Raw genomic sequence first — 57,671 nt, 5'->3', positions numbered from 1 at the left:
AAACGCCTGGTGGGAACACTCAATTAATTATCACACTGAAAACACTCATTCCTTCGACATTGCTAGCGCAAACGTTGGAACAATACTTTTTAAATATAACCTTAAAATAAGGGTAACTAATGATGGCAAAAATAGTTCTTAAACCAAAAGAGCAAACTTCGATAAGTGATTTTTTAAAGAGCGTAATAAAATTAGATGCTGAAGCTCGGATTTCATTTATTATCAATGATAAAACATGCAAAATAATTATGGGGACAGGTGATAGCATGCAAATAATCAGTCTAGATGTTGAAAAAGATTGGTTATTAAAAGATGGACAGTGGAGTCTATCAGCAAGTAGCTTTAAGCAGTGTTTGAGCCTCCATTTACAACAGACCAATATTGAAGTCGATATCGAGTACACTTCCAAAAACCCCTACCCGCACGTTGACACCCTAACAAAAGGCGAGTCACGTATATATATTCTAGCTAAAGAGATAGTGGTAGAACACCTTGATTTTTTAATGTTTGTTGAACAAGCAAAGAAGCTAACAATACCAACAGCCTCAGCAATAGAAATGGCCAATATCGCAAATTCATATACGCCTTACGATTCATTTGAAACAAATAAAGCAGAATCGAAAATTCGTATCGAACGTGACAACAGAATTATCCCATTTGATGTTCCTGAAGGGTTTACACCAAAATTTGACTTATTATTGAATAAGGATGGCGTTGAAAACTTAAAAAACCTCGCTCTATCAACTAAATCCGAAACTGTGACTATATATACTGATGATGAACGAGCAGTATTTAGTGATGGTCATAACGTAATATCCAACTCGTTACTTTCTTTACGTGATTATGCTAATAAAAAAGAAATAAACTACGTCGTTGAGCAAAAGCTTGTTATCAGTATCTATACCTTAAAAGATGAAATTACAAGTTATCGTAATATGGGCATAGTAAAAAAAGCAAACGAAGCACTATTGTACATAGACAGTAATTGCGTAATGTTAGCTGGGTTAACTGAAGAAACTGGCGGTAATTGTTTTTTATCCACACAGCATATCAAAGAAACATCGTCTATGATTTACCGCATTAACTTAAGTGCACTTTCAAAAGTGAAAATTAGTGATATCACAACAGCTAAGCAAATCAAGTTGCAAATGTTGTTAGATGAAGATGGAAAACGTAGTCTCGGTTTTTATAGCGATAAAGACTCTGTCAATCCATATCAATGTATTGATGATATTGAACTTGCACCTGAAAAAATGAACAAGGTAATAGAAGCTAAAAAAGCATTGGAGAAAAAACTTGGGAAACGTGGGGAAGACTTTAGTGATCCACAACTTCCTGGTATGGGGTTTGATGATGTTTAAATTATCTACTAACGCTAATGTGTTTATGTTGGGCGCATTAGCGTTACTCACTCACATTGTTTGCAAAAATTTCAAAATCGACAAATTAACAACAAAACACTGGACAAATATACAGCGCTTGCTATATTTAATAGTGAAATTTTGAACAATTGTGAATTTAATGCCTAAAGCGTAATAGCATAGTGGTATTAACACAATTGGGAACAATACCAATTCGCTTAATTAAGTAAGCTATTTTGAAGCAAGAAAACCGGGGTGATAACAAGGCAAGAATTTCGTTATTTAGTGGTTCTAAATCAGAAATTTTTAACGCTGTTAGCGTCAGGTTTAATACTTCAGATTGATTACGTATTATTGCGGGTTGGTATCTTATAAGCAGTTGGGGTAAAGAGGCTGGAACCTCTCTACCCCGTACCGGCTGCACCCTGTTTAACGCGACCCAGCCGATGATCCAATTCTAACGAATTCCATCGGTGAGGGATAGATCTATTTATAGATCCATTAACTGATGGAGGCCATTATGGCTCACATTCGCATTCGCCCCAATGGGCGTATTCAATTTGATTTACACATTTATGGGCAGCGCTTTCGTGAAGGCACTAAGCTCATGGCAACCCCTGTTAATATTAAAAAAGCCAATGCTACGCTTAAAAAAATCAATGCTGAAATTGATTTAGATACGTTTCAGTATCGTGATTATTTTCCTGACAGTAAAAAAGTCGCTAAGTTTGAAGCCTTGCAGCGCGCTAAAGATCCCGATCGCCTTTATCCGTTTTTTAACGATTACGCGAATGAATGGTTCGATCGCCAAAAAGCAAAATGGAAAAGTAGTTATCAAAGCGTGGTACGTAATACGCTCGACCGTTACCTTATTCCTGAATTTGGCAATATATTAGTTAATGAGATCAAGTTGGCTAATGTGGACTATTTTCGCGAAAGCTTAATGGTGTGCGATACCAAAAGGGTCCGTAAACTTTCTAATAAACGCATTAATGGCATTCTTTGGCCGTTTGTTGCCATAATAAGTTTAGCCGCAGAAGAGCATGACTTTACTTACCCATTACGCCGCTATAAAACTCTAAAAGAAGAACGTGCTAATTCACTGCCACTAACCGCAGATGAAGTACAACGCTTTTTAGAGTGTACCCCTACACAATGGCGCGATTATTTTATGGTACGTTTTTGGACCGGTATGCGTAGCTGTGAAATACACGGCCTGCGCTGGGAAGATATTGATTTTAATCATCGCCTTATTCGTATTCGTCACAATTGGGTGAATGGTGAACTCGGGGATGTAAAAACACCTAAGTCGCGCCGCGACTTAAAAATGTGTAATACACTCTTTTCGCTATTTAAACGCTTACAAAAACAAACAACCAGTGAATTTGTGTTTACTCACAAAGGTAAACCGCTTGATACCCACTTTGTAAGCACTCAACTGTGGTACCCCACACTCAATAACGCGGGGCTTGCACGCCGCCGCCCTTACGAAACACGCCATACCGCTGCTGTACTGCATATCGCAGCGCACGAAAACCCGCTGTACATTTCGCACATGCTAGGCCACAGCGACACACGTTTACTGTTTGACGTATACGCCCCGTATGTTGCCAATGCGTCAAGGCAAGATGGCTTTGCGTTTAATGAAATGATGATTGAGCGAGGGATTGCATAAAGCCTAAATCATACGCCCTTAACTTCTTTACACAAAAAGCGAGTATGAAGTTAAGGGCTAGATTTTAAGGCTAAAGATCCAAGGCAAAAGGTTAAAAATAAATTCTACCAAGACTCAATTGATTTCATTAACCCAGAAAGCATACACGAGATTTCTCTTGCCTCAGCCAACCATTTATCAGCTTGTTCTGCTTCAATTTCGCCTATTTTTACTGCGATATAAACTTGAGATCTCAGCTCACCACAACTTCCTTTCGAATATGATAAAAAACGAGCATAATCTTTAGATGTTTTTCTTTCAAATCCTTCTGCAATATTTGAAGAAATTGACAATGCCGAACGTGTTATTTGGTCTTTTAACCCAAACTCTTTACTTAATTTAAAATGTAAATAAATTTCACAAGCTAAATCAGCTGAACGCTGCCATACATCTAAATTTTCAAATTGCATAAAATCCCTTTTTATCTAGTTGACCATTAATTAACTATAACGTTTCACCTTCAAACTTCTATTTTTAATTTTGGCAACTTTAACCTTTTTAGTTTTTATCTTTCACCTTAAACAAGCAATTTTAAATGCTCAGTAAATTCTTCACCTAACGTTTCGTGGCGTAGGCTGTATTCAACAATGGCTTTTAAATAACCAAGCTTATCTCCACAGTCGTGTGAACGACCACTCATATGAAACGCTTCTACCGTTTCTTGTGCTATTAGTGCATCAATCGCATCGGTAAGCTGTATTTCGCCACCAGCGCCAACATGAGTTTTAGCAAGTAGCGGCCAAATATTTTTACTTAATACATAGCGGCCAACAACCGCAAGGTTTGATGGAGCAACGTCTACCGCAGGCTTTTCAACCATTGTTTTAATGGCCGCACTTTCACCAGGATTTAACTGCACACCACTAATATCGGCAATACCGTATTTACTTACATCTTCCTGTTCTACCGGCTCTAGCATAATTTGGCTGGCTTGCGTTTGGTTAAAGCGGGCAATCATTGCTGCTAAATTTTCAATTTTTTGATTTGCGGTATAAGCATCGAGGATTACATCGGGTAATACCACTACAAAATCGTCATCACCTATAATAGGCTTTGCGCACAATACAGCATGGCCTAAACCTTTAGCTTCACCTTGGCGTACATGCATAATGGTTACATCAGGTGGGCAAATAGAACGTACTTCATCAAGTAAAACACGCTTAACACGCTTTTCAAGCGTAGCTTCAAGCTCAAAGCTGGTATCAAAATGGTTCTCAATCGCATTTTTAGAGCTGTGCGTTACTAGTACTATTTCTTTTATACCCGCAGCAACACACTCATTTACTATGTATTGTATTAATGGCTTATCAACCAAAGGGAGCATTTCTTTAGGGATGGCTTTGGTCATGGGTAACATACGAGTGCCTAAACCGGCAACTGGGATAACTGCTTTCACGGATAGTCCTTTAATTTAATTAATCGTTTTAATATTTTTATAAGTTAGCAGCTAAGCAATATATCTAAGCTGAATAATTTTATCTTTTTAAAAGTGCTGTGTAATTTAAATAACAAGTGTAGTAATCAAAAAGCACCGAGCTCAAATTGAACTCGGTGCTTTTTTAACTTCACTGCATATCTGCAACCTAAAGCTTATCGTTAATTATTTACTTAAATTAACTACATTACTTACGCTTTCAGTATTACCTTCAGATTCGTTTTCAAGCCTGGCATTCCATACTAAATCACAAATGCCGTCGGTTGGGTTAAAGCCTGTAGGCGCATCAAGCAATAACTGACGTATAGTTTCGTGATTAAAGTCATGGCATGCAATATCAAGTGCTTCAATAAATACATTAAGCTCTGGCAAAGGTAACATTACTTCTTTTGCCGTCATTATACGCTCATGGGGAGTTTGCTCTACGTTATCGCCTATTAATAGCTCTTCATACAGTTTTTCACCTGGGCGTAAGCCGGTACACTTTATTTCTATATCACCATGCGGGGTATCATCAGTTTTAATTTCGAGGCCCGATAACCTAACCATTTTGGTTGCCAAATCACTTATTTTTACCGAGTCGCCCATATCAAGTACAAACACGTCACCACCTTTGCCCATAGCGCCTGCTTGTATAACAAGCTGTGCGGCCTCAGGAATGGTCATAAAGTAGCGAGTAATATCAGGGTGAGTTAATGTTATTGGGCCACCTTCTTTTATTTGGCGGCGAAATAGTGGTACTACTGAGCCACTTGAACCAAGTACATTACCAAAACGCACCATGCTAAAGCGTGTTTGGTGTTTAGCGCCTTGCTCTTGTGCTAAACCTTGTAGTACTAGCTCAGCCATGCGCTTAGTTGCCCCCATTACATTTGTTGGGCGTACTGCTTTATCAGTAGAAATAAGTACAAAGGTATCTACGTTAGCCTCAACAGCGGCCTTTGCGGCGTAATAGGTACCAAATACATTATTACGTACACCTTCTACTACATTGTGCTCAACCAATGGCACGTGCTTATAAGCAGCTGCATGGTAGATGGTTTGCACACCAAAGGTTCTCATTACCGTTTCAAGGCGGTTTACACGTTGTACTGAGCCCATAATGGGAATGAGTTCAATATTAAGCGTATTATTAGTTATGTATTCACCCAGTTCTTTTTCAATTGAATAAAGGGCAATTTCGCTGCGCTCAAACAACACCAATTTAGTCGGTTTGAGTTTAACTATTTGTCTACACAGTTCTGAACCGATTGAGCCACCCGCACCAGTAACCATGACTACTTTCTCTGTTATATTGGCAGTCATTAAATCATCTTTAGGAGTTACTGGGTCGCGCCCTAGTAAATCTTCAATTTCAACATCTCTAAATTCAGAGAGTTTTGCTTTACCTTCAACAATATCGGCCATGCCCGGGATTGAAAGTACTTTAATAGTTAATGGCTCAAGTTGTGCGAGTACTTCTTTGCGCCTTGCACGTGTTTCACTAGGCATAGCAAGCAGCACTTTGGTTGCTTTACGTTTTTTTATTAATTCATGTATGTCATTAAACGCACGTACCGGTATGCCTTGTATTATAGAGCCATGTTTTGTCACGTCGTCATCAATAAACGCACTGACAAAATACTCAGGGCCTGCATTTAAAGCCGTTGCTAATTGACGCCCAGACGAGCCTGCACCATAAATAATAACCGCATCTTTGTTGCTGGTGGTCATTCTTCCTATCAGTGCGCGCACTATGATGCGTGAACCACCTACGGTTAATAAACATAGCCAAGCAAAAATAAATGGCATCGTACGTGGTATATCTATACCAACAAAAAATGCTAATAAAACCAAACTTACGGTGGTTATAAGCGTACCGAGTATAATGGCCCATACTGCTTGTGAGTTCATATACCGCAAAACAGCGCGATACAAGCCCAAGCTAATAAACGTATATAAACTAATGGGAATTAAAAGTATTAATAATAACCAATTACTAGTAACACTTAATGGCTCTAAGCTATCAAGCCTTACTATTAACGCCAACCAAAAGGCGGCTGCTATAAAAAGTGAATCGATACATAAAGTAATAACACGCTTTTTAGCACGCGGGGCATTAATAATTGAGCGGATAAAGCTATCCATAACACGTTCCTTTGCGGTTCAATTAAAGGGCATAACCCATGATGAGGTTTGAAGTTAACAATAATATAACTATAACAAAAAACTCATTAATGTAATTAGTCTTAAATGATGATTTATTTGTTACACGCTTAGAGATTAATTAGAGCTTAAACGCTTAATTGAGACAGTTAAAATATATAAGTAATGTGACTATTGGTGCAATAAATAATGCCTTAAAACTGTCTCAAGAGTGTCTCACGTGAGACACTCTTCAAGAAATAGTGCATTTAAATTAATGCGTTAAAAGCATCCAACATTTAGGCCCAATAGATATTACGATTGGGGATTGAGCTTAAGCGCTATAACGTTCTTTACTAAGTAATGAATTCTACAACCCACTTTGCCCCAACCCACACTTCATGAACAAGTATTAATGTATAAACTCTAAACAGCGACTACAGCTTATAACTATCATTCTTAACTCACAATTATAAGCTGAGAGTTAATGGCACCTTTAAGATTTAGATGCCAACGCGAATACTTCTTTCATGACTTGCGTTGTTTTAGCTATTTCAGCTTCAGTAAGTGTTGGGTGTACTAAAAACATAATTGATGCCTCACCTAGCTCAACTGCATTTGGTAAACGCTTTTCTGGACGCCATGGGGTATTGTCGAATGCTTTTTCAAGATAAACCTCTGAACAACTCCCTTGAAAGCACGGAACACCCCGTTCAACTATTTCATTCACTATACGATCGCGATCCCAGCCTTCGGCTAATTGATCAGGCTTAACAAACATATAGTGTTTATATTCAGCGTGTTCAATATAGCCTGGTACTGTTACTAAACGAATACAGCCAAACTCGCTTGCAGCTTTATCCAGTTTAGCACCATAGGCTTGACGTTTTGCAGTCCAGTCACTCATACGCGTTAATTGAATACGACCAAGTACTGCTTGCATTTCAGTCATGCGCCAATTTGTACCAAAGCTTTCGTGTAACCATCTAAATCCTGGTGGGTGCTCACGGTTATAAATAGCATCAAAGCTTTTACCATGATCTTTATAGCTCCACATAGTAGACCATAACTCTTTAGAGTTTGTGGTTACCATGCCGCCTTCACCGCCAGTTGTCATAATTTTATCTTGGCAGAAACTCCATGCGCCAACATGGCCAATGCTACCCACTGAGCGACCTTTGTATTTAGCACCATGCGCTTGTGCGCAGTCTTCAATTACATAAAAGCCATGCTCTTTACTTAATGCCATTATGCCGTCCATTTCAGCGGGCATACCCGCTAAATGCACCACAATAACCGCTTTAGTTTTTGGTGTAAGTACTGCTTTTATACTTTGGGCTGTAATTGCTTGGCTATTTAAATCAACATCAGCAAATACCGGTGCTGCACCCGCTGTAACAATGCTGGACGCAGATGCTAAAAAAGTGCGCGGTGTGGTTATTACTTCATCGCCAGCGCCTACATTTAAAGCTTTAAGTGCTAAATCAAGTGCTAAAGTGCCATTACCCAAAGCAATTGAGTATTCACTATCAGCCCATGTAGCAAATTCTTTTTCAAATTCACGGCCTTCTGTACCCGTCCAGTAATTAACTTTATTTGAAAGTACAACACGACTTACGGCATCTGCTTCGTCTTGAGTAAAGCTAGGCCACGGAGAGAAAGGAGTATTTAACATTTTATTCCTATTTATTCTATATAGAAAAGATCATAAAAAGTATTTTAGTGGTTTTTTATTACAACAGCGGGAGAGCCAAACGCTGTTACATTATCAGGTATATTTTTTACAACTGTACTACCAGCACCAATTATACAGTTATCACCAATCGTAATTAGCTGTTTTACTTGGCTACCAATACCAACCCAACTTTTAGTACCAATAATAACCCCGCCCGCCAAAGCAGTATTAGGGCAAATATGAGTAAAGTCACCAATAGCACAGTCATGCTCAATAATAGCAGAAGTGTTAACTATGCAGCCAACGCCTATATTGGCAAATGCATTTATAATGGCACCAGCAAAAACAACACTTCCCTGCGCTATTGTAGCGTATTGGCTTATAACAGCCGTGGGGTGAATTAGTGTGATTAAATTAAAACTATTTTGTTGTAACAACTGTATTTTTTGCTGGCGAATATTGTTATTACCGATAGCAACAACAACGTCATTAGGTGCAGTACTTGTATTGTTTAACGCTATTAAGTCGGCGCAAGTACCGTGTATGGGCCAATGTTCAATATGTGTTTTACTTGGGTAGGCATCATCATAAAAGTTAACTATAAAACCAAGCTGCTCGGCAATATCAGCAACCACCTTACCATGCCCACTAGCCCCAACTATAGCTAACTCTTTAGTCATTTTTAGAGCCTTTAAATGCCTCAATGGTTACATGCCCATCAGCGCTAATACCTTCGCGTACAAACACTTTTTTTACGGTCAATAATAAAATTTTAATGTCGAGCAAAAGACTTTGGTTATCAACATACCACACATCTAGCTTAAACTTTTGCTCCCAGCTAATAGCATTACGGCCATTAACTTGAGCCCAACCAGTTATGCCTGGGCGCACATTGTGCCGGCGTGCCTGCTCTTTGTTATATAACGGTAAATATTGCACGAGTAATGGCCTTGGCCCTACTAAGCTCATATCGCCTTTTAATACATTAAATAAACCGGGTAACTCATCTAAACTAGTTGAGCGTAAAAAAGCACCAAACTGTGTCATACGCTCATCATCTGGTAATAAATTACCTTGCTCATCTTTACCATCAAGCATGGTTCTAAATTTCATCATTTTGAAAACATTGCCATTCAAACCTGGGCGGTCTTGGGTAAATAAAATAGGTGAGCCCAACTTAAGCCTAATTAATACAGCTACAACCATTATTACAGGTAATAAAATAAGTAATGCAAATAGAGCAACTAAAAAATCAAAGAGTCGTTTCATTTACTCAGCCCCATAATATCCATTAATACGGCATTTACTTTATGAACATCAAACTTATTTTCAACCATAGCTCTGCTAGCCTCAGCCATTCGTTGCCACTCTAAAGGGTTTTCAATAAACCATGTCATTCTATCAACCAGTTGCTCTACATTTGCTTTTTCGACTAACCAACCATTTTCGCCATTAATAACGGTTTCACGACAACCTGGTACATCTGTAGTTAAAATAGGTCTCCCTGTTGCCATTGCCTCTAAAACTGTACGAGGTAAACCTTCATGATACGAAGGCAACACAAAAATACTACAGTCATCAATAAAAGGACGAACATCACTCGTTTCACCTAAATAATCAACTGAATTATTTTGGTTTAACTTTGTTAGCTCTTCTAGTGAAATACCATCTGGTGAGGGATCTTCAGGGCCAACTAGCTGAAATGCTGCTTGTGGGTAATGTTGTTTAATTATATTCGCAGCTTTAACATATTCACGTATCCCTTTATCACCCAATAACCGAGCAATAAGTAAAAATTTAGGTGTTAAAGGCAGAGGTTTTACCTCAAAGTACTTAACATCAACGCCAGAGCCATTTACAACAGCCGTTTTATGTTCAGGCACTATGCCTAAATCAATAAAAACCTGTTTGTTGTCGGGGTTTTGAAAAATGACTTTATCCGCTTTCTTTAGAGCTGTTTTATATAAAATAACAACTAACTTCATCAAAAGGTTCTTTTTCCAATTGCCTCTTTGAAAAGCAAATCCTAAGCCGGTTACTAGCGCATAAAAACGGCAATTTGGCAAACAGCGCGCAGCAAAGGCTCCCCAAATAATTGGCTTAATTGTATAAGCTAAAATCACATCTGGTTGTTGCGCTTTAAAAATCTTTTTTAAAGCCTTAAAGGTCTTAAAGTCCTCTCTTGGATTTAAACCACTTCGACTAACAGGGTAATCAATATAATTCGCACCTAATGCTTCAACAGCGTTAATATCGGTAGCTGTTGCTCCTGATGCTAATGCTTTAACTGAGGTGCCTATATCATTAAAGCATTGAAGTAATTGCCCTCTAAAATTATATAAGGAAGAAGAAAGAGTACCGATTATTATTAATTTCATTTTTCAACAATTTCACTTATAAAATCAAAGCGTTTTCTTTGTAAAGTGTCAAACGCGTACTCTTTAGCCCTATTTTTATTTATCTGACTTTGCTCTATTCTCAACTCATAAGAATCTAATAATTTTTTAATTCTATCAGCTAGTTCTATAGGGGACTTCGGTTTACACAAAAAAGAATCATCGATTAGCTCCGGTATACCCCCTACGTTAGTAGCCACACATGGTAGACCTAAAGACATCGCTTCTATTAAAGATCTTGGCAATCCTTCTGTATGACTTGGTTGTACATAAATATCACATTCTTTAAGCCAATTTAATATCGGGACTCCTCCCTTTATTGGCTCATGGAATGAAATCTGCCTATCTAAACCAAGATCCGAAGCCTGCTGCTGATATAGTTCTTTACTACCCCCCCCCAAAATATGTAACTCTATATCTTTGTGAGTTGGGCTTATTAGCGCTAAAGCAGATATCAAATCCTGAAGGCCTTTATATTTACAATTGAGAGAACCTATAAACTTAATAACTTTAACATGATCTTTTATCTCTGCAAAACTGTCTACAGAACATAACTCAACATTAGAAGCGGATATACTAGAGCCTTGGCATGGATACCTGTCTTGAAGAAATTTTTTCGTAACATAAATAGCGTTACTTGATTTTGATAAAGTAACTCTTAATTTATAAGCTTCAAAAGGAGCGATCAAATAACCCTTTATTGAACCGTGATTTCGCATTGCATCGTAAGGACAACCTACAACTTCGACTAAGACCTTCTTTTTATGTTTAATAGCTATATCAAAAGCAAGACTGCCCAAAAAACTTGGTAAACGACATACCACAAAGTCAACATCTTTAATTATGCTCTCTACAAAGCTTTTAATTTTATAATTAAAAATTCTATCGATTAGTGTGATACTTGATATGCAGTTAAATTTTACTTTATTAAGTGTAGTTTCATTCAAGTTTTCAATACCTTGGGGGGAAAAAACTTCTTTTTCTCTAGCAATGACAACTAATTCATTTGAAACATTCAGATAGCGTTTCCACGTCCTATCAGTTAATTTCCCATCACTAAAAAATCGTCCATTATATTTCTTAAATGAATGATCATGAATAAAAACTGTTTTCATTATAAGTCCTTTATTTTTTTACAAGGCACACCGGCATATATTGATTTCTCATCAAGTTCACCTTTCACGACGCAACCAGCAGCAACTATAACTCGAGTATTGACTTTTGACCCTGCAAGTATTCTAACACCACATCCAACCCAAACATCTTTACATATAATTATTTTATCAAGTCTTGTCGGATTATACTTTATTGGTACATTTATATTACCCCAGGTATGTTCGAATGAAATAAGAGAACTATTATGAGCAATTGAAATATTGTCTTCTATTACAATACCTCCGGCTGAGTCAATATAACAATTAGCATGTATACTTATGTTATTACCCAAATGTAATAAGTTATTATTCTTCATGGTAACATTTTTTCCTATAAAAACATTATCACCACAATACTCACACTCACTCTTCAAGATAAAATACCTTATTATTAAAGATATATTCCCTTCAAAAGGTGAGCTGATACTCCATAAAAAACTACGAAAAAACTTTGGCATAATTTTAAAAACAAAAAGAAAAGTTAAAACTAAAGGCTTGAACTTTTCAAATAACTTCTTCCCGCTCATGTAGCCTCCTGGTTAACTGTTTTAAACTTGTTATTCTTACCATGAATAGAAAGGTAAAAGTATAAAATCACAAGAGGAACTATCGGAAGTTTTTTTCGAACCACGTTTCCTCCCATTTGCCCCATTTGATATTCGAAACCATAACTTATGCTCCCATAGAAAGCCATAACCGCCATAATTGACGCATAAGATATCAAAGCAAGATGAAAAATAATAAGTAAATTAAAGTTTTTAGACTTAAAGTTTAAATAAACACTAGTAATATAAAACAAGAAAAAAGCTATACTTTCAAAATAAAGAGGTAAATAATCGACTCTATATTCAGAGCCTAATGGGTTCGGACTGACTATTAGATATAAAGTTGTAAAAACAGTATTAACAAGACCAGTTAAGCCAGAGAATAAGAAAACCAACAACAAAGAAAATACGCTACATAAAATCATATACTTCATTTCTTTACGAATAAAAATAAAATAAATAGCAACCACAACAAATGAATAAGGTCTTAGTGCAATAGATAGAATTAAAGTAATTATAAAAAGTAAAAACGAGCGATTAAATAAATAATATAAAGAAAGAAAGACTATAAAATTTGACAATATATCTTTTGCAAATATTGAAGAATGATAAGTAAATGATGGCAGACATAAGATTATAAAAAGCCAATAATTTGATTTCACCCTCCCTAGTAATATATTTTTAAAAATAACAACAGATACAAGCAACATAATAAAATTGATAGGGATAGCAATTTCTGGACCAGAAATAGCATACATATCCATTATTGGATTTAGAAGCATACCAAAAATAGGATACGACGATGAGAGAACAATATAACTATCCTTAATGTGGGCAATAGAATTGGCCATATAAAAATCATAATTATTTCTATAGCTCAGTAACCCAGTGTAAAACCTTTCTTCATCAGGACCTACAAGAACAGGTAAATTCGAAATATAAAAAAAAGATAAGGTAATAAATAAAAAGACAAAAAAATAAGTGAAAAACATAATTTTATATTTATCACCTTCACACGTCAAAATTACCAATAGACTAGTTAAAATACAAAAGGATAAATAAAAAAATTCTCGTCCGTATTCTAGACCCATAATACAAGGTAAAACGAGACAGGTAGCTAATACAAACAAAAGTTCAATATTAAATTTTTTCATATAATTCAGCAAGCTTCTTATTAGCTATGAAAATATTGAAATCACTTTCTACACATTTTTTGTGGCTTGAAAAAGCATCTATTTTAGGTGAAGATAATTTTATAGCCTCAACCCACTCGCTTTCACTATCAAGTGATAATCTTTTTATATTTCCCTTCACTACATCAGCCTCAATGGGGATTTTATCTGAAATGATACAAGGTAAACCAGCAGCTTGCGCCTCAATAAAAGATAAACCAAGCCCTTCGTATCTAGAAGGGAATAAAAAGCCATCATAATTCCGTAGATGATTTATAATATCCTCTTTCACCCCAGCTAAATAAACTCTGTGATTTAGCCCTAATTTATTAATTAGTTCTTGTAATTCATTACTTTTAGGCCCTTTACCAATGATGTATAAACTATAATTTTCATCTAAATTACGAAACAGCCTAATGATGAATTCATGATTTTTTTGATGAGTTAAGGAGCCAACTGTAACAAATTTCTTATTTTTTTTATCCTCATTCCTCAAACCTAATAGGGGTATATCACCTATACCTATTCCACAATGAATAATCTTGAAAATAGCTTTCTTACCGAATAGATCTTTCCCAGCATCATTGCTAGCAGCTAGCTTTATCGTTTCAAATAATTCAAATACAAACTTAGAAAAAGAGCTGTAAATATATTCTATTAACTTTCTTAAATTATTTTTCTCTCTAATTTCATTGCGTTTATCGTTATGTGAATGGGCTATGAAAGCTTTACTACTGCCTATGTTAAACAGCCTAATTAATGCAGAAAACCGATAAAGATGACAATGTATTATGTCGTAGTCATATGCTTCAATAAAACTACGTAACCCAAATAAAAAACGAAGCTTACCTTTAGTTACATTAGGTGTTAAATGTACTCGATCTAACTTATCGAACCATGATCCTTTATTTCCAGAAATGCACAGAATATGATGCTCATTATTATTATCTATTTTGATTAGATCTATTAGCCACTTCTCTACACCGCCTGGATCTAAAGTGCTAATTATATGTAAAACTTTTTTAGCCATTTAAAACCTCTTCTAAACATTCTAAATATAAAGCTCTAAACTCATCTATTTTGTTATAACTTTTATTAACTTTGTTATTTTCATTAATTATTATTTCATATATATTTTCATAACAGAAATTAGGTTTTAACAGTGAGCTAGATGTTCCCAGATCTGAGAATATAGATTTCAATTTATTATCCCACTCTAAACCTATTACACTTTTATTCATAACCAGCGCTGGCAATAGAGCATGTAACCTCTGTGCAAAAACTATATTTGATGAGTTTAATGACACAATAATATCACCATAGTTTACCGGTTTTTTGGCAAAGTGAAGATTATCTTTTAAAATTATCTTTTCATAAATATAGTTCTTAGAAAATAAAAAATCATTGTTATTTCCATTAGTGAAAATAAGTATATTCATCTTATTTTCCAATAATTTATTAATTAAATTAATATATTTAAGCGCGAAGTCCTCCCTAGTAACATATACTCCAGAGTGCCTTACCATTTCACCTGGGTCCATAATACCGATCGCAACATCATATTTTTTTATAGGCTTAATGGCTTGAAATTTACCTATAAAAATAGCTGGATCCATCAAAGACTTAACCTTAACTTTTCCACCCATAATACTTTTAATATGGAGTGTCGAATTAGTGTCTCGGGTGTAAACAATCTTATAGTTCAATACTGACTTAAGTAATGTTTTTGATAACAATGAGTGCGTTTTAGAAACACCTACACACCAAATTTCATAGCGGACTTTTAATTTCAAACATAGATTTGCAACTAAATACAACTTCGCAGAGAAATAGCAATAATTATCAATCAGTAAATGCCCTCCACCTATGAGTATCAAATCCTTATCATGAACAAAGCTCTCTAGTTTATTTTTGAAGTTAGCATCAGTAAGTACTCTGAATAAATTATAAAATGCTCTTGGGTAATATGTCCTCTTTTTGAAAGAAGATATTTTAGTATTTTCTTTTGGCTCAAGAGATTCTTCAAGACTATACTCGCCGTAATCCAAGTCAAAGAAGGAAACGTTCGTATTATTATCAACCTCGAGTAAGCTCAACTCGATTGACTTCGATATAACAGCATCACCTAAATTTTCAGAACGCCCTACACTTATCACACCAATATTTAAGCCTTTCCTTTTCATTCTAATTCCACATCCTAAAAATTGAGGGGTTTATGCCTGTCTTTACTTTTAAATAGATTAAGCATAATAAATTCCATAAAAACGTACAAAAAATAGAAACAATTACATAATGAATTAGTGAAAAATATTCATGAAAAATAATAGTTATACTAATTTTCAATAAAATAGAAATAGTGATGAATAAAAGTAAATACTTTTCATATCCCCAAGTTTTCATAAGTGTAAATGTTTGACCAAAAATAACACTGATTAGCATATTAAGTGCTATAAAGTTTAAGACATTATCAGCTTCGACATATTCTGGACCAAATAGAGTCAATATATTCCGGCCGAATAAAAAGCATGTAGAAAGGAATACTAGACTTGCGAATATTGAGATGTATAAGCCTATATTAAGATTTTTCTTTATTTCCGATTCCACATTGCTTTTCAACACGTATGGAACTAAGACCGTATTAACTGTTAAGATAACTATATTAGATGCTATTGCCAGCTTTTGTGCGACTAAAAATAATGCTAGATTAATTTCACTTTCCAATTTACTTAACAGCAACACATCCAAATTAGCCTGTAAAACTACAACTAAAGCAATAAAAAACAAAGCCCAATTTGGCCATATAAAGTCGGTTCCGTCTCCTCCTGTCGTTTTACTTATTCTTTTACCTATAAAAAATGAGGATATAAATAAAACAAGTATGTTGGCACAAAAAAAGGACAGTGAGATACCTAAGCTGCTTTCGCTTCCAAAAAAATATAGGTTAACAGATATAAAAAAAACACATAATATAGTTTTTAATAACTTTTCTAAAAGCTGGGCTCTATACTGTAAATTACTATTAACATAATAAGAAACCCTCAATGCACTAATACCTAAAAAAGGGCCTAAGGTAGACCATATAAGTGATTCATAAAAATCAACATTATAATAATATACAAAAACAAAAACACTGGATACAAAAACTAAAGTACTTGCTAAAAAGAAAGATATTAAAGAACTTCTTAAAAGACCAACAAAACTTGATTCATCAGTAAATCTTAATATAAGGCTTTCATAACCGACAGTTGTAAGAATTGCAGCAATATTTACTATAGCAAATATTGAGCCATACTTCGCAAAAATTTCAACAGGATAAAAACGAGCTAATATAAAATTCAGAAAAAAATTTAATATTGATGTAATACCTGCAATAAAAGATAGGTTAGCAACTTTTTTAAACATAATTTATCAATCGTATATACCTTTATATGTACTAGCTCAGATTTTTCTGACAGTAAACGTTCAAAATCAGTAGTCGTCTGTTATATTTAGGCTAAGTTCTTTTAGCCTAAATCAATTTCCAATTCTTAATATTTCTAGTGATGCTCTGCCATAGTGAACTTTCTTGATGAGTTTGATTATTATGCTAAACCATCTAACTACTCCTCAACTCTCCCAGCTAACCTATAGATTTTTTCAGAGTCATACCTAATAGGTCAATGGAAACGTTAGTTAACAGCTCTAGCCTATGGTGACATTGCTTGATTTTATAATGAAAAATATCATTAGAAGCCAAATAGAGTAGATAATGATAACATCGCATTCAGTAGCTAGAGTGTGTAATTTCAATCACATCATAAAGTGATCAGGCTTTTTTAAGTCCAGCAACCATTGCGAACGTAATGGTACTACAATCTTGCTCTATTCTCACTTGCATTCTTCAACTTTAAAGTGCTTTTAAAAGTTACTTAACCCATGCCGAAATTAAATTGAGCAGACATTACTGACAAAAAATACGTATCATTAAAAACACTTAGTCGTGGGTTGGATATTCAACTGTGTTGTTAGAATGAGCCATAAAGACTACCTATTTATATCTTTAGGTTTAAAAAATTCAAAATTAATCATATCAATATAGGTAGCTAACTACCTTTTCACATTAATAAATCAACTGTTCTATGAACTAATACCCTTATACCATATCATTGCTTTCGAAATACCTTCAAAAACCTTATGTGTGGGTGAATAGCCTAGGTTTTGTATAGACTTGCTTATATCAGCTTGCGAATGACGTACATCCCCTGCTCTAAAGTCACGATACACCGGTTCTTGCGTCGTATTTATATCATGCTCTTTTAGTGCTAACTGTATTGCTTTGTACAAATCGTTAAGTGTTGTACGATCACCTACAGCTACATTATATACGTTATCCTTAGCTTCATCTTCTGCTGTTGCGGCAAGAATGTTCATTTGTACTGTGTTTTCGATAAAACAAAAATCACGGCTTGTTTCACCATCGCCATTAATGAATACATCTTCGCCTTTGATCAAATCAGCAGTCCATTTAGGAATTACCGCTGCATACGCACCATTAGGATCTTGGCGTTGACCAAAAACATTAAAGTAACGTAAGCCGATAGTTTTAAAGCCATATGTTTTTGCATAAACACCCGCATATAACTCATTAACATATTTAGTTACTGCATAAGGCGAAAGCGGATTACCAATGTTTTCTTCTACCTTAGGTAGGGCAGGATGGTCACCATAAGTCGAGCTACTTGCAGCATAAGTGAAGCTTTTGACGTTAGCTTCTTTTGCCGCTTGTAGCATATTTAAAAAGCCAGTGATATTAGCTGCATTAGTTGTTACAGGGTCAGCTATTGAGCGTGGTACTGAACCAAGGGCCGCTTGGTGTAATACGTAGTCAACACCTTCACCGTTATTAGCTAACGCAGTTTCGCAATCTTGATAATTACGAATGTCGCCTTCAATAAAGCTAAAACCCTGCCACTGCTCTGCTGTTACTAAACCTTTTACTTCATCAAGGTTATGCTGATGACCCGTAGCAAAGTTATCAAGCCCAACTACTTTTTGATTTAATTTTAATAAATGCTCTAAAAGATTTGAGCCAATAAAGCCAGCAACACCTGTCACTAGCCAGGTTTTAGGAGAAGCAAGTAGTTCTATTTTAATTTGTTCGTAACGAGTCATGGAAATCCTTTAAAGTTTTGATACTGAGCACTAACAACATTTATGTTATTAATTGCGCATGGCGTATGCAGTCTAATTTAAGAGCGCGGGATAAACCCGCGCCTACAAAGCTATAAACGCATATCTACACTTTGTTTTGGTAGTACGTACTTTAAGTCGTAAAGTACGTGTTCTGCTTTACCTAGTGCACGAATTTGTTCTGCGCCCATTTCTTTAAATTCGTTATGACCTACAGCAAGAATGATTGCATCATAGTTATTTTGTTTATGCTCAGCAGTTAAGCTTAAACCGTATTCATGTTGCGCTTCATCGTTTGAACACCATGGATCTACTATATCAACATTAATATTGTATTCTTTAAGTTCACTTACTATATCGACAACTTTTGTATTACGTAAATCTGGGCAGTTTTCTTTAAACGTTAAACCCATTATTAATACATTTGCGCCATCAACATGAATGCGCTTTTTAAGCATATTTTTAACCAGTTCTGATACTACATGTTTACCCATACCATCGTTTAAACGGCGGCCGGCTAAAATCATTTCTGGGTGGTAACCTACGCTTTGTGCTTTATGTGTTAAGTAGTACGGATCAACACCAATACAGTGTCCGCCAACTAATCCTGGGCGAAATGGTAGGAAATTCCATTTAGTGCCGGCCGCTTCTAATACTTCGAGCGTATCGATACCTAACTTATTAAAAATAATCGACAGCTCATTAATTAAAGCAATATTTACATCGCGCTGCGTGTTCTCAATTACTTTTGCAGCTTCAGCAACCCTAATAGAGCTTGCTTTATGTGTGCCGGCCGTAATTACTGACTTATAAAGTTGATCAACTTTTTCAGCTATTTCTGGAGTAGAACCTGACGTTACTTTTAATATGTTAGTTACACGGTGTTCTTTATCACCCGGGTTTATACGCTCTGGAGAATAACCAGCAAAAAAGTCTTTATTAAATACAAGTCCAGATACACGCTCTACTACTGGTAAACACGCTTCTTCTGTTGCACCTGGGTATACTGTTGACTCATAAATTATTATGTCGCCTTTTTTAACTACTTTACCTAGCATTTCACTAGCTTTAATAAGTGGTGTTAAATCAGGCTGCTTGTGCTCATCAATTGGGGTTGGCACTGTAACAATATATACATTACAGCTTTCAAGATCTGACACTGTATAAGAAAAATTAAGCTGTGGGGATTCTTTTAGTTCTTCATCACTGACTTCAAGTGTAGAGTCGTGGCCGGCTTGTAGCTGTGCAATTCGACCTTGATTAATATCAAAACCTGTTACTGGGAATTTTTTACCAAACTCAACGGCTAACGGGAGACCTACATAGCCTAAACCTATAATGCCAATTTTTAGGTCCGTTAATGAATCGTGCATAGTTGTACTCTCTTTGTTTAGTTATAGAGCTTCGAGCTTTAGACTTCGAGCTTCGTAAAGTTAAATTTTAAAATCGGTTTCAAGTTAAAACGTGCAATAAAAAACGAGTATTCAAGGATAAACTCGTGGGTGAAGCGCACGTTTTATAATCTATTTCGGCTAGGTTACCATTCATTTTTAATGATAAAAACGCTCTGAATTTACTAAATTAGTACGTAGCGGCTCACTATCAAATTGCATTTTAGCAATTTTATATCTCAGCTTTATTACAACCCACTGAGACACTTTTTTCCATTTTGAGACAGTCAATTTAGACTATCTCATTGTAATTGCTTGTTTTTGTACTTTTATTTAAAAGTGCCCAATAGGCCACAAAAAAACACTCTATTTATGCATCACTTTTATATTCATAGTTATAGTAACCATAATACCCGTAAGCATTGCTGGCTTTTTTAACTACGCCATTAAATACGAGGCCTTTTACGTCTATACCATTTTGCTCAAAACGGTTACGGGTTAGCTCTATTTCGCGTAAATGGTTTTGTCCATATCGTGCTACGAGTAACGTAGTGCCTGTATGGGCGCTTACTATAGCTGCGTCGGTTACTGCTAAGATAGGTGGGGTATCTATGATCACCATGTCATAGGCAGCACTAACTTCTGCCACTAATTTACTAAAGTTTGCATGCATTAGTAATTCAGACGGATTAGGCGGTATTTGTCCACGAGTAATAACATCAAGGCCTGTTACTTTAGTGTCGTGAGTCACTTCACTTAAATTTAAACGCCCTGACAAATAATCACTTAGGCCATTTTCGGCAGTTATATTAAATTGTGTTTGTAAGTAGCCTTTGCGCATATCAGCATCAATTATAAGTACTTTTTTACCGCTTTGCGCCAATATACTCGCTAAGTTAACCGATATAAATGATTTACCTACGCCTGGACTTGGACCCGATATAGCAATAATATTATTTTTAGCTTCCATCATCGCAAAGTGCAGACTAGTACGTAAGCTACGCAGTGCCTCTATTGATAAATCGGCAGGGTTGTCGAGTGCTAATATGGTTTTGGCTTTAGGTATTTTACCTTTGCGTGCTCTTGTTGCAAAGCCGGTTAGCTTTTCTTGGTGATCTGAATGTGGCACGCTCGCATAAACAGGTATACCGAGTGCTTCTATTTCAGCAGGATCTTCTATGCCTTTGTGCATTGCTTTTTGTACTAATACAATAGCGACGCTTAGCATCCCACCTAACATGGTTGCCATTACTACTATTAGCGCTTTTTTAGGTTTTACTGGTTTACTGGTATTCACCTCAGCGTAATCGATTATACGTACATTACCTACTGTGCCTGCACGAACGATGTCTAGTTCTTGGGCTTTACCTAGTAGCAATGTATAAATTTGGTTACTTACTTCTACATCACGCTTTAAGCGTAGTAGCTCTTGTTGCGTTTCGGGTAAGCCACCTACTTCGCCAATGAATTGTTGCTTTTGTTTATTAACCGCTGCAATTTGCTCAATAATGCCCTGATATGTTGGATGGTCTTTTTTAAATTTACGACCCACTTCTAAACGTTTAAGCTCAAGCTCTTGTAGCTTTGTTTCTAGCAGTACCACTTGCTCTAATATGCCTTGGGTTTCTAGCGTTATATTTATAGTTTGGCGTTTTATTTGATAGTCGTTAAAGCGCTGCTCTGCATGCTCTAATTGCTTTTTAATTTCAGGGAGCTGCACCTCTAAAAACTCAAGCGACTTTTGTGCTTCTGCACTACTACGCTCTACATTACGGCGTACATATATAGCTGCGACTTTATTAAGCACAGTTTCGGCGTAATTTGGTTTAGTGCTTTGTAGGCTTAAATCAATTATTCCTGAATCTTTTCCTTTCTCGCTTGCACCAATAGCCGTTTGTAGGTCTAAAATTGTGTTAAGACGATCTTTACGACTCAATAAAAACTCTGTGCCTGGACGAGCATTTAAGCTGCGTATTGTTAAGCTAAACTTACCATTAGTTAGCTCTTCACCGACTTTACCCGCTAATATTTGCTCGTCATCGCCATTTAATAATGCAATGCCATTATTTTCTTGCGCTATTAAAGTATATGTTTGGTTAATTGCGTTGCGCGGTACATCGAACCTAAATACATTAATGCTTTCGCCACCCCATGCATATGAACTTGCACCAAAACTTGGCTCAGCTAAATCATTTTCTTGCATAGGCGTAAATGTACGAAATGCACGGTTACCAATATATGGGAATAATTTAGGCTCTACTGTTATATCTAAATTTAAAGCGTCTACAGCTTCGCCTATAATACTACGTGATTTAAGGAGTTCTATTTCGGTTACCGCTGCAGAGGTGCTTTCAAACATACCGCCCATATCGTCTAAACCAGGCACTGAACTACCACTGCTTTCAACTTGGAGCATCGCTGTTGCTTGGTAAACCGGCTGACTTAAAACCGCATAAACAACACCCACAAACATAAATAGTGCTGTTAATGCAATTATAAAATATTTACGGTCGATTAAAGCACCTAACAATGCCATTAAATCTATTTCTTGTGACTGTGAAGCTGAACTATTTGTCTGCTTGGGTGTGCTGCTATTAGGCTGGGTATTCATTAAATTAGCCATTCCTTATAAATACTTTTGCCAAGCGCTACAAGCGCTGTCGATTAATGTATATACGTGCTCAAATGCCTCTTGGCTTTGACGGTACGGATCGGGAATCTCAGTGTTATCAATCCATTTACCTAATAAAAATGTTTTACCACGTGCCTCTGGGTATTGGCTATGTAAATCATTTAAATGACGCTGCTCCATGACTAAAATAACACTGTTCTGTGCAATTAGTTGTGAAGTAAGTTGGCGCCCTTGGTGTGGATCCATATTAATACCGTGTGCTTGGGCTATTTTTTTTGCAGTAGCATCAGCTGACTTGCCTTCGAGTGCAGTTAAGCCAGCTGACGACACTGTTATATTTTTGCCTTCAAGCTTAGCTTTTAATAGATATTCACCCGTTGGACTGCGGCAAATATTGCCTGCGCACACCACTAATACAGAATCAAACATCTTAATAAATCCTTAGTTAGCAGTTATATCGTCAACACTGTCTACGGTAGCAATTGATGGTAATAATAAGCTTATTACGCGGTTCCAACGTGCCAAGGGTGCTGATGTTACATATACAATATCGTGCGGTTGTAATTCAAACTGCTCAGCCAACACCAATGCAGCTATGTTTTTAGCATGCAATTGGTATACATCAGCAATTACTCCAGTTTGCTCTACATTACTTTTACGCAGAACAAATATACCATTTGCGTCAGCAGTGCCTTCGTTCAAGCCGCCTGAGTCACTCAATGCTTCGGCCAAGTTTAAGCCATAACGATTAAGCTTTACTGAACCTGCTTTATTAACATCACCTAATACAAATACTTTTTGTTTATCGTTACGGTTAACATGCACTATATCGCCATGTTGAAGTAACCGATTTTGAGAAATATCGCCATTAGCGTAAAAATCTTCTAGCTTTATTACTTCTGTTTTATCGCCACGTGTAAAAGTAACCGTGCGCCAATCAGCTGCTTCGGTTAAGCCACCCGCTTGGTTAATAGCATCAATTAAGGTAAGCGGAGTATCGGTAACTGGGTATACACCAGGCTGTTTTACTTCACCCGTTACATACGCTTTTTGACTTTTAAAACTGACTATTTTCACGTCTACTTGAGGGTTTTCTATCACACGGGCTAAACGAGTTACTAAATCTTTACGCAGTTCGCTGATTGTATGCCCTGCTGCTGGTATATTAGATGCATAAGCGTAAGTTACCGTGCCGTCTTCTTGCACTTTAAAGCCGTCGAACTCAGCTGTACGTTGTGTGCCTGCCGGTATAGTAAGTTCGGGATGATCCCAAACACCTACTGTTACTACATCGCCCACACCTAATTTATATTGATAATCGCGGGTGTTAACCCCCACTAAACTAGAGATTGGTTTTGCTGCTGCGCGTGCTTTTTTTTGTTGGGTAATTAGCGCCGAATCAATTAGTTGAATATTAACTTTTTCGAGCTCTTGCTCTAAATTTTGTGTTTTCTCGTTTGATTCAATGCCTTCGTAATGGCTGCCAGGTATTATTGTACAGCCTGTCATTGCTAAAAATGCGAAAGAGGTAATGAGTGATTTACAGCGTAACGCCATTGTGCAGAATCCCAGTGTTTTTTAAATATTATAATTGTCCATCACACTCGATGGGTACTTATTTTGCGCAGTAATTAAAGCATGGATATAAAGAAAAAGATAGGTTCTAGACTCAAGCTTATATAGCCTTGAACTTACTACCTTCTGCCATATCAATAACGCTTGCCCCAGCTTAGAGGAAAAACTTTACTTATATAGCTCTTCAGACACGCTCCACGTTCCAGTTCGTCGCAGAGCTCCTCTCGCTCCAGCTTAGAGGAAAAACTTTATTTATATAGCTCTTCAGACACGCTTCACGTTCCAGTTCGTCGCAGAGCTCCTCTCGCTCCAGCTTGAAAGCAAAACTATTTGCTTGTCTAGCCCTTCGGGCACGCTTCCGCCCCTAGGTTGCAGTTCCTACGTACTGATGCAGCTTAAATTTTGATATTTATAAGTGAGATTAAAACTACAATTACAAATTGCATAAAGGTTATTGTATTTTTTGTTTTGGCTCGTCGCTTTTACCTTGCGTTACAGCACTGAGAATTGATTTTTGTGACTGGCTTTGGAGAAGTGTATTTTTATTTATTACGGGATACTCGCGATTAATTTCGAGGTTTACTAATAATAAATACTGGCTTTCCGTAGCTATCTGCACATTTAATCAATTGCAAACAACACAATATAAAACTAAATGAGGCGGCATTATACCTAATGTAACCCGTATGTAAATGGTTGTTTGAGGTGTTTATAAAGTGAGTTAGAAATCATAAAATAAAAAGATGCCAAGCTCAAAATGTAAATTTATCTCGTGCTTTATCAAATTAAATAAATACTGTTCAAAAATATCTAGGTTAGCCATTGCTACCGAACTTAACCCAAATATTTACTGATACATCACCTTTGATACCAGAAAGCTAGCTTGCACTTTTACCCACTGGCTTTACTTTTCATTACTGCTACTTGTTGTGTTATTTTGCGGGCGAAATAGAAGTCTGGGTGCTCTTTTAAGCTATTAACGGTGTGTATATCGAGGTAGTTTGGACTGCTCGAATGCACATCGAATTTTATATAATGAAGGTTAAACGGTTTAATTTCTTTTTTATATACTGAGTTAAAAAGCGCGATTTGAAAAAAGTGCTCATCGGCACAGGTGGTAAATTTAAATTTATCCAAAAATGCGTGGTTACCGACTTGCTCTAATACGTAATCTACGTGGGTGTTTTTTAATATAACCCAACTTGAGCCTTTATATATTTGATCGCAACTAAAGTTACTACGCTTTGGTAGTAGGCTTTGCAAAAGTAGGATTAGCTTGCTAATAAATTTAAACCATGACTTTCGATTGTTAGCGCTTCGTCTAAAAAAGTGATAGCGAAAAACACGCTGTTTTTGTATGTTACTTTTCACCAGCTCAATAAACGAGCTATTTTCTTGTGATAAAAATTGCTTAAGCTGCTTGCTACTTTTTATAAATACGTCCTCACCACTTAATAAAATAGCAAAGTCATATATTAGGTTTTGTGTTTTAGCGAACTGCAACATATTTATAGTTGCTTTGACTTGGGATAGATCTGACCATATAACATTAATACTGTTTAGCATTACACTTACATTGGCAGTATTGGAAAAATACTGAACTAATCGCGCTTTTACATCAATACTTTTTGCATCAATATTAACCACTACGTGATCTTTATTAGTTATAGATAACGACTCTATAAGCAAAATAACCTGCTCTGCATTTTTGTGACATTGAATTAAATAAAGTAAGCGTGATTCAGTCGTGGTTTTCACTTAGCTTCCTAGTTTGTGTTCGTTATTAATGAGTGTATGTAGTTTGTTTTTAAGCGCTTCTTGAGTGTTACTTGCTACAAACACTTTGATTGCTGCACTTTTTTTATTATGTTCAACAAAGTTAAAGCCTGCTAATTGCAGTTCCAGATCTTGCTGATTTCGATAGCAATATAAATAATCTGTTAGTTGTTGTGAATCATAAAATGACGATATAAACACTGGTAAGTAGGTTGATAATGACTGCATTATTTTGGCGGGTATTACGCCATCCATGCAACCTTTATAGGGAATAATTATACCGTCGGTATTAGTTATTATACTATTTAGTAAGCGAGATTCATTTGACTCGTAGCCTTGGTAATGAACAAAACTATATTGCTGACTAAGCTGCAGTTCGTCTTTCCCCCATATATATAACTCTATACCGAGCTTTTTACAGGTATTAAGCACAGCCGTATCGAAATGCGATGAAACACTGCCAAAAAAAGCAAGCTTTTGTATTTTGGCTTTTGATTGTTTTTTTACCTGCAACTCTTTATTTATTGTAGGTAATATTTGCGCTACTTTATTGTGCTTAGTATTTAGCTGGTTAAACAAATAAAACGAATCAACCCATATTTGATTAGCTATAGTGATTAGCTTTTGTTCTGATGATAAAACAGCAGGTGCAATACCAGGCCACTGCGCAAAATTACGAACACAGTCGTATATGAGTGTTTTATAGTTTACAGCCGCTATTATTTTTAATGACAATGGTGCTGGTATGTAACAAATAATTATGTCGTAATCGTTATTCAGCTTAGGTGTTATTTTGCGTACTGCGCGACTTGTTAACTCCCCTTCATAGGGTAAGTTAAACGCGCTAATTTCATTGAGCTGTTTTGGCTTGTTATTTAGAGTTGAATGCGCGTTAACATGTTGACTTGAGGCCAGCTTGCTTTTCAGTACATTAATGCATTTATGAAGCGTAAGTCCCGATGACTTTACTCCTGCGACAAAATCAATATTATAACCTTGCTCTATTAAAGCCGTTGCAATATTTTGATGACGCTGCCAAGTGTCGTGCCAAAAAATACCACTTATTATTAATGCTTTTTTAGTCATATTTACTCTTAAATATTAGGTTTATAAAGTGTGGTTCTACTATATTTTGTGGAAAGCCCGCCCCAACTTTGTAACTGTCGTAACTAAAAAACATGAATGTTCTGGTGTCTAAACATAATATTAGCAATAAAGAAATTAACGCTTTTTTAGCGAGGCTATGCTGCTTTAGTGCGTAATAAATTATAGGAATTAAAAACACGACTCCCGACAGTAGCAAGCGCACAAATATTGTTCTGAATGAAAAGAACATAATTACAAAACAAAAATAAAAAAATGAAAATTTTAATAAGCGAGATTTAAATAATATTTTATAGCTAAACTTGTTTCCGCTAAATAAAACATAAACTAAAGTGACTGCAAATATAATTAGCTGTAAAAACGTTAGGTATTCACCCGCCTCATGAAAACGATAATTTGCCCACTCACCATTTATATAGCTTTCCACCTTCCCGCCTAAAAAGGGAATGTTTAACAACATGCCAGATACACCTATTAACAATGGCTTTATAAATACTCCCACAGTTAACGATATAACTAACCATCCCTTAGCAGGGGTTAAATATTTGGATATTACATATATTGCTAAAGGTACAATAGTAATAGGATGAAACCCAACACCTAATAAAATAAGAGCAAAGCCGCTCCCTTTATTTTTTTGCAAGTAAACTAGCCCTAAAAAAAGACAGCTTAATGCGGTAAAAGTCCTGTAGGACGAAAATATAATAGGGATTGAAAAAAATAACGATAAAAACACTATAACTAATAGCGCATCCTTACGTTTACTCATTAAGTTTTTTGCTGCTAAATAGCTACATATATAGGCAATAAAAATACAGCTAAAAGTAACGTACTTAAATGGCAGTCCTAGATCTTTAACAATGGCGTTTAACATGTACCAGCTAGGGTAAAAAAACACATAAAGATTATCTTTGCTAAATAAAAAAAGCCCGTCGGTATTAAGCATATCGAAAGATATTATGTATTTAGAGATATCACCAGTATTATTAGTTCTTTCGTAGGCAGAGCCAAGCACAGCCATAAACAGACCTAAATATACACAAATAAAACTAATATCAGATTTTTTAATTTTAATTGGTGCTAATAAAAACAAGATTATTGGCGCTATAATTAAGCTCGGCACAAAAATAAAAAAAACAGCAAAAACACTCCAGCAAAAAAGCCTAAAATGAGTCTCTTTTACTTGCTCGTCATTAATGGTCACTTTTAATTACCGACATTTAATTTATTATTAGTAAAGTAAGTGTTTAATACTGCTTTTATTGCCTTACTAGAGCCATAGGCCGAAAACGCATTTTGCTTGATAAAACGGTAGTTTGAAAAGTCAATAAAGTTACTTTGTTTAGGTACCATCCAATCGCTTGCGTAATGTTTTTCGAACATAGATGCTGGGTTACTATGCTGATACAAGCCAGTACTGTTATTTAACTCAGTTGTGAATGGCGGGTAACTCACTTCAAAATGACTAGGGAACAAGTGAATAGCTAGCTCATCTTGCTGTATCATTTGCGGTTTGCTCTTTCTAAAATTGGGACAGCTGTGCACTACATCACTTGTGTTTTTTTGTAGATAAAACACATCTACTTTAGCATTAAGGTATTCAAATGAAAGTTCAACTAACTGCGTCCCGTTTTTGACCATTGAAAACGCAATTAATTTTGCCCCTCGCAGCTCAAACTCTTCTATAAGCTGCATCGACAACTTATCTTGTTGTGTTACTGCAAAGTCAAAGTCGTCTGCCATACCCACTTTACCTTCGCGATGCAGGGCCAGTAAGGTACCAAAAAATGGCTGTATATTTGGATCTATTGATTGCACTAACGCAAATACTTTTGGAGCGACTTCGCTCATATCAACTAAAGCGCTGTTTTTACAAAACCGCTTTTGAATCGCATTTTTCATTTCGAATAAATATGGGACTTTGTAATATACTTTTTTAATTAAGTTGATCATTTATAACTCGTAGTTGATTTTTATAATAAAAAAACAATAAAATTCTTGAAGTTAATACGCAAGATTCTACCAAGATCACCATTTTAACTAAGTTTACGGCGGTAATATCATTAGTTAAAAACAAATATAAAATACCTATACACTGCATTACTAAACCAGCCCATACAGTAACATTTACTTTTTTAGGTATTTTTAGCATAGCGAACGCTGGGTAACCAAATAGTGATGAAATAACACTCACTCCACCGGCAATCAAAAACAGTTGCAAGATCAGCTCAGCTTGGGCAAATTGCTCACCAAAAACAACCGTTAAAATAGTTTTACTATATGGCCATATTAACGCTATAAAAAAACACCCTAGCACTGCTAAGCTACTTACCACAGTGTAAAATAATTTGTAATTATTTTGCTTAGATAGATATGGGTATAACGCTAGAGAAAAAGGTGAGCTGAGTGTCTGTATGGTATAAAATATTTTTTCACCTGCACCATATAGTGCGACCTGTTGATTATTTGTAAGTGCACCTAACAGTAAGGTATTGGTGTAATTGTAGCTGGCTACGGCGACTCTAGAAACAAAGAAGCTAAATCCATCTAACGTGTCATTTATAATTATTTTAAAGGTGATTTTATGCAGTTTATAGCCTTCGTGATAAATGCTATAAACCGCACAAATTGCACCAATAACATTAGCAATTGCAAAGTATTTAATTACTTCTTCGGGCGAGCTGTTATTATTTATAAAAATCACTATACACAATGCATATAACCCTTTAGATATAAAACTAAATAGTGTTATACGTGCCATTTTCTCTATGCCCTGAAAAAACCACATTGGCTGAAATGCTTGCGCCGCAATAGCTAAAAAGGTCCACAATAGCAATTCTAGACTAACTATAGCTGTGTATTTTATATACCAAACCATTAAAAATGCACATAGTATAATTAGTAAAATGATACTTTTAATAGCAAATGCACTGCTTAAGATTTCACAAATTACCGGCTTATTTTGATTATTATTAGCAATTTTATAACTAGCAGATAAATTAAAACCAAAATCAGTAATAACATAACAAAGCGACGTTATAGTAAAAACTAGAATAACCAAGCCAAAATCGTCAATACTTAACATACGACTTATAATAGGAAAAACTAAAAAAGGGGCTAATAAATTTACCCCCTGTACTAGCATCATTGCGCTGGTATTTTTAAATAAGGTAAGTCGGCTCATTCGCTATTGTGTACTACCGCGTAAAGCTGTAAGCACTTCCATTGCTGTGTTTAGCGAGTCTTGCATCATTTTAAGTTGCTCATCGTCTATCATCGAGATACTTTTTTTTACTTCTGTAGTCGATATATCTTGAGTTCGCTCGAGATATACTACTTGGCAAAACTCTGAAAGGTGATCAAACTTTCCATACCAGTCTGATCCCATACCAAAAATATCGACTTGGTATTTTTCTATATCTTCCTGCTTCTGCTCCCAATTATTTTCGGCAATAACAAGATCAACATATTTACAGGCTTCTAAAATTTCTTTACGCTCTGCAAACGAAAAAAACGACTTCTTTCCTTTAAGTTCGTTAAATTCATCTGACGATATCCCCACGATTAAGCGATCGCCTAACTCACTTAATCGCTTTAAAAGCCTTACATGCCCTTTATGGAAAAGATCGAATGTGCCATAGGTTAATACTGTCTTCATTGCATATCCTTAATTACGTAATAACTTATAAACACCGCGTAGCATACCTACAGGCATTAACCGGCTTGCTCCGCGTAAACAAAGAAAAACTAACCCATCTATATAGCCTGTGATTTTTAGCGCTTTTTTTATTTTGTATAATTGTATTTCGCTTTTTAAGTAGCTTATACCGCGTCGGCGCGCGTGCATACCATTGCCTATTCGCGCACTTACTAATACACATGCTAAATTTTGCGCTTTATAGTTTTGGGCTAATAATCTGAGCCATAAGTAATAATCTTCTAAGAAGTGCAAATGCTTATACCCGCCCACATACAGTACATTAGACTTTTTAAACATAATTGCCATATGGTTAAACGGGTTACGGCTTCTAGCCTGTTTTTTTATTTCGTTGTTAGTATGCGGAAGTATTCTTAAAGAGTTGATGTCGCCAATTTGATAATTAAACTCTTCAACATCAGCTGATAACAACACGAGATCAGGATCGCTTGTAAAAGCATTTAATTGTTGCTCAAATCGCTCTGGATGATTTATGTCATCGGTGTCAAAGCGCGCTACTAACTCGTAACTACAGTGTTTTAGACCTTCGTTAAGTGCACAGCCTAAGCCTTTATTTTGTGGCAGCTTTACCTCAACAATAGGGAGCTTTTTTTGCCATTTATTAATACACTCATAGAGTTCTTGGGAAAGCACTCCATCGTGCACCAAAACAACCTCAGTAGCTGGGCACGTTTGTATATATAAGCTCTTTAATGCAGCGTCTAAATACTCTGCGCGTTCTTTTATATACACAGATGCAAGGGCAGAAAATAATGGTTTTGACATTATTGCCCCATACCTAATATAACAACTTTAACTGTTTTAAATAAAATACCAAGATCAGTTAATAAAGAATGGTGCTTAATATAATGGAGATCGTATTTATGTTTCCAAACAGCGTCTTCTACAGATGCACCATAAGGGTAGCTTACCTGTGCCAACCCGGTTACCCCCGGCCTAACTGCATGACGGAAACGGTAGTAAGGTATTGTTTTTTCTAATTTACTGATAAACACTTCTCTTTCTGGTCTAGGACCAACAATAGACATTTCTCCCTTTAGTACATTAAATAATTGAGGAAGTTCGTCGATACGTGTTTTTCGAATAAATTTACCAACTTGCGTTATTCGACAGTCGCCTTGTGATGCCCATTGAGCGCCGTTTTTTTCGGCGTCTTGACACATGGAGCGAAACTTAATAACCTTAAACTCTTGATTATAGCGACCCACCCTTTTTTGCAAATAAAAAACAGGCCCTTTACTTTCTAACTTAATAAGAAGTGCTGTTAACAACCCTATTGGTAATGCAATAACAAGCAGCAATAAGGCTGAAACAAAATCTATAATACGCTTTACTATTTGAGTGCGCTTAGTTGAAAGTATTGAAAATGCTTTTTCATGCAAAAAGTAACTGCTATGAATAAGGCTAACCTCTGTATAATGCAAGCGTTGATCTAAATAACTCACTAATGGCTCTACCCATGCGCCGTATTCAGTTGCTAGTATTAAAAACTGTCTTTGTTTTTTAGTTAAAAGGCCGCTTTGAAAATGACAAATGACTTTTTTAGTAAAGTTTTTTACCGAATAGTCATTAATGACTACTTTAAAAGAGTAGTTTTCTACTGCTTTTTTAATTGCAGCAATTTTCACTTCGGGGCAGTACACATATATTGTGTCTTGCTTTAAAGCTTCTTTTTTGGATTTAAAGCGGTGGCGAACTCTAGCCGGCTTTAAGTCACTAATAAATTGCTCACTCCCTTCGAGCACATCATCAAGCTGTTTTTGATAATACATTAACACTTAATCCTTAGGAGTTTTTATAAAAATAACGCGTTAACACCACGAAAATACTCAATAATGAACCGAGTAAACCACCTACTAAAACAAACAATAATCTACGTGGTTTGTCTTTCATTTCGGGTACTAAAGCAGGGTCAATAACTTTTAATGCGTAGTTGTCACGTACCTTAGAGAGCATTATTGTTTTAACTTGTTCTTCCAATAGGCCATATAAAACTTCTCTAAGTGCTACGTATTCTGGTTTATTAAGCAATACCTTTAAATAAGCAATGTTTTTTTCGGCTTCATCTACATCTGTCGCGCGCATTACTTCATTTAAGTCATTAATAATAATATCTAACCATTGCTTAGCTCGCACTGCAGATAAATGCTCAACAGAAAGTAAAATAGTGCTACTTTCTGATTTTTTAGACACGGAGAAAACATCCATAAACTTTTCGTAAGCTTCTTGTCCCGATGGTTTTTGTTGTACCGGAAAACTAACCTCACGTATCCATTCGTTTGTTTGCTCTTTATACATTTTCGGATCGTAAACAAGCTTATTTTGCTGTGGTAACCAATTGGTTGCAGCTATCAACTCTGGATATAAATTGTGCTTTTCGATTAGCTCCATTACAAACTTTTTCGATTTTAATGTTACTAATATTATTTCGGTATTATCTGACTCTTGTGGCAGACTTATACCAGCTAAACTAGCAAAACCACCTAATTTACCGGCTAAATCACCCAAGCCTGACTGTTGATTTTGTTTTGCAGTAACTGTTAATACCTCTGATTTATATATATTTGGCTGATTATAAATATAAATACCAAAAGCTACTGCGCATACTACGCTCACTATGGCGATGATAAATTTATTTTTCCAGATAACAGAAATTACGTCTTTTATCGACACTTCAGCCTGACATAGCGAATCGTAATACTCATTTGGGCTTTGACCACTCATATCATTATTTCCTAAAGGCTACTAACAGCAGCAACAGCTACGCCAAGTTGATAAAGAATTTGTGTTGCAGTGCTCCACAGCGTTAGCTTATCTAAGTGACCAGCATCCATTGGTACTACTATAGTATCGCCTGGCTGAAGTTGATCTGAATTGTTAATTGCAAACCAGTTACCTGTATTAGGAATTTTAACTGAGCCATTAGCTTTAATTATATAAATACGATCATCTGCAGCGCGCTCCTTTAAGCCACCACTAAGATTAATATATTCATCAACACTTATACCTGCTTTATACAAATGAGAAGTTGAATAGTTAACTTCACCAATCACACTTATAGAGTCGCGCTTACTAGGGACATACAATATGTCGCCATCTTGTAACACTAAATTTTGCTGGTTATTCACTATTAGCGGCAAATCGATAACTAAACGACCTACAGCTTCTACACTTGCGAGATCTTTTAGTAAGCTATCCATATCTTGATACGATAGAGAATTACTGCTAACAGAGCTCTGAAAGCTCCTAGAGGCTATATCTCGGCGTAGTTCAGTAGATAAGCGCGCTAACTGTTGTTGCTCTTGCTTTTTAATTGACTGGCGAGTGAATATAGCTGCTTGTTGCTCTGCAAACTTAGAGAATCCACCTGCTCGCTCTAATAAATTGGTTAATGTTTCGCCTCGGCGAATAGTATAAGTGCCTGGAAACTTAAGCTCGCCTTTAAGGGTTACTTTTACATTTTCTTGCCAGTTAGGAATGGCAAAAACATTTAGGCTATCTTTACTTTGCAAAGCTGTGTCTATTACTTCGTCACCAAGCATTGCTGCTTGCAAATCAAATCTTAAATGCTTCACCTGTGAGGCGTCACCTGAAACTATACGTGTAATTTCTGCTTCTTTTGTATAAGCCGATTCAAGTAATCCGCCTGAAGCAGTAATCAAATCTTTGACTTGTCCACCTACTGATAATGGATAAACACCTGGATATGCAACATTGCCATTTACTTCAACTAATTGCATAGCTTGTTGCACTGAAGCTTGCTGTTTTAATTTAGAAACAATAGGCGCTAATAAGTTATAGCGGCTATATAGTGCGTAGTCTTCAGCCTCAAGTTTTTGCTCAGCCTTATGCTTTTTAATTTCGCCGATTGTTTGTGATTGTTCTTTATTATCTAACTCTTTTTTTTCGTTGGCTGAATTTAAGCCTATATATTTTTCGAACTCATTTTGCTGATATTTATGCCATTGCGATACTTTTAGCTGTTGTTCTTGCTGCTCTTGACTTAATGCCATGTCCTCGAGTGCTTGTTTCTCAGCTTTTTTATCTTCAAAGCGACTAAACACGATAATTTTATCGTTTACTGAAAGAGCTAAATCATTTTTTTTATTTTTAACTATGGCTTGAGCGATATCAAATTGGTGAATTTCTATATCACCATTTATATTCGTTTCGCGTACAACTAAGCCATAACTTAAATCAGCCTGCGGTAGCAAATCGCCACGTATAGATTTTAATACATCTGAAATATGCTTCCCTTGGCGCCATTGATAATTTCCAGGACGTGCGACTGCACCAATTAAGCTAATGGAGTTTTTATACTGTGAACTGATAGAATCAAAGCGAATACGATCTCCATCTTGAGGGGTGTAATTTATTTTAGTACGTGTAAAGTCAACTGATAAAACCTTTTTACGGTCGTGACTAAAACGCTCCACTATTACATTTTTAGCATAGGCACTTGGTTTTAAGCCGCCAGCCATTGTGAGCAAGTGTTTTGCTGTTTCGCCATTTTTAAGTTCAAAAATAGCAGGGCGTTTAACCAAGCCTTCAACAGCGACTTGCTCACCAACAGTTGGAATAAATACTACATCACCAGGTTTTAGGATTATATCGTTACTGCTATCGCCATTTATAAGTAAGTCATACATATCAAAGTTAGTAATTACCTTACCTGCGCGCTTTACTTGAATGTTACGCAGTGAAGCAATATCTGACACGCCGCCACTTACAAATAATGCATGAGATACGGTAGTCAACGACGATACACTATAGCTACCCGGTTTATAGGCTTCGCCTAATACCATAATGCGCATACTACGTAGCTGCCCAAGTGACACAAAGGCTTTAACGCCAATTATTTCTTGCTCTACTTTAACTTTAATTAACTCTTTAACCTCAGCAAAGGTTAAACCTGCTACCTGCACAGGGCTTAAATCGGGTATGTTAATACGACCCTCGCGGTCGACTATTACTTCAAAGCTATCGCTTTCTTTACCATAAAAGTTAATAAGTAACTGATCGCCACGCCCTATTAAGTAGGTGTCGGGCACTGCAGCACTTTCATTTGGCATGAATGTAGTTGGCTCACCCGCAAATAGCTCATAACCAAATGGTTTCACTGGTTCTATCTCTGGTTGAAATCTTTCTTCGTCAGTAAGAGGTTCTTTGCGCTCTTCTGCGCGCTGATTTATAACTGTACTTTGTTCTGTAGCAGCTGTTTCATTTGATTGACTTATATTACCAATTGAGGAAAGGTCTACACCATATTGCTTAGCTAGGGCTTCTTGTTGAGATTTTGGTAATTTTTTAAACTGCTCTATTTGTGCATTAGTTGGTGTGAATGCTAAAGCACCAAAACCGCACGCTAAAATAAAAACAGCTATAAAATATTTAAAAACGTTCACGAGTAGGTATTTCCCTAGGTCTACAACCAAAAATGGCCGCCATTGTACATTATAATCAAAGCAATAAAAAAGGGGCTTAAGCCCCTTTTATTGTTACTAAAACACTGTATTTTGTTAAATCAGTTAAAAACTGTAAACCAATGTTAATGAGGTCTCTGTATCGGTGCTTTCTTTGTCATCAGCAACATCTGAGTTGTTAATAATATTGTAAGCAACCTTCATTTGTAATGAACCATTTATTTTAGCAAGTAGTGCAGTTTCTGAGCGTGTTTTGGTGTTGGTGTCACCATACTCTACTGTTACTAATTGCGTAAAACGAGCGTTATCAGAAATCTTCCAGTTGTAATCTAATTTACCTAAGGCAATAATTTCGCCTTCGTATTCACCAGCAAGTGAATTACCATTTTCGTCAACTTCTGTGCTTACATCTGGATACTTAAAGTACTTATAACCAGGACCAATTTCGGCACTTAACCACATGGTTTTTTCGTTTAATAAACGTAAACCATAACCAGCAGAAACTACCGACTCACTTCTATAGGCACCAAAATAGTCTGAAACGTGTGAACCATAAATGAATAGGTGCGAGTGTTTTTCATTTAATTTGTAATTGCCTTGTGCAGAAATAGCGTATTTTTCGTTAGTACGCTGTTTGTCTTTTGTACCATCGTCGTTTTCTACTTCGTCTTCTTTATAAATACCGTCGATTTTGTACTCATTATTCCAACGTTCTAGATGATGCAATACCTTAATACCACCTTTAAGTGTGGTGGTTTCGGTGTTACCGCTGGTAATAATAGCGCCTAGCTCACTGGTAACTTCCCAGGTTTTTTGCTCAGCGTCGTCTGCAAATGCGTTAGTTGCTGCTGTTGCTGCAACTAAAATTGATAAAAGCTTTAGTTTCATTTAAAAATAACCTTTGTATAGCTGTAAGTAAATTAATCTTGTTTGCGTAAATGTACATCCATCTGAGGAGCTGGAATATTGATCCCTTGCTCATCAAATATAATTTTAATTTCTTCGAGTAAACTCCAGTACGTAGGCCAATAATCGGCTGACTCAACCCACGGGCGAACTATAAAGTTTACGCTTGATTCAGCAAGCTCAGATACTGATACGTTATAAGCCGGATCTTTTAAAATGCGTGACTCGCTATCGAGTATTGATTTAAGCACTTCTTTCGCTTTGCGTAAATCGGCATCGTAATCTACACGAATTACTAAATCTATACGGCGTGTTGACTCTCGTGAGTAATTAACGATTGCATCTGACATGATTTTTGAATTTGGCATTATGATAACTTTGTTATCTGGGGTGCGCAGCTCTGTTGAAAATATTTCGATTTTTTTAATAGTGCCGGCTTTATTACCTGCCTCTACGTAGTCGCCCGATTTAAAAGGGCGTAGTAAAATAATCAGCACGCCTGATGCAAAGTTAGAAAGAGAGCCTTGTAGTGCTAAACCTACAGCTAAACCAGCAGCACCTAAAATAGCGATAAAAGAGGTTGTTTCGATCCCTATTTGCGATAGCGCCATTAAAACGGTCGCCATAAATACTATGGCAAATACAATACTAGAAACAAAAGAGCCTACTGCTTTGTCTACTTTCTTTTTGTCGAATGCTTTTTCGGTTAAGTTTGCACAAAATTTTGCAATTCGCCCACCTAATAAAAAGATAACCAGCGCTATTACCGCTTGTATTCCATAGTGTAAAATTAGGCCTGAGTTTTCATTAAGCCAATTGAGTACCGATTCCATTTTGTGGTCCCTGAAAGTCGTTCATCTGATTTTATCGGCAAATTATATATTATTTACATTTTGGATTCATTAGATAATGGGTTTGCATAAATAAGTTTTAACCCAGTTACTTATTAAAGTAATAGTTAACTTGGCTGCTTTTCATGCAAAACACACACTAAACACACTGTTTTACTCTTTTTTTAATTTTTTTCACTTTTTTGCTTCACAACTTTTAATACTTTATGTATTATGCGCCTCACACCAACCAAGGTGTGTTGTGGCGGTTGTAGCTCAGTTGGTAGAGCCCCGGATTGTGATTCCGGTTGTCGCGGGTTCAAGCCCCGTCAATCGCCCCAATTTTTCTTTCCTCAAGAAAAATCAAAAATCAAAAATCAAAAATCAAAAATCAAAAAAGTATTAATCCTTTAAGTTGTTTATCCAGTTTTTATATTTTTAAAACCCACATTAAATAAGCTTAAAATACCTAGCTTGTAGTAGTAGATTTACCTTGCGCTTTTTTGATTTTTAACAAGCGCGGCATAAAGCCCCGCCTACGGGTAATTTAAACACCGAGCTTGGCTTAATCTCTGCCTAAAACCTAATGCCTGAAACCTGCTCTTACCCGCCCTTTAATCTACTTTGAAAGATAGCCCTAATGATGCAAGCATTTTTGAGCGTTTATCAATAGAATCTGATTCGACTTCTACTAATTGTGCTTGAGTTAGGTTTTCGCTTGAGGTTTCACTAATATTGTAAATGTTACGGCTAATCTCTTGCGATACCATACTTTGTTCTTCGGCAGCTGTAGATATTTGGCTCGTGAGATCTGAAATATCGCTAATAGAAAGATGAACCTGAGAAACTATCTCTTGTGTTTGGCGTGTTTCTTTAACACAGTCTTCTGCAGCATTTTTTCCAACTTCCATCGTTTTAGACCAGCTTAATAACGTTGACTGCATTTCTGCTATAGATGTTTGTATTTGCTCAGTGGCAGAGTGGGTTCTGCTTGATAGCGCGCGAACTTCATCTGCAACGACAGAGAAGCCTCTACCATGCTCTCCAGCACGTGCTGCCTCTATGGCTGCGTTTAACGCAAGTAAATTAGTTTGATCTGCAATACCTTGAATTTCTTGCATGATATCGCCAATTTTACCTGCCTCTTTAGCTAATTCTGTTGCTGAATTAGCTGAATTATCTACCTCATTTGCGAGTAAAGAAACTTTATCCATAGTTTGCGACATAGCCTGCGTAGCTGCTTCACAATTTGAATGCGCTTGATTTACTTTCTGGGTAGTTATAACAGTACTTTTGGCAACTTCATCAATTGAGTTAACCATTTGCTCAACCGCTGACGAAACCTGATGTAGCTCTGCAGCTTCTTTTTCAACTCCCAATTTAGATTTTTGAGCAACGGCTTTGAGCGAGTTGGCACCCTTTTCTAAACTCAATGTTCCATCGATGATCCGCCCTACTATTGTAGTGACTTTTCCTTCGAGTAATTTAATTTGAAAATCAGCAAAACTAAATATATTACTGCCCGAAAACACATGGCGAGAGATACTGTCTGACTCAGTTTTTCTTTTTTTAAGGTATCGCTGCGATAAAACGAGCTGATCATAATAAATAACAAAAGGCAGAGGAATAAACAGCAAAATAAACCACAGTGAATAACTAGCTAACCAAGCAAAAAGTGCACTAAAGCATAAATATAGAGGGAGTTTGAGTGCCGACAGATTATGAGTAAATGTATTTATAGACTTGCCACTATTAATACGCTTATACAGATTTTCTGCGCTGTTTAAGTACTCAGGTAATAGTCGGCGCCTAACAGATTGATAGCCTATTTTTTTTCCATTTTCATAAATTGGCGTTACAAATGCGTCAACCCAGTAGTATTGACCATTTTTACATCTGTTTTTAATTGCACCTCGCCAAGCAATATCATTTTTTAAATTAGACCATAAATCGGCAAACGCAGCTTTGGGCATATCAGGGTGGCGCACCATACTATGGTTATTACCTACTAGCTCTTCTAATGTATATCCAGCAACTTTACAAAAGTTATCATTTGCGTAAGTTATAACTCCTTGCAAGTCTGTAGTAGAGAGTAGTTCTTCATCAATACCAAAAGTAACTTCCTGGTCGACTATCGCTTGTTTTTGCTGACTCATTTGAATGATATTCCCTTAAGGTGATATATCGTTAAAGAATAATTTATAAATACAAAAGGCGCAATTATAATGCTTTTTGCTTTCTTTATTTTTTAATGTAGTAAAAAAGACTGGCTAAAGTGAGTGTATTTTATTTATAAATAACTATTCATAAAATAGTAGTTTGTTTTTAATTTTTAACAAGCGCGGCATAAAGCCCAGCCTACGAGCAACTTAAACACCGATTTTGGTTTAATCTCTGCCTGAAACCAGCCCTTTTACTCTGGCCTGCCTTTATTGCGTTTACCTAATAAGTACGCGTCGCGGAATTTTATAAAGTGCTGTTCTAGTTTTGTGGCTGCATCTTTCTCTCCCGCTAACGCTAGCACCATAATAGCCACTTCTGCAGTGCCAAGTTGATGCGCATGGGGAGCAACGCGAAGGCGGTAGTCTGAGAGTTTGTCGGCAGTGATCGACAATACCGGAAGGTTATCTAAATACGGGCTTTTGCGGATCATTTTTTTAGCTTCGCGCCAGGTGCCGTCTAGAAATATAAATAGCGGTTTTTTACCGGCTGTTATATTTACTTCAGTTACCGCTCTGCCCGGCTCTACATCTTCAGCAGGAAATACAACCATAGGTTGATATTGCGGATCGTTTATTAATGCTAAAAGTTTGGCATCGGGATCAGTTCTGTCCCATCTAAATGCATAGTTTTCAGGTACTATTTCGGCAATTAAACGCCCAGTATTTGAAGGTTTAAAGCTTTCATTATGATACATAAGTAAACAAACAGCGGCGTCGCAATCGGCTTGTACAACCCCTTCACAAATACAGTAAAGCTCTGCAAGTAGGCATTGCTGGCAACGTGTCATTTTAGCGCCTCGAGCGTTAAACTCACGGCGCGATTCGCTTATTTGTTGGGCACGTAATGCTAAAACGGCATTTTTCACTGGGGGTTTACCTTAAATAAATTAGGCGCGCATTGTAGCTATATTTGATGAAAATAGATATGTAAGGGCTTTAGGTATTAACAAGGTGATACAACCCTATAGGCGGAAGTTTACCTCGCGCGATATTTTTTGAACCTTAAACCTTAAACCTGAAACAAGCGCGGCATAAAGCCCCGCCTACGGACGGCCTAAACATCGAGCTTGGTTTGATCTCTGCCTGAAACCTGATACCTAAAACCTGCTTTTCGCCCATAAAAAAACCCAAGCTGGGCTTGGGTTTTTAAACAATTAACTAAAAGAAATTACTTTTTCTTTTTAACTGCTTTTTTATTTGGTAAGTCAGTGATTGAACCTTCGTAAATTTCAGCTGCTAGGCCGATTGATTCGTTCAATGTTGGGTGAGCATGAATGGTAAGTGCTAAGTCTTCGCCATCTGCGCCCATTTCTACTGCTAGGCCAATTTCGCCCAGCATTTCGCCTGCGTTAATACCAACCATAGCGCCACCGATTACACGGCCACTTTCTTTATCAAAAATAAGCTTAGTAGAACCTTCAGTACGTGCTGATGCAATTGCACGACCTGATGCAGCCCACGGGAATACCGCAGTTTCAATGCTAAGGCCTTGCTCTTTTGCTTCTTTTTCAGTTACACCAACCCACGCCATTTCTGGATCTGTGTAGGCAATTGAAGGAATACATTTAGGATCAAAGTAATGTTTTTGACCAGAAATAACTTCAGCTGCAACGTGTGCTTCGTGAACTGCTTTATGCGCAAGCATAGGCTGGCCAACAATGTCGCCCACTGCAAAAATGTGCTCAACGTTTGTTTTAAGCTGCTTATCAACATTAATAAAGCCGCGATCATCAACGTTAACGCCTGCTTTATCTGCATCAAGTAACTTACCGTTTGGTGTACGGCCAACTGCTACAAGTACTTTGTCGTAACGTACTGGTTCTGCTGGTGCGTTTTTACCTTCAAACGTTACATATAGGCCATCGTCTTTTGCGTCAATGCCCGTTACTTTAGTAGAAAGCATTACATTAAATTTGTCGCTTACGTACTTTTGGTAAATTTTAACAATGTCTTTATCAGCAGCAGGTACTAGTTGATCAGCAAATTCAACTACGTCGATTGCTGAACCTAGTGCACGGTATACTGTGCCCATTTCTAGGCCAATAATACCACCACCAAGTACAAGTAGCTTTTCAGGGATATCTTTAAGCTCTAGTGCGCCAGTTGAGTCAATTACGCGATCATCTTCTGGGATGAAAGGTAAGCTAACTGGTTTAGAACCTGCAGCAATAATTGCGTTATCGAACGTAATTGTTGTTGTACCGTCGGTGCCTTCAACAGCAATGGTGTTACTGCCAGTAAATTTACCGTAACCGTATACAACTTTAACTTTACGCATTTTCGACATGCTAGTTAAGCCACCAGTTAGTTGGCCAATAACAGAGTCTTTCCATGAACGGATTTTGTCTAAGTCAATTTGTGGTGCGCCAAAAGTAACGCCATGATCGGCCATTGCCGCTGCGTCATCAATTACTTTAGCTACGTGTAAAAGCGCTTTTGAAGGGATACAACCCACATTTAGACATACACCGCCTAGTGTATCGCGAGACTCAACTAGTGTAACTTCTAAGCCCAAGTCAGCAGCACGGAAAGCCGCAGAGTAACCACCAGGACCACCGCCTAGTACAACAACTTGAGTTTTTAATTCGTTGCTCATGCTATTACCTTAATTATTTGAACGGGACACAGCCCCAAGGTTTAACTGCCATGCTTCTGCGAGGCAGAAATTCTGTGCAAAGATTGTATCATTGCAAATGGTAAAAATCCCAGCAAAAAACAACTGGCTGGGATTTGATTTCATACATTTTTAGCAATTACATCACTAATTGACGAATATCGCTCATGTAGCTTGCCAGCGTAACAGTAAAGCGTGCTGCTAGCGCACCGTCAATCACTCTATGGTCGTACGACATTGACAATGGCACCATAAGTTTTGGTTCAAACTCTTTACCATTCCATTTTGGCTTCATTTCAGATTTAGACACACCTAAAATAGCCACTTCTGGCGCGTTAACAATCGGCGTAAATGCCGTACCGCCAATACCGCCTAAGCTTGAAATAGTAAAACAGCCACCTTGCATATCTGCCGAGGTAAGCTTACCGTCGCGTGCTTTAACAGATACTTCCATTAGCTCGCGCGATAGTTCAATAATGCCTTTTTTATCAACATCTTTAAACACAGGTACTACTAAACCATTTGGCGTATCAACCGCTACACCAATATTAATGTACTTTTTAAGAATTAAGCTTTCGCCGTCGTTAGACAGTGACGAGTTAATAGTTGGAAATTCGGCCAATGCTTTTGCTGCGGCTTTCATTACAAATACTAATGGCGTAATTTTAACACCTAGCTTTTTCTTCTCGTTAAGGGCATTTTGCTCTTTACGGAATTCTTCAAGGCTGGTTATATCGGCTTCGTCGAACTGAGTAACATGTGGGATTTGCACCCAGTTACGGTGTAAGTTTTTACCCGATAGCTTTTGAATACGCGATAGCTTTTTCTCTTCAATTTCGCCAAACTTAGCAAAATCAACTTTAGGCCATGGAATAAGCCCAAGCTCACTGCCGCCTGCGTTGCCTTTACCTGCCGACAATTGACCAGATTCAACTTGCTTAACTAAGTTTTTAACATAGTTTTGCACGTCTTCTTTTACTACGCGGTTTTTACGACCAGAGCCTTTTACGTTAGCTAGGTTTATACCAAACTCACGTGCTAAGCGGCGTACCACAGGCGATGCATGTGCATACGCGCTGTTATCAGCAAAGCTTTCGTTGCTAGCTGCTGGAGCAGATTGCGTCGCTGTTTCGGCTTTTGGTGCTGGCTTTTCGCTTTTAGCAGCAGGTGCTGATTTTTCGGCTTCAGGTTTAGCGGCTGCAGCAGGTGCGCCACCAGCAACTTCAAAAACAAAAATTAACGAGCCGGTCGATACTTTGTCGCCAGTAGCTACTTTAATTTCTTTAACTGTGCCAGCAAACGGCGCAGGAAGCTCCATTGCTGCTTTGTCGCCTTCAACGTTTAGTAACGATTGATCTTCAGTAACGCTGTCGCCAACGGCTACTAAAACTTCGGTCACTTCAACTTCGTCGCCACCAATATCAGGCACGTTAACTTCTTTTGTGCTTGATACTGAGCTTTGCTCGGCTGCCGGTGCTGCTTTAGTTTCGGCTGGTGTTGACTCAGCAGCTGGTGCTGCAGACTCACTACCCGCTACTTCAAATACAAATACCAATGAACCGGTTTTTACTGTATCGCCAGTCGCTACTTTAATTTCTTTAACTGTGCCAGCAAACGGCGCAGGTACTTCCATTGACGCTTTGTCGCCTTCAACGCTTAAAATAGACTGATCTTCGCTAACGCTGTCGCCAACGGCTACTAAAATTTCAGTTACTTCAACTTCGTCATCGCCAATATCTGGCAAGGTTACGTCTTGTGCTGCAGAGCTAGAAGCCGCTGGTGCTGGTTTAGCGTCAGTTGCAGGCGCTTTTTGCTCTGCTGCACTGTCGCTTTTGTCTGCACTTGCGCTTTTATCTGCACTTTCGCCTTCACTCTCGCCTTCAAAGATAAACACTAAAGATCCAGTAGCTACGTTGTCGCCAACGCTTACTTTAATCTCTTTTACTGTGCCAGCGGTGTCGGCCGGTACTTCCATTGATGCTTTGTCGCCTTCAACGGTTAGTAATGCTTGGTCAACTTCAACAACGTCGCCAACGGCTACTAAGATTTCGGTTACTTCTACTTCATCACCACCGATATCGGGTACTTTAATTTCAATACTCATTGCAAACCTCTTATGCGTACAGTGGGTTAAGTTTGTTGGTGTCGATATTGAACTTTTTAAGTGCTTCAATAACTACCGACTTTTCAACTTCACCACGTTTAGCAAGTTCAGATAACGTAGCAACTACAACGTAGTCTGCGTTAACTTCAAAGTGACGACGAAGGTTTTCGCGGCTATCAGAGCGGCCGTAACCATCGGTGCCTAACACTTTATAGTTATTGCTAGGGATAAACGAACGCGCTTGCTCTGCGTAGTTTTTCATGTAATCGGTTGCTGCAACCGTTACTGAATCGTTTAATACGCTAGTGATATACGCTGTTTTTTGCTCGCCTTCAGGGTTAAGCATGTTAAAGCGCTCAACATCTTGGCCATCGCGCGTTAGCTCGTTAAAAGACGTTACTGAGAATACGTCAGACGCAACACCGTAGTCTTCGCTCAATACTTTAGCTGCTTTACGTACTTCAGTCATAATAGTACCCGAGCTTAATAGCTGTACGTTGGCTTTTTTGCCTGCGTAGCTTTCTAGCTTGTAAATACCTTTACGAATACCTTCTTCAGCACCTTCTGGCATAGCTGGTTGATGGTAGTTTTCGTTCATTAACGTTAAGTAGTAGTAAATGTTTTCTTGATCGTCACCATACATACGACGAATACCATCTTGAATGATAACCGCTACTTCGTATGCGTACGTTGGATCGTAAGAAATACAGTTAGGTACTGTGCTGGCAAGAATATGGCTGTGGCCATCTTCGTGTTGTAAGCCTTCGCCGTTAAGCGTAGTACGACCGGCTGTTGCACCTAGTAAGAAACCACGTGCTTGCTGATCGCCTGCCATCCATGCCATGTCGCCAACGCGTTGGAAACCAAACATAGAGTAGTAAATGTAAAATGGGATCATTGGTAAATCGTTGGTGCTGTACGATGTTGCTGCAGCAACCCATGACGACATTGCACCTAACTCGTTAATACCTTCTTGCAGTACTTGACCCGATGTAGCTTCTTTATAGTAAGAAACAATATCGCGATCTTGAGGTGTGTAGTTTTGGCCATGCGGGTTATAAATACCAATTTGGCGGAACAAACCTTCCATACCAAAGGTACGTGCTTCGTCGGCAATAATAGGTACTATGTTTTTACCAATGCCTTTGTCTTTTAATAAAATATTAAGTGCACGAACAAAACCCATAGTGGTAGAAATATCACGTTTTTGTTCTTCAAGTAGCGGGTTAAACGCCTCTACTTCTGGCACTGTTAGCTTTTCGCTAAAGCGCGCAATACGCTTAGGTGTATAACCTTTAAGCTCTTCACGACGAGCGTGTAAGTAAGTGTGCTCAGGAGTGCCTTCTTCAAGCGTTAAATAAGGCAGTTCGGTTAGTTGCTCTTCAGATATTAAATCGTCAAGACCTAGGCGTGAGCGTAGGTGTGCAACATGCGACATGTCCATTTTTTTAACTTGGTGCGCAATGTTTTTACCTTCAGCCGCTTCACCCATGCCGTAACCTTTAACGGTTTTAGCAAGAATAACAGTAGGACGACCTTTGGTTTCTTCTGCTTTTTTAAATGCTGCAAATAATTTAGATGGCTCATGACCACCACGCTTAAGCGCAAAAATTTCGTCATCTGTCATATCAGCAACAAGTGCTGCTGTTTCAGGGTAACGACCAAAGAAATGTTCACGTACATACGCGCCATTTTTTGCTTTATACGTTTGGTAATCGCCGTCAACCGTTTCGTTCATTAGTTGTAATAACTTACCGGTTTTATCTTTAGCCAGTAATATATCCCAACCGCTGCCCCACACTAGCTTAATTACGTTCCAGCCAGCGCCTTTAAATAGGCCCTCTAGCTCTTGAATAATTTTACCGTTACCCATAACTGGGCCATCTAGGCGCTGTAAGTTACAGTTAACTAAGTAACATAGGTTGTCTAGCTTTTCGCGTGCAGCAAATGAAATAGCGCCACGTGATTCTGGCTCATCCATTTCGCCATCACCTAAAAACGCATATACACGTTGGTTTTTAGTGTCTTTTAAGCCACGGCCGTCTAGGTATTTTAAAAAGCGTGCTTGGTAAATAGACGAAATAGGACCAAGGCCCATAGAAACCGTAGGAAACTGCCAAAATTCAGGCATTAATTTAGGATGCGGGTACGACGGTAAACCTTCGCCACCTACTTCTTGACGGAAGTTATCTAGCTGCGATGCCGATAAACGCCCTTCTACAAATGCGCGTGCATAAATACCCGGAGAAATATGCCCCTGGTAATAAACTAAGTCGCCGCCGTCTACATCGTTTGGTGCTTTAAAAAAGTGGTTAAAACACACTTCATAAAATGCCGCAGACGATTGGTAAGACGCCATATGGCCGCCTAAATCGAGATCTTTTTTCGATGCACGCAATACAATCATTATCGCGTTCCAACGAATTATTGAACGAATACGGCGTTCAATATTTACATCTCCCGGGTAAGCAGGTTCTTGCTCTACCGGAATTGTATTGACGTAGTTAGTGGTAATACCCGTTGGCATATCTACGCCATCTAAACGGGCTTGCTCTAACACTTGCTCAAGTAAAAACTGAGCTCGTTCAACACCTTCTTCGCGCACAACCGATTCAAGAGCTTGTAACCACTCTTGTGTTTCTAGCGCGTCTACGTCAATTTTATTGACTTCAGACATATGGAGGTTTCCTTATGTTTAAAATACGAATGTTGTGTATTTAACACATCCCACTTACTAATTTTGAGTAAGGATGTATTTGCTTAATTTTGTTTAGTGCGTCTTAAACTGCGTTCAATTCGCGAATGTTCTTTACCCGCTTCCAGTAATGCTTCTTCTATATAGGCTAAATGCGCATTACTAGCTAAGCGTGCTTCTTCGGGCTTACCTTCAATAACAGCATCCATTAGCAAGCCACGGTGGTGGCCTAATTGGTTACTGATATCTGATTTTGTTAATAACACGGTTAAATTTTGCAATACATTTTGCTCAAGCAATGCCTGCATGCCTCTCACTAAATGTAGTAAAACAATGTTATGTGACGCCTCTGCAATACAAAAATGAAAAGCATTTATTGCTTTCGCTTTTTGTTGTAAGTCGTCTTGTACCAAAGCAATTTGATCAAAGCTTTGTTTTACTTTAATAAAATCGTTATTGGTGCCACGCAGTGCAGCGTAATACGCAGCAATCCCTTCTAATGCATGGCGAAATTCAAGTAAATCAAACTGCGACTCAGGGTGTTTACTGATCAAATCAAACAGCGGATCAGTAAGCCCTTCTTCGAGCTGATTTTTTACATACGTACCGCCACCTTGGCGTCTGGTTACTAAACCTTTCGCTTCAAGCTTTTGAATTGCTTCGCGCAGTGATGGCCGCGACACTTCAAATTGCTTAGCTAACTCACGCTCCGGTGGCAATTTTTCGCCTGGTGCCAACGACCCCTCAAGAATCATGTTCTCAAGTTGTTGTAAAATCACATCCGATAATTTTGCAGCTTTAATCTTTAAAGACATCAGTCAACGTCCGCGTTGTATAAATACCAAAAGCCCTTAAAACCAGGCTTTGAACTGAACAATTTAGCCAAAAGGTAAATTGGTCATACCAAATTTTGACATACGGTAACAAAAAGCCTAATTGCTGTCAATTTACAGTAGCTTTAAGGACACTTAGCCAGCGTAACGCATTCAGCGCAAAGTTTAAAGAATACACAAAATAGTATAAATAAAGAAAGGTAAATGAGACGAAAATAAATTGGTCAGACCAGGGAGGGTAAAAGTGATAACGGATAGTTTAGGTGTTAGTAGTCAAAAATAAGTAAACACCCCATAGCCCGCAGTGTAACTTAATTACAGCCCGTTTATTCACAAAGAGGCTAAGAGGGCGCTGCGCTTTAGAGCAGTGAAAAGTAATAGCTTAAAATGCTAACTTTTTAATGTTTTCTCATTTACTCTCATGCCTTCTCTTTGTGAAATAGTATCTTTTTTGTAAGGTGAGGTGTAAAACCGCACTTACACAATCCAAACACCGTGCTTAGTTTTATCTTTTGTCTGGAATTTGTAAGTGCCAAGCTTGCTGGCGCGATATTTTTAACAAAAACTATAATTACTTAAAACATTCGCACTACGTGCGCGGTGGCAAGCCCCTCGCCTAGGCATAACCTCAAACATCGAGCTTGGCTTTATCTCTACCTAAAACCTGACACCTAAAGCCTGCCCTTTAATCCAGCCCACCAAACAGGGTTAATAATGCAATCAGTACTAAATAAAACAATACATTACGTTTTACCAGTTTAATCATACAAGTGGCTTCGTACGCGCAGTCGTAGTAGCGTTTTTCTACTTGCTCTGCGGCTAAGGCGGTGTAAGTAACCACTTTGCGGTTAGGGCTTGAAAAATCAAGCGCGTAGCGTAACCAGCAACTAGTGCCTTTATTAAAGTTACCTATTACTAAATAACCAAAGCTGGTAATACGCGCTGGTAACCAGTCAAGCCAAAATAATAATCTGTGTAGCATTTTAGAATGCTTTGCTATTATTTCGTCGTCATCTTGCGTTACTAAATCGGCGAATGTGCGTACTAGTGCATATAAAACCGCACCGGCTACGCCTAATATTACAAACCAAAAAATCACCGCGCAGTAAAATCTAAAGTTAACCCATGCCAGGGTTTGCCCAACTGTTTCGCCGTCTTGTTCTTCTTCTGTACGGTTTTGCCCCATTTGCAGTGCATATAAAGTGGCTGCGGTTTTATCATCTCGGGTTAAAGCATTTAAGTACGACTTATATAAGGCACGCTGCTTAGCACAACCAAAGCAGACTAATAATATTGTTACATTAAAAATAAGTTGCCACAGCACAAAGTCAGACAGCAAATATAAACAACCAATAGCCAGTACAGGTAAAAGTAGCCACACTAAAAAGCCAACACCCGAGCCAAATACGCCTTTATTAGTGAGCAGGTTTGCCGAGCGATTTACGTAACCGTCTGCGTAGTAGCTAATTTGCCAATGGGCTGAACGAGCACCTAAGCGCTCAAGTATTAATGCAATTATTATCGAAACCAAAATCATTGTTGTTACTCACTTAGCCTGATTGTTTAAGCATAGTTAAAAATAAATGCCAATTAAAGCTACTACCAGGGTCTGTTTTTCGCCCTGGTGCTATATCGCAATGCCCTACAATTCGCTCTGTTGTTATATTTGGATAGCGTTGCATTATGGCTTTACTTAATATTTTTAAACTAGTGTATTGCGCTAAAGTATAAGCGGTGGTGTCGGTTCCCTCAAGCTCAATGCCTATACTAAAGTTATTGCAGTTAGTTTGCCCGTTAAACTCAGACGCCCCAGCATGCCATGCTCGCTTAGTAAATGGCACGTACTGCACTAGCTCACCGCTGCGTTTAATAAAGCAATGTGCCGACACCCGCACACCGTGTAAATCGCTAAAGCTGCTATGCGCTTCACAATTAAGCGTACCCATAAATAAATCATCAACATAAGGCGTGCCAAACTGCCCCGCCGGCAAGGATATATTGTGAATTACCAATAACGAAACATCAGTATCACTCGGGCGCTCATCAAAATGCGAACAACCACGCTGCACAGCACAATTTACCACCCCATTTAAATCTATGTTCATAATTTAAATCAAAAGATCTACATAACATCGATGCTAAAGGATTTAATTTAAAAATGATAGACGCAGTAATAAAAGCTTACCAACCAGCGAACTTGTAGGCGGGAGTTTACCTCGCGCTGTTTTTAAATTTTAATCAGCGCGGCATAAAGCCCCGCCTACGTGTAACCTAAACACTGAGCTTGCTTTGATCTTTACCTAAAACCGACCCTTTTCACAAAGAGAAGACAATGAGAGCAAATGAGAAGCCACTTAAACAACTAATTTACTTATTACTCCTCTAAAGCGCAGCGCCCTCTTAGCCTCTTTGTGAATATGTTTTTCGCACTACGTGCGGCGCGGTGGCAACCCCCTCGCCTACAGGTAATTTAAACACCGAGCTTATCTCTACTTAAAACCTGAAACCTGCTCTTCCCTAAAACCTGACACCTGAAACCTAAAACCTGCTTTCCCCAAAAACCTGATACCAGCCTTTACCACAAAGCTGGTTATTGCAATTCAAACATAGTAAAATTTGCTTAATTTATTTACTGTTACGAGCTTTTTTATGCCTATTCCACACACTTTAGTTAGTCAACTAGTTACTCTTGCACTTGGTGAAGATTTAAATTACCAAAGTGCTGAAAATGGTGATATTACCGCGCAACTTATTCCAGCAAACGAGCAAGCGAACGCTAAAGTAATTACCCGTGAAGACTGCATATTTTGTGGTAAAGACCTAATTATTGAAGTATTTAAGCAAGTAGATCCAAGCGTTGTAGTAAATGTACTAGTAAACGATGGCGATGCAGTTAAAGCTAACAGTACTTTATTTACAGCAACAGGCTCGGCTCGCGCTATTTTAACTGCCGAGCGTACAGCACTTAACTTTGTACAAACACTTTCGGGTACTGCTACTACCACAGCTCATTATGTAAAAGAACTTGCGGGTACAAAAACCCAACTACTCGATACCCGTAAAACCATACCTGGTTTACGTATTTTACAAAAGTACGCCGTTAAATGTGGCGGCGGTGCAAACCACCGTATTGGTTTATACGACGCGTTTTTAATAAAAGAAAATCACATAGCAGCGTGTGGCGGTATAAACAAAGCCGTGGCGCAAGCTAAACAAAACCAACCAAACAAACCAATAGAAGTAGAAGTTGAATCACTTGTTGATCTAAAACAAGCGCTTGATGCGGGTGCCGATATTATAATGCTCGACAACTTTAACGTAGAGCAAATTAAACAAGCTGTAGTGGTTACTAACAAACGTGCAAAACTTGAGGTTTCGGGCAATATGACCCTACAAACGCTTAAAACTTACTCACAAGCTGGGGTAGACTTTATATCGAGCGGAGCGTTAACAAAAAACTTACAATCAATCGATTTATCAATGCGATTTGATTAATAATAACGCAGACTTTAAATTTAAACTGCGCTAATTCATTGACAATAGCTGCTATAAAGCATTAAATAACCCGAAAGGATTGCTTTTTAACATTTTGTTAAATAAAATACTTTTTTAAATATAATCCGTGTACTAAAAAGTAAAAAACAGTGGTAAACTCACGCTGTTGTACTATAAATGAATGTACTATTAATATAAAAGCACTAATTAGCTGGTTTAATATTAATGAGTGCAATGAAATGCATAAAAAAGTTAAGTATTTATACAGCTATACCTAAAAATATAAGCTAATTTATAAATATAAAAGTAACTAAATAACGCATTAAAGTGCTAAATATTGGTAACTTTAATAACTAAATTCACAGCGTACTTTTGTTTATACAAACTAAAATACGCTGTACAGTAAAGTTTGTTCTTTAAATAAACAGGTTAAATAAACAAATTAAGCCAAGCACTAATGCTACTTAAATAACGCTTATTTACCACAACATTATCCTTTAGGAGAGGAAACATGAAAACAATGACACAACAGAACCAAAAGGGTTTCACCCTAATTGAATTAATGATTGTAGTAGCAATCATCGGTATTTTAGCAGCAGTAGCACTGCCTGCTTATCAAAATTATACAAAAAAAGCTTACTTCTCAGAAGTGATCTTGGCAACTGCCCCTTATAAGGCTGGTGTTCAAACATGTATTTTAACAAATGCGATTACTGAATGTGATACCGGTGTAAAAGGAATACCAGCAACAACCGCAACTAAAGTTGTTGCATCCGTTTCTGTTACAGATGGTGTAATTCTGGTAACACCTAAGGCTATTAATGGTATTGCAGTAGGAGATACTTACACCTTAACTCCAGTTGGAGCAACGAATGCAGGGGACCAAATAACTAGTTGGACCGAAACTTGTGGCAATAGCATATATTGCTAACTTAATAAAAGGCTGCTTTAAAGCAGCCTTTTACAATTAAATCAAAAAGCTTACCTATGAAAAAAAAAACAGAGAACAAAAATCTAGATACTTTTGAATGGGTAGGTGTTAGCTCTAGAGGAAGAAAGCTTGAGGGAGAACTCAATAGTACTAGCATATCCTTAGTTAAAGCCCTATTACGTAAACAAGGTATCACCCCCTCCAAAGTTAAACGCAAAGCCAAACCGTTATTTGGTGCACGCTTACAAAAAATAACCCCTAAAGATATTGCCATAGTCACTCGGCAAATTGCCACCATGCTGATGGCGGGTGTACCGCTAATACAGTCAATTGAAATGATTGGTACTGGAGCAACTAATAAAAGCCTTGGTAAACTCATGGAAACCATTGCCGATGAAGTTAAAGCAGGCCAACCGTTATCGCAAGCACTAAGGCGCCATCCTCGTTATTTTGATGACTTATATTGCGATTTAGTAGCATCGGGCGAGCAGTCTGGTGCTTTAGATAAAATATTCGACCGCGTGGCTATTTATAAAGAAAAGTCTGAAGCGCTTAAATCAAAAATAAAAAAAGCGATGTTTTACCCTATTGCAGTATTAGTTATCGCACTTATTGTTACCTCCATACTACTAATATTTGTAGTACCGCAATTTCAGGATATTTTTGCCGGTTTTGGTGCTGAACTCCCTGCTTTTACCTTATTTGTAATTGGTATCTCGGAGTTTATGCAGGAATATTGGTGGATGATGCTAATAGCAATTGTTGTATTTGGTTGGGCGTTTAAAGAGGCGCACCTTAAAAGCTTAAAGCTCCGCGATGCTACCGACCGAGCAGTATTAAAACTCCCCGTTATTGGCATGATTTTAAATAAAGCGGCTGTTGCCCGTTATGCCCGCACGCTTTCGACCACTTTTGCTGCTGGTGTGCCGCTAGTTGATGCGCTGGACTCTGCTGCAGGAGCCTCAGGTAATGCGGTTTATCGTTATGCTATTTTAGATATTAAAGCCGAGGTTAGCTCGGGTAACCAAATGAACTGGGCAATGCGTAACTCCAAAATATTCCCTGATATGGTAATACAAATGGTGGCTATTGGTGAGGAGTCGGGCTCGCTCGATGGCATGTTAGGTAAAGTAGCGACTATTTATGAGCAAGAAGTTGATGATGCAGTAGATGGACTCTCAAGCTTGCTAGAACCACTAATCATGGCCGTATTAGGTGTGCTAGTTGGTGGTTTAATTATTGCCATGTACTTGCCTATATTCCAACTTGGCTCTGTTATTTAGGTTTTTCAAACTCATTATTTAATTATTTGGTCGTTATATGCAAAGTATTATAGAAGTAATGCAAAGCCAATTATGGTTTTATTTAACCTGTATTGGCTTGGTGAGTTTATGTATTGGTAGTTTTTTAAATGTGGTTATTTATCGCTTACCACTGATGATGCAACGTGAGTGGCAAAGCGAATGCCGTATATTGCTAGATGATGAGCTTACAGCTAATAAGTCTAAACAAGCCAATATCAATGAGCCTTTTAACTTAGTAAAACCCAATTCTACCTGCCCTAAATGCAAAACAGCCATTAAGCCTTGGCAGAATATTCCTATTATTAGTTGGTTAATACTTAAAGGTAAATGCGCAAGCTGCAGTAATCCTATTTCGGCCCGATACCCTGCTGTAGAGCTAATTACTGCCCTATTAAGTTTAATTGTTGCCTACAGCTTTGGTACGACCGAGCAAGCCCTTTTATATATTTTTGTAACGTGGATTTTAGTAGCACTAACCTTTATTGATATTGACCACATGCTACTGCCGGATCAGCTTACACTTCCGCTTGTTTGGCTTGCACTTATTGCCTCGGTAATGGGTTACACAATTACACCTACCGATGCCATTATTGGCGCGGCTTGTGGTTATTTAAGTCTATGGAGCGTATTTTGGTTATTTAAATTACTTACCGGTAAAGAAGGCATGGGCTATGGCGACTTTAAATTACTTGCCGTGTTTGGTGCTTTGCTTGGCTGGCAATCGTTATTGACTATTATTTTGCTCTCGAGCGTAGTGGGCGCCATTATTGGTATTGCGCTATTAACTATTCAGGGTAAAGACAAAGCCACCCCCATTCCATTTGGCCCCTACCTAGCTATTGCAGGCTGGATCACCATGTTATGGGGCGAGCAATTACAAGCTAGCTACTTTAATTTAATTGGCTACTAATATGAGCGAACAAGCGGTTAAAGTAACGAACATAAATAATTGGGTACTGGGTTTAACTGGCGGTATAGGCTGTGGTAAAACGGCTGTAAGTAATATGCTTGAAGCGCTGGATATTTGCGTTGTTGATGCCGACATTATTGCGCGCCAAGTAGTTGAGCCAGGCAGCGAAGGGCTAAAGGCAATTGTTGCACACTTTGGTGCTGATATACTTTTAGCCGACGGCAATTTAAACCGCAGTGCTTTACGCGAGCTAGTTTTTAGCAATAATGAGCATAAAAACTGGTTAAATACGCTATTACATCCACTTATTCGCAGCCAAATAATAGCCGATTTAAATAACGCCACTAGCCCTTATGTGGTAATGGTTGCTCCGCTACTTTTTGAAAATGGCCTAGATAAATACTGTAACCGCACTTTACTTATAGACGTGCCAAAAAGCGTACAAATAGAACGCACGGTTAAGCGTGATAACATAAGCTTAGAGCAAGTAAATAGTATTATTGCTGCGCAAATGTCGCGTGAACAAAAACAACAACAAGCAGATGATATTTTAAATAACGATCGCAGCCTAACTCTAGTTAAGCACGACTTAATAGCTTTGCATAAAGGCTATTTAAAATTGGCGTTAAAATAGCCATAAATTACAAAAACAGTTATTTTAATTGCTAAAATCAGCCTAGATTGTGATGGGCAATGTAATCCCTGCTTTTTTCTGATAAATTGCTAACTATTGAAGGATTTAAACAGGTGCGCAATGAATATTAACTCACCGTTATTAAGAAAATTTATTACCCTTGGCCGTGTTGATGCCGATATAGTAAAAACTAAACAGCAAGAGTTTGCCTCTACTGCTGAGCTTATTGCTAAATGCGGAAAAATTGACAGTAAAGATTTAGCGGCGCAATGCATTGATTTATTTAGGGTACCTTTTTTTGATTTAAAAGACTTTAATACTGCACTTATTTCTCCTGAGTTAATAAAAGAAAAACTGATCCGTAAGCATCATATTTTGCCTTTAGTACAAAAAGGCAGAAAAGTGTATATTGCCGCCTCTGATCCTACCGATTACGGCGCATTTGAAAACTTTGAATTTAGTACCGGCTTGTCTTGCGAAGTGGTAGTGGTTGACTACATTCAACTCGATAAAAAAATAGAACAATTGCTTGATGCCACTGGCAGCTTAAATTTAAGCGATGACGAGTTTAAAGAGTTTGCCGAACTAGACGCCGATATCCAAAAAGACACCACTAAAGACGATGACAAAGACGATGCACCAATCATTGTTTACATCAATAAAATATTAATGGATGCGATTAAAAAAGGTGCGTCTGATTTACACTTTGAACCCTACGAGCACAAATACCGAATTCGTTTTAGAATTGACGGCATTTTGCACGAAGTAGCCAGCCCACCAAACAGTTTAGCTACTAAGCTTTCGGCGCGTATTAAAGTAATGTCGCGCCTTGATATTGCCGAAAAACGTAAACCACAAGATGGCCGCATAAAGCTAAAAATAACCGAGCGTAAAAGTATCGACTTTCGGGTAAGCACCATGCCTACCTTATGGGGCGAAAAAATTGTAATGCGTATTCTTGATTCATCTAGCGCCATGCTTGGTATTGATGTATTAGGTTACGAACCCGAGCAAAAAAAGCTCTATATGGATGCGCTTGAGCAACCACAAGGGATGATATTAGTAACTGGGCCTACAGGCTCTGGTAAAACGGTATCGCTTTACACCGGCTTAAATATATTAAACCAGCCTGAGCGTAATATTAGTACCGCCGAAGATCCGGTAGAAATTAACCTTGAAGGGGTTAACCAAGTACAAATTAATATAAAAGCCGATATGACCTTTGCCAACGCACTACGCGCATTTTTACGCCAAGATCCCGATGTAGTAATGGTAGGTGAAATACGTGACTTAGAAACCGCCGAAATATCAATTAAAGCGGCGCAAACAGGTCACTTAGTGCTTTCGACTTTGCATACTAACTCAGCACCCGAAACCATTACCCGCTTATTAAACATGGGCGTACCGGCGTATAACGTAGCAAGTTCAATTAGCTTAATTATAGCTCAGCGGCTAGCGCGTCGCTTATGCCCTAAGTGTAAAACACCTGAGAATTTACCTAGTGAAGAACTACTGCGCCAAGGTTTTAGCCAGCAGCAAATTAGTGAAATGACCCTGTATGCTCCTAAAGGTTGCGAAAACTGTACCGATGGCTATAAAGGTCGTGTAGGTATTTACGAAGTAATGAAAATTACCCCAGAAATAGCACAAATTATAATGCGCGGTGGTAACTCACTAGAAATAGCTGAAGTGTCGCTTAAAGCCGGATTTAATAACCTGCGTTTATCGGGCATTCGTAAAGCCGCCGACGGCATGACCTCGTTAGCTGAGATTAATCGGGTAACGAGTTTTTAATATCAGGTATCAGGTATCAGGTATCAGGTATCAGG

General features: G+C 37.7%; 48 protein-coding genes and 1 tRNA gene (1 of these 49 cut by a window edge). 10 read left to right on the top strand and 39 right to left on the bottom strand.

All coding sequences use genetic code 11. The features are described from left to right. From I6F41_RS11470 to I6F41_RS11460, 3 genes are all read left to right on the top strand, one after another. Positions 1-110: the 3' portion of a site-specific integrase gene (locus tag I6F41_RS11470; RefSeq protein WP_197108477.1), read on the top strand. The gene continues 2,776 nt to the left of window position 1, outside the view; 110 of the gene's 2,886 nt are visible here — the last part of the coding sequence; the start codon falls outside the window, past its left edge; its stop codon occupies positions 108-110. 9 nt (positions 111-119) lie between these two features. Beyond that, positions 120-1,361, top strand: coding sequence for a hypothetical protein (locus I6F41_RS11465; protein ID WP_197108476.1), 1,242 nt, complete (start codon positions 120-122; stop codon positions 1,359-1,361). Between the two features lie 520 nt (positions 1,362-1,881). Continuing rightward, entirely contained in the window at positions 1,882-3,036 is a 1,155-nt protein-coding gene (locus tag I6F41_RS11460) for a site-specific integrase (protein WP_197108475.1), read from the top strand. Positions 3,037-3,140: 104 nt separating this feature from the next. On the opposite strand, the gene I6F41_RS11455 is transcribed toward I6F41_RS11460, so the two are convergent. The 31 genes from I6F41_RS11455 to I6F41_RS11305 form a co-directional block, all read right to left on the bottom strand. Next, positions 3,141-3,485, bottom strand: coding sequence for a four helix bundle protein (locus I6F41_RS11455; protein WP_197108474.1), 345 nt, complete (start codon positions 3,483-3,485; stop codon positions 3,141-3,143). Positions 3,486-3,592: 107 nt separating this feature from the next. Further along, positions 3,593-4,471, bottom strand: coding sequence for a UTP--glucose-1-phosphate uridylyltransferase GalU (gene galU / locus I6F41_RS11450; RefSeq protein WP_197108472.1), 879 nt, complete (start codon positions 4,469-4,471; stop codon positions 3,593-3,595). A 204-nt stretch (positions 4,472-4,675) separates the two neighbouring features. Continuing rightward, a complete protein-coding gene (locus I6F41_RS11445) occupies positions 4,676-6,637 on the bottom strand; it encodes a polysaccharide biosynthesis protein (RefSeq protein WP_197108470.1) in 1,962 nt (653 codons plus the stop codon). Positions 6,638-7,130: 493 nt separating this feature from the next. Further along, positions 7,131-8,309, bottom strand: a complete 1,179-nt coding sequence (locus tag I6F41_RS11440; protein WP_197108468.1) for a DegT/DnrJ/EryC1/StrS family aminotransferase — start codon at positions 8,307-8,309, stop codon at positions 7,131-7,133. Between the two features lie 44 nt (positions 8,310-8,353). After that, positions 8,354-8,989 carry an acetyltransferase gene (locus I6F41_RS11435; RefSeq protein WP_197108466.1) on the bottom strand — a complete coding sequence of 212 codons (636 nt, stop codon included), beginning with the start codon at positions 8,987-8,989 and terminating at the stop codon, positions 8,354-8,356. After that, on the bottom strand, positions 8,982-9,578 hold the full coding sequence (locus I6F41_RS11430; RefSeq protein WP_197108465.1) for a sugar transferase: 597 nt from the start codon (positions 9,576-9,578) through the stop codon (positions 8,982-8,984). Before I6F41_RS11430 ends, I6F41_RS11435 begins: the two co-directional genes overlap by 8 nt. Further along, on the bottom strand, positions 9,575-10,687 hold the full coding sequence (locus I6F41_RS11425; protein WP_197108464.1) for a glycosyltransferase family 4 protein: 1,113 nt from the start codon (positions 10,685-10,687) through the stop codon (positions 9,575-9,577). The genes I6F41_RS11430 and I6F41_RS11425 overlap by 4 nt, the downstream gene beginning before the upstream one ends. Then, positions 10,684-11,820 carry a glycosyltransferase gene (locus I6F41_RS11420; protein ID WP_197108463.1) on the bottom strand — a complete coding sequence of 379 codons (1,137 nt, stop codon included), beginning with the start codon at positions 11,818-11,820 and terminating at the stop codon, positions 10,684-10,686. The genes I6F41_RS11425 and I6F41_RS11420 overlap by 4 nt, the downstream gene beginning before the upstream one ends. Further along, positions 11,820-12,386, bottom strand: a complete 567-nt coding sequence (locus I6F41_RS11415) for an acyltransferase (RefSeq protein WP_197108462.1) — start codon at positions 12,384-12,386, stop codon at positions 11,820-11,822. The genes I6F41_RS11420 and I6F41_RS11415 overlap by 1 nt, the downstream gene beginning before the upstream one ends. After that, positions 12,383-13,558: a hypothetical protein gene (locus I6F41_RS11410; protein ID WP_197108461.1), complete on the bottom strand. Its 1,176-nt coding sequence runs from the start codon at positions 13,556-13,558 to the stop codon at positions 12,383-12,385. Before I6F41_RS11410 ends, I6F41_RS11415 begins: the two co-directional genes overlap by 4 nt. Beyond that, positions 13,545-14,606, bottom strand: a complete 1,062-nt coding sequence (locus tag I6F41_RS11405) for a glycosyltransferase (protein WP_197108460.1) — start codon at positions 14,604-14,606, stop codon at positions 13,545-13,547. Before I6F41_RS11405 ends, I6F41_RS11410 begins: the two co-directional genes overlap by 14 nt. Further along, entirely contained in the window at positions 14,599-15,759 is a 1,161-nt protein-coding gene (locus tag I6F41_RS11400) for a polysaccharide pyruvyl transferase family protein (RefSeq protein ID WP_197108458.1), read from the bottom strand. Before I6F41_RS11400 ends, I6F41_RS11405 begins: the two co-directional genes overlap by 8 nt. 1 nt (position 15,760) lies before the next feature. Then, entirely contained in the window at positions 15,761-16,978 is a 1,218-nt protein-coding gene (locus tag I6F41_RS11395) for an oligosaccharide flippase family protein (protein WP_197108456.1), read from the bottom strand. 714 nt (positions 16,979-17,692) lie between these two features. Then, the gene (locus tag I6F41_RS11390) at positions 17,693-18,727 is read right to left on the bottom strand and encodes an NAD-dependent epimerase/dehydratase family protein (protein ID WP_197108454.1); all 1,035 of its coding nucleotides are present in this window, start codon (positions 18,725-18,727) and stop codon (positions 17,693-17,695) included. Positions 18,728-18,837: 110 nt separating this feature from the next. After that, positions 18,838-20,118, bottom strand: coding sequence for a Vi polysaccharide biosynthesis UDP-N-acetylglucosamine C-6 dehydrogenase TviB (tviB, locus tag I6F41_RS11385; RefSeq protein ID WP_197108452.1), 1,281 nt, complete (start codon positions 20,116-20,118; stop codon positions 18,838-18,840). A gap of 388 nt (positions 20,119-20,506) precedes the next feature. Further along, positions 20,507-22,747, bottom strand: coding sequence for a polysaccharide biosynthesis tyrosine autokinase (locus I6F41_RS11380; protein ID WP_197108450.1), 2,241 nt, complete (start codon positions 22,745-22,747; stop codon positions 20,507-20,509). Positions 22,748-22,762: 15 nt separating this feature from the next. Then, the gene (locus I6F41_RS11375; protein WP_197108449.1) at positions 22,763-23,197 is read right to left on the bottom strand and encodes a low molecular weight protein-tyrosine-phosphatase; all 435 of its coding nucleotides are present in this window, start codon (positions 23,195-23,197) and stop codon (positions 22,763-22,765) included. Positions 23,198-23,209: 12 nt separating this feature from the next. Beyond that, positions 23,210-24,325, bottom strand: coding sequence for a polysaccharide export protein (locus I6F41_RS11370; protein ID WP_197108447.1), 1,116 nt, complete (start codon positions 24,323-24,325; stop codon positions 23,210-23,212). Between the two features lie 469 nt (positions 24,326-24,794). Continuing rightward, the gene (locus I6F41_RS11365; RefSeq protein WP_197108445.1) at positions 24,795-24,962 is read right to left on the bottom strand and encodes a hypothetical protein; all 168 of its coding nucleotides are present in this window, start codon (positions 24,960-24,962) and stop codon (positions 24,795-24,797) included. A gap of 272 nt (positions 24,963-25,234) precedes the next feature. Further along, the gene (locus I6F41_RS11360; RefSeq protein ID WP_197108443.1) at positions 25,235-26,101 is read right to left on the bottom strand and encodes a beta-1,6-N-acetylglucosaminyltransferase; all 867 of its coding nucleotides are present in this window, start codon (positions 26,099-26,101) and stop codon (positions 25,235-25,237) included. Then, positions 26,102-27,205 carry a hypothetical protein gene (locus tag I6F41_RS11355; RefSeq protein WP_197108442.1) on the bottom strand — a complete coding sequence of 368 codons (1,104 nt, stop codon included), beginning with the start codon at positions 27,203-27,205 and terminating at the stop codon, positions 26,102-26,104. After that, positions 27,198-28,244, bottom strand: a complete 1,047-nt coding sequence (locus I6F41_RS11350) for an EpsG family protein (RefSeq protein ID WP_197108441.1) — start codon at positions 28,242-28,244, stop codon at positions 27,198-27,200. Before I6F41_RS11350 ends, I6F41_RS11355 begins: the two co-directional genes overlap by 8 nt. Before the next feature lie 185 nt (positions 28,245-28,429). Next, positions 28,430-29,176, bottom strand: a complete 747-nt coding sequence (locus tag I6F41_RS11345) for a hypothetical protein (RefSeq protein WP_197108440.1) — start codon at positions 29,174-29,176, stop codon at positions 28,430-28,432. Next, on the bottom strand, positions 29,160-30,407 hold the full coding sequence (locus I6F41_RS11340; RefSeq protein ID WP_197108439.1) for an oligosaccharide flippase family protein: 1,248 nt from the start codon (positions 30,405-30,407) through the stop codon (positions 29,160-29,162). Before I6F41_RS11340 ends, I6F41_RS11345 begins: the two co-directional genes overlap by 17 nt. A gap of 3 nt (positions 30,408-30,410) precedes the next feature. Then, positions 30,411-30,881 (bottom strand): glycerol-3-phosphate cytidylyltransferase, encoded by a 471-nt coding sequence (tagD, locus tag I6F41_RS11335; protein WP_197108438.1) that lies wholly within the window; start codon positions 30,879-30,881, stop codon positions 30,411-30,413. A 9-nt stretch (positions 30,882-30,890) separates the two neighbouring features. Further along, entirely contained in the window at positions 30,891-31,706 is an 816-nt protein-coding gene (locus tag I6F41_RS11330; RefSeq protein ID WP_197108437.1) for a glycosyltransferase, read from the bottom strand. Continuing rightward, positions 31,706-32,713 carry a sugar transferase gene (locus I6F41_RS11325; protein ID WP_197108435.1) on the bottom strand — a complete coding sequence of 336 codons (1,008 nt, stop codon included), beginning with the start codon at positions 32,711-32,713 and terminating at the stop codon, positions 31,706-31,708. The genes I6F41_RS11330 and I6F41_RS11325 overlap by 1 nt, the downstream gene beginning before the upstream one ends. A 13-nt stretch (positions 32,714-32,726) precedes the next feature. Continuing rightward, positions 32,727-33,665 (bottom strand): Wzz/FepE/Etk N-terminal domain-containing protein, encoded by a 939-nt coding sequence (locus tag I6F41_RS11320; protein ID WP_197108433.1) that lies wholly within the window; start codon positions 33,663-33,665, stop codon positions 32,727-32,729. Positions 33,666-33,676: 11 nt separating this feature from the next. Continuing rightward, positions 33,677-36,346 carry an SLBB domain-containing protein gene (locus tag I6F41_RS11315; RefSeq protein WP_197108431.1) on the bottom strand — a complete coding sequence of 890 codons (2,670 nt, stop codon included), beginning with the start codon at positions 36,344-36,346 and terminating at the stop codon, positions 33,677-33,679. 123 nt (positions 36,347-36,469) lie between these two features. Beyond that, the gene (locus I6F41_RS11310) at positions 36,470-37,252 is read right to left on the bottom strand and encodes a DUF481 domain-containing protein (RefSeq protein WP_089367703.1); all 783 of its coding nucleotides are present in this window, start codon (positions 37,250-37,252) and stop codon (positions 36,470-36,472) included. Between the two features lie 32 nt (positions 37,253-37,284). Beyond that, positions 37,285-38,103, bottom strand: a complete 819-nt coding sequence (locus I6F41_RS11305; RefSeq protein ID WP_011327107.1) for a mechanosensitive ion channel family protein — start codon at positions 38,101-38,103, stop codon at positions 37,285-37,287. A 262-nt stretch (positions 38,104-38,365) separates the two neighbouring features. Between I6F41_RS11305 and I6F41_RS11300 the strand changes: the two genes are divergently transcribed. After that, positions 38,366-38,441: transfer RNA gene (locus tag I6F41_RS11300), tRNA-His, on the top strand. 273 nt (positions 38,442-38,714) lie between these two features. On the opposite strand, the gene I6F41_RS11295 is transcribed toward I6F41_RS11300, so the two are convergent. From I6F41_RS11295 to ampD, 8 genes are all read right to left on the bottom strand, one after another. After that, positions 38,715-40,256 (bottom strand): methyl-accepting chemotaxis protein, encoded by a 1,542-nt coding sequence (locus tag I6F41_RS11295; protein ID WP_197108429.1) that lies wholly within the window; start codon positions 40,254-40,256, stop codon positions 38,715-38,717. A gap of 257 nt (positions 40,257-40,513) precedes the next feature. Further along, a complete protein-coding gene (locus tag I6F41_RS11290; protein WP_041454330.1) occupies positions 40,514-41,188 on the bottom strand; it encodes a tRNA-uridine aminocarboxypropyltransferase in 675 nt (224 codons plus the stop codon). A gap of 302 nt (positions 41,189-41,490) precedes the next feature. Beyond that, positions 41,491-42,918, bottom strand: coding sequence for a dihydrolipoyl dehydrogenase (gene lpdA / locus I6F41_RS11285; RefSeq protein WP_011327104.1), 1,428 nt, complete (start codon positions 42,916-42,918; stop codon positions 41,491-41,493). 157 nt (positions 42,919-43,075) lie between these two features. Then, positions 43,076-45,040, bottom strand: coding sequence for a pyruvate dehydrogenase complex dihydrolipoyllysine-residue acetyltransferase (aceF, locus tag I6F41_RS11280; protein WP_197108428.1), 1,965 nt, complete (start codon positions 45,038-45,040; stop codon positions 43,076-43,078). Positions 45,041-45,050: 10 nt separating this feature from the next. Continuing rightward, entirely contained in the window at positions 45,051-47,717 is a 2,667-nt protein-coding gene (gene aceE / locus I6F41_RS11275; RefSeq protein WP_011327102.1) for a pyruvate dehydrogenase (acetyl-transferring), homodimeric type, read from the bottom strand. A gap of 83 nt (positions 47,718-47,800) precedes the next feature. Further along, the gene (gene pdhR, locus I6F41_RS11270; RefSeq protein ID WP_011327101.1) at positions 47,801-48,550 is read right to left on the bottom strand and encodes a pyruvate dehydrogenase complex transcriptional repressor PdhR; all 750 of its coding nucleotides are present in this window, start codon (positions 48,548-48,550) and stop codon (positions 47,801-47,803) included. Positions 48,551-49,253: 703 nt separating this feature from the next. Continuing rightward, the gene (gene ampE, locus I6F41_RS11265; RefSeq protein ID WP_011327100.1) at positions 49,254-50,105 is read right to left on the bottom strand and encodes a beta-lactamase regulator AmpE; all 852 of its coding nucleotides are present in this window, start codon (positions 50,103-50,105) and stop codon (positions 49,254-49,256) included. 13 nt (positions 50,106-50,118) lie between these two features. Further along, complete coding sequence (gene ampD / locus I6F41_RS11260) at positions 50,119-50,673, bottom strand: 1,6-anhydro-N-acetylmuramyl-L-alanine amidase AmpD (RefSeq protein ID WP_197108427.1); 555 nt, start codon at positions 50,671-50,673, stop codon at positions 50,119-50,121. 544 nt (positions 50,674-51,217) lie between these two features. Here ampD and nadC point away from each other — a divergent pair. The 6 genes from nadC (at position 51,218) to pilB (ending at position 57,636) form a co-directional block, all read left to right on the top strand. After that, positions 51,218-52,063, top strand: a complete 846-nt coding sequence (nadC, locus tag I6F41_RS11255) for a carboxylating nicotinate-nucleotide diphosphorylase (RefSeq protein ID WP_182684030.1) — start codon at positions 51,218-51,220, stop codon at positions 52,061-52,063. Positions 52,064-52,574: 511 nt separating this feature from the next. Further along, entirely contained in the window at positions 52,575-52,994 is a 420-nt protein-coding gene (locus I6F41_RS11250) for a pilin (RefSeq protein WP_197108426.1), read from the top strand. A gap of 56 nt (positions 52,995-53,050) precedes the next feature. Then, a complete protein-coding gene (locus tag I6F41_RS11245) occupies positions 53,051-54,277 on the top strand; it encodes a type II secretion system F family protein (RefSeq protein WP_197108425.1) in 1,227 nt (408 codons plus the stop codon). Between the two features lie 37 nt (positions 54,278-54,314). After that, complete coding sequence (locus I6F41_RS11240) at positions 54,315-55,208, top strand: prepilin peptidase (RefSeq protein WP_197108424.1); 894 nt, start codon at positions 54,315-54,317, stop codon at positions 55,206-55,208. A gap of 1 nt (position 55,209) precedes the next feature. Continuing rightward, the gene (coaE, locus tag I6F41_RS11235) at positions 55,210-55,842 is read left to right on the top strand and encodes a dephospho-CoA kinase (RefSeq protein ID WP_197108423.1); all 633 of its coding nucleotides are present in this window, start codon (positions 55,210-55,212) and stop codon (positions 55,840-55,842) included. A gap of 120 nt (positions 55,843-55,962) precedes the next feature. Further along, positions 55,963-57,636, top strand: coding sequence for a type IV-A pilus assembly ATPase PilB (pilB, locus tag I6F41_RS11230; protein WP_192532788.1), 1,674 nt, complete (start codon positions 55,963-55,965; stop codon positions 57,634-57,636). Positions 57,637-57,671 lie beyond the last annotated feature (35 nt).

Origin of the sequence: Pseudoalteromonas sp. SCQQ13, from assembly GCF_015864415.1 — a bacterium.
Taxonomy (GTDB): domain Bacteria; phylum Pseudomonadota; class Gammaproteobacteria; order Enterobacterales; family Alteromonadaceae; genus Pseudoalteromonas; species Pseudoalteromonas nigrifaciens.
This window is presented reverse-complemented; position numbering and strand designations above follow the sequence as displayed.

What these genes read in the sequence shown, in the direction of transcription:
- I6F41_RS11465 (WP_197108476.1), top strand. Translation starts at nt 120, where the DNA reads ATGATGGCAAAAATAGTTCTTAAACCAAAAGAGCAAACTTCGATAAGT.
- I6F41_RS11460 (WP_197108475.1), top strand. Translation starts at nt 1,882, where the DNA reads ATGGCTCACATTCGCATTCGCCCCAATGGGCGTATTCAATTTGATTTA.
- I6F41_RS11455 (WP_197108474.1), bottom strand. Translation starts at nt 3,485, where the DNA reads ATGCAATTTGAAAATTTAGATGTATGGCAGCGTTCAGCTGATTTAGCT.
- I6F41_RS11445 (WP_197108470.1), bottom strand. Translation starts at nt 6,637, where the DNA reads ATGGATAGCTTTATCCGCTCAATTATTAATGCCCCGCGTGCTAAAAAG.
- I6F41_RS11440 (WP_197108468.1), bottom strand. Translation starts at nt 8,309, where the DNA reads ATGTTAAATACTCCTTTCTCTCCGTGGCCTAGCTTTACTCAAGACGAA.
- I6F41_RS11435 (WP_197108466.1), bottom strand. Translation starts at nt 8,989, where the DNA reads ATGACTAAAGAGTTAGCTATAGTTGGGGCTAGTGGGCATGGTAAGGTG.
- I6F41_RS11430 (WP_197108465.1), bottom strand. Translation starts at nt 9,578, where the DNA reads ATGAAACGACTCTTTGATTTTTTAGTTGCTCTATTTGCATTACTTATT.
- I6F41_RS11425 (WP_197108464.1), bottom strand. Translation starts at nt 10,687, where the DNA reads ATGAAATTAATAATAATCGGTACTCTTTCTTCTTCCTTATATAATTTT.
- I6F41_RS11420 (WP_197108463.1), bottom strand. Translation starts at nt 11,820, where the DNA reads ATGAAAACAGTTTTTATTCATGATCATTCATTTAAGAAATATAATGGA.
- I6F41_RS11415 (WP_197108462.1), bottom strand. Translation starts at nt 12,386, where the DNA reads ATGAGCGGGAAGAAGTTATTTGAAAAGTTCAAGCCTTTAGTTTTAACT.
- I6F41_RS11410 (WP_197108461.1), bottom strand. Translation starts at nt 13,558, where the DNA reads ATGAAAAAATTTAATATTGAACTTTTGTTTGTATTAGCTACCTGTCTC.
- I6F41_RS11405 (WP_197108460.1), bottom strand. Translation starts at nt 14,606, where the DNA reads ATGGCTAAAAAAGTTTTACATATAATTAGCACTTTAGATCCAGGCGGT.
- I6F41_RS11400 (WP_197108458.1), bottom strand. Translation starts at nt 15,759, where the DNA reads ATGAAAAGGAAAGGCTTAAATATTGGTGTGATAAGTGTAGGGCGTTCT.
- I6F41_RS11395 (WP_197108456.1), bottom strand. Translation starts at nt 16,978, where the DNA reads ATGTTTAAAAAAGTTGCTAACCTATCTTTTATTGCAGGTATTACATCA.
- I6F41_RS11390 (WP_197108454.1), bottom strand. Translation starts at nt 18,727, where the DNA reads ATGACTCGTTACGAACAAATTAAAATAGAACTACTTGCTTCTCCTAAA.
- tviB (WP_197108452.1), bottom strand. Translation starts at nt 20,118, where the DNA reads ATGCACGATTCATTAACGGACCTAAAAATTGGCATTATAGGTTTAGGC.
- I6F41_RS11380 (WP_197108450.1), bottom strand. Translation starts at nt 22,747, where the DNA reads ATGAATACCCAGCCTAATAGCAGCACACCCAAGCAGACAAATAGTTCA.
- I6F41_RS11375 (WP_197108449.1), bottom strand. Translation starts at nt 23,197, where the DNA reads ATGTTTGATTCTGTATTAGTGGTGTGCGCAGGCAATATTTGCCGCAGT.
- I6F41_RS11370 (WP_197108447.1), bottom strand. Translation starts at nt 24,325, where the DNA reads ATGGCGTTACGCTGTAAATCACTCATTACCTCTTTCGCATTTTTAGCA.
- I6F41_RS11355 (WP_197108442.1), bottom strand. Translation starts at nt 27,205, where the DNA reads ATGACTAAAAAAGCATTAATAATAAGTGGTATTTTTTGGCACGACACT.
- I6F41_RS11350 (WP_197108441.1), bottom strand. Translation starts at nt 28,244, where the DNA reads ATGGCTGTGCTTGGCTCTGCCTACGAAAGAACTAATAATACTGGTGAT.
- I6F41_RS11345 (WP_197108440.1), bottom strand. Translation starts at nt 29,176, where the DNA reads ATGATCAACTTAATTAAAAAAGTATATTACAAAGTCCCATATTTATTC.
- I6F41_RS11340 (WP_197108439.1), bottom strand. Translation starts at nt 30,407, where the DNA reads ATGAGCCGACTTACCTTATTTAAAAATACCAGCGCAATGATGCTAGTA.
- tagD (WP_197108438.1), bottom strand. Translation starts at nt 30,881, where the DNA reads ATGAAGACAGTATTAACCTATGGCACATTCGATCTTTTCCATAAAGGG.
- I6F41_RS11330 (WP_197108437.1), bottom strand. Translation starts at nt 31,706, where the DNA reads ATGTCAAAACCATTATTTTCTGCCCTTGCATCTGTGTATATAAAAGAA.
- I6F41_RS11325 (WP_197108435.1), bottom strand. Translation starts at nt 32,713, where the DNA reads ATGTATTATCAAAAACAGCTTGATGATGTGCTCGAAGGGAGTGAGCAA.
- I6F41_RS11320 (WP_197108433.1), bottom strand. Translation starts at nt 33,665, where the DNA reads ATGAGTGGTCAAAGCCCAAATGAGTATTACGATTCGCTATGTCAGGCT.
- I6F41_RS11310 (WP_089367703.1), bottom strand. Translation starts at nt 37,252, where the DNA reads ATGAAACTAAAGCTTTTATCAATTTTAGTTGCAGCAACAGCAGCAACT.
- I6F41_RS11305 (WP_011327107.1), bottom strand. Translation starts at nt 38,103, where the DNA reads ATGGAATCGGTACTCAATTGGCTTAATGAAAACTCAGGCCTAATTTTA.
- I6F41_RS11295 (WP_197108429.1), bottom strand. Translation starts at nt 40,256, where the DNA reads ATGAGTCAGCAAAAACAAGCGATAGTCGACCAGGAAGTTACTTTTGGT.
- lpdA (WP_011327104.1), bottom strand. Translation starts at nt 42,918, where the DNA reads ATGAGCAACGAATTAAAAACTCAAGTTGTTGTACTAGGCGGTGGTCCT.
- aceF (WP_197108428.1), bottom strand. Translation starts at nt 45,040, where the DNA reads ATGAGTATTGAAATTAAAGTACCCGATATCGGTGGTGATGAAGTAGAA.
- aceE (WP_011327102.1), bottom strand. Translation starts at nt 47,717, where the DNA reads ATGTCTGAAGTCAATAAAATTGACGTAGACGCGCTAGAAACACAAGAG.
- pdhR (WP_011327101.1), bottom strand. Translation starts at nt 48,550, where the DNA reads ATGTCTTTAAAGATTAAAGCTGCAAAATTATCGGATGTGATTTTACAA.
- ampE (WP_011327100.1), bottom strand. Translation starts at nt 50,105, where the DNA reads ATGATTTTGGTTTCGATAATAATTGCATTAATACTTGAGCGCTTAGGT.
- ampD (WP_197108427.1), bottom strand. Translation starts at nt 50,673, where the DNA reads ATGAACATAGATTTAAATGGGGTGGTAAATTGTGCTGTGCAGCGTGGT.
- nadC (WP_182684030.1), top strand. Translation starts at nt 51,218, where the DNA reads ATGCCTATTCCACACACTTTAGTTAGTCAACTAGTTACTCTTGCACTT.
- I6F41_RS11250 (WP_197108426.1), top strand. Translation starts at nt 52,575, where the DNA reads ATGAAAACAATGACACAACAGAACCAAAAGGGTTTCACCCTAATTGAA.
- I6F41_RS11245 (WP_197108425.1), top strand. Translation starts at nt 53,051, where the DNA reads ATGAAAAAAAAAACAGAGAACAAAAATCTAGATACTTTTGAATGGGTA.
- I6F41_RS11240 (WP_197108424.1), top strand. Translation starts at nt 54,315, where the DNA reads ATGCAAAGTATTATAGAAGTAATGCAAAGCCAATTATGGTTTTATTTA.
- coaE (WP_197108423.1), top strand. Translation starts at nt 55,210, where the DNA reads ATGAGCGAACAAGCGGTTAAAGTAACGAACATAAATAATTGGGTACTG.
- pilB (WP_192532788.1), top strand. Translation starts at nt 55,963, where the DNA reads ATGAATATTAACTCACCGTTATTAAGAAAATTTATTACCCTTGGCCGT.